The organism is Nocardia sp. MDA0666 (assembly GCF_003023875.1).
GTDB lineage: Bacteria > Actinomycetota > Actinomycetes > Mycobacteriales > Mycobacteriaceae > Nocardia > Nocardia aobensis.
Genome location: NZ_PYHT01000028.1, coordinates 1 through 56,337 on the forward strand (window position 1 = coordinate 1; position 56,337 = coordinate 56,337).

The following is a 56,337-nucleotide window of genomic DNA, read 5'->3' on the forward strand; positions in this document are numbered from 1 at the left end:
GATCGGTCTCGTGGGCTCGGAGATGTGTATAAGAGACAGGTCGAGTCGTGCGGCACAGGCGTCGTAGGCGGCCAGGAAATCCGAGTGGCTCTTGAGATGCCGCTCCGCCAGCAGCGTTTTCAGCACGGTAGCCAAGGAAACCCCCTTACCCCAGCGACCACCGCCCCGCGGCGGCGACCCGAACAATCGGCCCTACCCGGTACAGCTATGGCAAAGGCGCGGGACGTTCCGCCCCACCCGATCGACGGCCCGCATGTCCATTAAGCGCCCTGACACCGTTGCAGGGCAACGCATCTCCGATCCGCTTTTGTCCGTTTTCCCACTCGCACGACGGTTGCGGGCGACCGGCCGCGCGGCGCGGCGGAATCGATAACGGACAAAAACGAACTCCAGAGGCCGACCCGCAGCGTGTTTCCGGGACGTTAATAGAAGTTGCGGGACCCCGGCGCAATTCGGGCAGCCCGCCGGGTTGTACACGATCTCAACAGCAGTCAGGAGGCAGCGCCATGCCGACTATCACGTCCCTCTCCCCGTCGTCGGGCCCCACCACAGGGGGTACCAGCGTCACGATCACCGGTACCGGATTCACCGGTCCGACCACCGTCCGATTCGGCACCACCGCAACGACTTTCACCCTGGATTCGTCGACGCAGATCACGGCGATCGCTCCCTCCGGATCGGTCGGCGCCGTGCAGGTCACCGTCACCACCTCGGCCGGTACCAGCAACGGCGCGACGTACACCTACCTCGCGGTGCCGGCGTTGAGCGGCATCAACCCCAGCCAGGGGGCGACCACGGGCGGGACGACGGTCACGCTCACCGGGTCGGGCCTGACGGGAGCCACCGCGGTGAATTTCGGTACGACTCCGGCGACCTCGTTCACCGTCGATTCCGACACCCAGATCACCGCCGTCGCCCCCGCCGGCACCGGGATCGTGTCGGTGACCGTCACCGGGCCCGGCGGCACCAGCAACTCGGCCACCTACATCTACGTCGTCGTACCGAGCATCACCTCCATCTCTCCGGCCTCCGGGCCGACGACGGGAGGCAACAACGTGACGATCACCGGAACCGATTTCACCGGCCCGCTGACCGTCCGGTTCGGCACGACCGCCACCACGTTCACCGTGAACTCCAGCACCCAGATCACCGCCGTCGCCCCGGCCCATGCGGCGGGCACGGTGCAGATAACGGTCACCGGCTCGGGCGGGACCAGCAACGGTCTCGCCTACACGTTCGTCTGACGGCAGAAGCTATCTCAGTCCGACGACAGTGCGTGCTGCCGCGCCCGCGGTCCGCCCGAACCGCCGGTATTCCGCCGATTCCTGTGCGAAAAGCCTCAGGCGTGGCAGCCCACTCCATCGTTCAACCGGCTTAGTGTCGAGTTATGACCGACGACCAGACGCAGTACCGCATCGAACACGACACCATGGGCGAGGTCCGCGTTCCGGTGAACGCGTTGTGGCGGGCGCAGACGCAGCGGGCGGTGGAGAACTTCCCGATCAGCGGCCGCGGCCTCGAACGCGCTCAGATCCGCGCGCTCGGCCTGCTCAAGGCCGCGTGCGCGGCGGTGAACCGGGATCTGGGGCTGCTCGACGGTGTGAAGGCCGAGGCGATCATCGCCGCCGCGAACGAGATCGCCGAGGGCCGCCACGACGACCAGTTCCCCATCGACGTCTTCCAGACCGGCTCCGGCACGAGCTCGAATATGAACGCCAACGAGGTGATCGCGAGCCTGGCCGCCGCCCGGGGCGTCACCGTGCACCCGAACGACGACGTGAACATGTCCCAGTCGTCCAACGACACCTTCCCCACCGCGACGCATCTGGCCGCCACCGAGGCCGTGGTGAAGGAGCTGCTGCCGGCGCTGGATCATCTGCGGCTGCGGCTGCTGGACAAGGCCACCGAGTGGCGGACGGTGGTGAAGTCCGGCCGCACCCACCTGATGGACGCCGTCCCGGTGACCCTCGGCCAGGAGTTCAGCGGCTACACCCGGCAGGTCGAGGCCGGTACCGAACGCCTGGTCGCCGCGCTGCCGCGGCTGGGTGAGCTGCCCATCGGCGGCACCGCGGTCGGCACCGGACTCAACGCGCCCACCGGCTTCGGCGCGAAAGTCGTTGCGGAACTGCGCAAGACGACCGGACTGGACGAACTGGCCGAGGCTCGCAACCATTTCGAGGCCCAGGCCGCCCGCGACGGCCTGGTCGAGATCTCCGGTTCGCTGCGAACCATCGCCATCAGTCTCACCAAGATCGCCAACGATATTCGCTGGATGGGTTCCGGACCGCTCACCGGACTCGCGGAGATCCAGCTGCCGGATCTGCAACCGGGCTCCTCGATCATGCCCGGCAAGGTGAATCCCGTTCTGCCGGAAGCCGTCACACAGGTCGCCGCCCAGGTGATCGGCAACGATGCCGCGGTGGCGTGGGGTGGCGGCAACGGCGCCTTCGAACTCAACGTCTACATTCCGATGATGGCCCGCAACGTCCTCGAGTCGATTCGATTGCTGGCCAACGTGTCCCGCCTCTTCGCCGACAAGTGCGTCGCCGGCCTCACCGCCGATACCGAGCGGCTGCGCCGGCTCGCGGAGTCCTCGCCGTCGATCGTCACCCCGCTGAACTCGGCCATCGGCTACGAGGAAGCGGCCGCCGTGGCGAAACAGGCACTGCGCGAGAACAAGACGATTCGGGAAACGGTCGTCGACCGCGGTCTGATCGGCGAGAAGCTGTCGGAGGAAGAGCTGGATCGCCGGCTGGACGTGCTGTCGATGGCGAAGGTCGAGGACCAGGACTGATCCCACGATCTCCGGATCCGGCCGCCGCGACTCGCTCGCGCCGAGAGGCCGGATCCGGACTTGCGGTTCAGGCCGCCACCAGCGCCGGGTAGTCGCGCAGATCGATGTCGTTGGCGGCATTGTCGCTGTATTTCAGCATCAGGTCGAACATTCGCGAGCCGAGGAACCAGTTGCGCATCCGGATACCGCGGGCGGTGCGCGGCGCGAGGAAGCGGCCCGCGTTGCTGTTGCCCGCGATCTTGGCGTAGCGCTTCATCAGTTCGTTGTAGCGGGCGAAGGCGGCCGTATGGTCGCCGTCGGCCAGCGCCAGCTCACCCGCCAGCACGTAGGCGCCGACCACTGCCAGCCCGGTTCCGAAGCCGCCCAGGGTATTTCCGTAGGCGGAGTCACCGACCAGCGCGACCCGGCCCTTGGTGTAGCGGCCCTTCATCCGCACCTGGCCCAGCGAATCCAGGTAGAACGAGTCCAGTTCGGACAGTTCGGCCATCATGGCGGGCACCGGCCCACGGGCACCGGCGAAGGCCTCGGCCAGAACGCGGCGCTGTGCCGCCTCGTCGTGCCGGGCGTAGGTGAGCGGTTGCGCGGCGAACATGTACATGTGCGCGGCCTTGTTCCCGCCGCGGACCGCGAGCCGTCCGGGTTCGTTGTAGGCATCGGACCGGTTGCGCTGCCGCGGGCCGTTCGGGTCGTGTCCCCATCCGGCCGCACCCGCGGTGCAGTAGTAGTAGCCCAGATGTTCGACGTAATCGGCTTCGGGACCGAAGGCCAGCGCGCGCACCCGGGAGTGGATGCCGTCACAACCGACCACCAGATCGAAGGTCCGCGCGGGGGCGTTCTCGAATTCGACCTCGACGCCGGCGGCGGTCTCACGCAGCGCGGTGACGGAGTCACCGAACACGTATTCACAGCCGTGCACGGTGCGCTCGTAGAAGATCTCGGCCAGGTCGCCGCGCAGGATCTCCACATCGCCACCGGTGAAATCGCCTGATATGACGGCCAATTCGCCGCCCTCGGCGTCGGTGAGGACCATATCGGTCTTGCCGGTCTGCCGGCGGTGGATCTCCTCCCACACACCCATCCGCTCGAGCACCGTGCGGTGGGTCGCGCCCTTGAAGTCGACGGCTTGGCCGCCGGCCCGCAATTCGGGCGCCCGCTCGACGACGGTGACGGCGAAGCCGTAACGCTGCAGCCAGTAGGCCAGCGCCGGGCCGGCGATGCTCGCACCGGAGATGAGAACTGTCGTATTCCGCATGATGACCCCTCGATCAGTAACTGTGTCTGTCGGACGCTAATTAGCGTATGTTGGACGCAGTTTCCCGTCAAGCCGGAATTCGGAGAGGATGGCGTAATGACCGGACCGACTGCCCACGAACTGCTGTGGGGGAATTCGCAGCGCCCCCGGCGCGGCCCCAAGCCGTCGCTGTCGCTGGAACGCATCGTCACCGAGGCCATCGCCCTGGCCGATGCCGACGGGATGGCCGCCGTCTCGATGCAGCGGCTGGCCGAGCGGCTGGGTTGCGCCAAGATGGCGCTGTATCGCTATGTACCGGGAAAGGCCGAGCTCACTGCGTTGATGCTGGACTACGGGATGGGACAACCGCCGGAGGTCACGGTCGCCGACTCGGATCCCGAACCCTGGCGCGAGGCGCTGCGGCAGTGGACGGAGACGATGTACGAGCGGTATCGGGCGCATCCGTGGACCATCGAACTCACCGCCGGTGCGCGACCGCTCGGCCCGAACGAACTGGGCTGGATGGAGGCCGCGCTCGCGCCGCTGGCCGGCACCGGACTACGCGGCTCCGAACGCCTCGACACCGTGGTGCTGCTGAACGGCCACATCCGCAGCCTGGTGCAGCAGACCGCTTCGACCGGACCCGAGCAGGCCGAGAGCGAAATAGCCCGCCAGGTCGGCGAGGTCCTGGCCGCCCACGCCGACCGCTATCCCGAGGTCGTGGCGGCCTTCTCCGACACGTCCGCGGACGGTCGCAACGCGGCCCTGAGCTACGGCATCGAGCGCATTCTCGACGGTGTGGCCGCCCTGATCGCCCGGCGGCGGGACTGAAACGCGTCGAACACCCGGCGACGAGCCGAAACGACCGCGATCATCCCCCGTCCGCGCCCCCACACGCCTACAGTCGGACTATGGCCGAATTACCGGAGCTACAACAGAACGCCGTGACCACGGTGCGCGAGTTCTTCGCCGCGATGGAAATGAGCGCGGTGAACGAGGCGCTGGATCTGCTGGATCCCGACATCGTCTGGAAGAACACGTCGCTGCCCGATATCCGCGGCATCCATCGCGTCGGCGCGGTACTGCGCGGGCTGAGTCGCGACGCGTTCGGTTTCCGCGCCGATTTGCACCACATCGCCGCGGAAACCGATGGCGCCCCTGCGGTCGAGGGCGAGACGGTCCTGACCGAACGCACCGACTACCTGCGCATGGGCCCGCTGGAAATCGGGTTCTGGGTCTGCGGCACGTTCGAACTCGTCGACGGCCGCATCACCCTGTGGCACGACCACTTCAGCTGGGAGAACTTCCTGCGCGGCACCGCGGCGGGGATCTGGAACCTGGTCCGCCGGCGCTGATCACGCGCAGCCGAGCAGCGCCCGGCGCTGCCGGTCGTGGTGCGCGCACCCGCACACCACGACCGTCGCGACATCAGCCGCGCAGGTGGCCGATCTCCGCCCGCGCCGCCTCACCGGCGGTGCCGAAGTCGGTGCGCGAGAAGATGTTCCAACGTTCCAGCAGGGGTGTGAAGACCAGCTCTCCGGTGCGCTCGGGTTCGTAGATGCCGGCCTCGGCCAGGACCTCGGTGCTGTTGCGGCCGTCGCGCAGGGTGAGTTCGGGAACCCGGAACTCGGCGATCCGATCGGCGATCGCCCGCATGGCCTGATCCGGCACCAGCTCCAGCGCCGCGGCGACCAGATCGGCGAAGAACGCCGACTGCAACTCGTCGTCGAGCGCGATCCGGTCCGCGATGGCGGTCACCATCGAATTCTCCTGCAGCGCGGCGATATTGCGATGCCGCACCGCGGAGGCGGACTCCTCGAAGGCACACAGCGCCAGCACATCGAGCAAGTGCAGCGGCGGCCGGCGGAAGCCGGTGGTCATATGCTCCATCCGCGCGCGCTCGAGTTCCACCGGATCCACCGCCCGCGTCACCATCAGATAGTTGCGGATGAGGATCTCGTGGCGGTTCTCCTCGGCCGTCCAGCGACCGACCCAGCGCCACCACGGACCCGTGCGAAGGTGCTTGCCGAGCTCGCGATGGTACGACGGCAAATTGTCGGCGATCAGCACGCTCACAGTGAGCGCAACCGTGGCAACCTCACCCAGGGCGGCCTGTTCGGGATCCCAGTCGACGCCGCCGAGGAAGCCGAAATTGCGTCCGTCACTGAAAGGCACGTACTCGTGCGGCTGCCAGACCTGCGCCAGCTCGGTGTGGCGCCGGAGATTGTCTTCCACCGCATCCGCGAGCGATTCCAGCAGCTCACGATCGGTCAACTGAGTTTGCACCACGACAAGGTACCGACTTTCGCGCGAAGCGGGGGAATTACGCGCGGACGCCGTGCGATACACAGCGGCGCGGCCGCGAGACCGTGAGGATGTCTCGGCGCCGCGCCGCGCGCGTCGTCCTACTTGGTGGTCACCGTGGTCTGCCGATCGGCGGAGTTCCAGGTGATCGTGCCGCCGGTGAAGTCGCTCTCCTTACCGGTCGGGTTGTCCTTCTCGTCGCTGGTCGGATAACCGAGTTTGCCGTTCACGCCGCCGTTGTTCTCCCAGGCCGTGCGGATGTCACCCCACACCACGTGGGCGTCGGTCTGCTCGCTCCAGCAGATCGCACCGCCGGTGAACTCCTGACAGGAACCGCCGTTGGGGCCCTGCACCGATGCGCCGGTGGGCTCACCGAGCGGGCTCTGCACAGCGCCCATCTCGGTGTACTTGGTGAGGATGTGGCCGGAGACCGCGATCTCCTGGCCGTTCTGGGTCGCGATCTTGGTTTCCGAGGCCGCGGGATTGCCCGGCGACGTCTCGCCCGGCGACGGGGTTCCCGTAGCCATCGTGGCGGTGGTTCCCGTGGCCATCGCGCCGGTGGTTTCGGTCATGCCGGCATGGGTGGTGGTCCCCGAGCTGCTGTTGTCGTTGTTGTCGTTGCTGCAGGCGGCGGTGAACAGCAGCGCCGTCCCGGCGAAGGCCATCACAACGGCGGCGGAACGTCGAGCGATGTGGTGCATGTTCATCCTCTCGGAAGGTGAAGGCAGGCGGTGCCGCGCATGCGATACCACCTACCCACAGGCCGGCGCTCGGCAATGGCCCGGCGAACCTATTTGAAACACCGACAACCACGTCGAGCAGGGTTCTTGCGGAAATATACCCGCCACCTTGTGAGCTGAACCATATTCCGAATGTTTGCTGGGACACACCTTTTGCCGCCGAGGCGGTAGCGGAACATATCCGCTACCGCCTCGGGGTTTCGCTCGGCCGACCGTCTCAGGCGTTCGGCCCGTACTCCTCCAGCATCTCGGTGACCAGCGCGGCGATCGGCGAGCGCTCGCTGCGGGTCAGGGTGACGTGGGCGAAAAGCGGGTGGCCCTTGAGCTTTTCGATCACCGCCGCGACGCCGTCGTGGCGGCCGACCCGCAGGTTGTCGCGCTGGGCGACGTCGTGGGTGAGCACCACCCGCGACCCGCTGCCCAGCCGGCTGAGCACCGTGAGCAGCACATTGCGTTCCAGCGACTGCGCCTCGTCCACGATCACGAACGAATCGTGCAGCGACCGGCCGCGAATGTGGGTGAGCGGCAAGACCTCCAGCATGCCGCGGGAGAGCACCTCCTCCATCACCTCCGGGCTCGCCAGGCCGTCGAGGGTGTCGAAGACCGCCTGGGCCCACGGGCCCATCTTCTCGCTCTCACTGCCCGGTAGATAACCCAGCTCCTGGCCGCCCACCGCGTACAGCGGCCGGAAGACCACCACCTTGCGCTGAGAACGCCGCTCCAGCACCGCTTCCAGGCCCGCGGTGAGCGCCAGCGCCGACTTTCCGGTGCCGGCCTTACCTCCGAGCGAGACGATGCCCACACTCTCGTCCAGCAGCAGATCGAGGGCGATGCGCTGTTCGGCCGAGCGGCCGTGCAGACCGAAGGCCTCCCGATCGCCGCGCACCAGCTGCACCCGCTTGTCCGCGGTCACCCGCGCCAGCGCGCTGCCGTTGGTGCCGAGCAGCCGAATCCCGGTGTGGCAGGGCAGGTCCCGGGCTTCGTCCAGATCGATGACCGAATCGGCGTAGAGCCGGTCGACGCAGTCGGCGCCGACCTCGAGTTCGGCCATCCCGGTCCAGCCGGAGATCACCACGTCCTGGGCGTGGTATTCCTCGGCGGGCAGGCCCACCGCGCCCGCCTTCACCCGCAGCGGAATGTCCTTGGACACCAGCACAACTCGCTGCCCCTCGGCGGCGAGGTTGAGCGCGCAGGCGAGGATGCGGGAATCGTTGGTGTCGGTGCGGAACCCGACCGGAAGCACCTCCGGGTCGGTGTGATTCAACTCCACCTGCAGCGTGCCGCCCTCGGTCCCGATCGGGACCCGCAGGTCCAACCGGCCGAATTCCAAACGCAGATCGTCGAGATTGCGCAGGGCTTCGCGAGCGAACCAGCCGAGTTCGTGATGGTGCCGTTTGGCCTCCAGTTCGCTGATGACCACCAGCGGTAACACCACGTGATGTTCACCGAAACGCGTCATGGCCCAGGGGTCGGACAACAACACGGAGGTGTCGATCACGAAGGATTTGCGGGGCGAGGTGCCGGCTCCCTTTCCGGAGCCTCCGCTCTTGTCGGAGCGGGCTTTCGAGGGAGCGATGACGGAGCGTGCATCAGTCACGGTGGGCTCCTTTGTTGTCCGTGCCATACCCGCACGGACGTTCTCGCTGGGCCGGTCCGCCCTGGGGTCAAACGACCCGAGGGCCGGGTACCGGCCCTCTCGTACTGAGTTGCTCAGCCACGATCAGAACCTCCCGGACGAGCCACAACGACGCGGCTCGCACTTCGACGGTACTGCGATTTCGCGATTCCGGCTCCCGAGATGGCAGGCGTGTCGATGAATAGGTAGTGAACGCCGACCGGTAGCTATCGGTCAGCTACAGAGTTGCCCGGCTACTCGCCCGAACCCGCTAGAGTCGCTACATGAGCGATGTGGCAGAGCTGGAGAAGCTGTCGTCGAAGGAACTCCACGACCGCGCGGTCAAACACGCCGTCCGGCACGGCGACGTCAAGTTCCTGTGGCGGCTGCTGGAGCAGATTCCGGCGGCGGCGGCCGCCACCGGGAACATCGGCGAGAGCGAGGCGGACATCAAATACGTACTGCCGATGCTCGACGACTACGTGCACGCCGGTGAGGGCAAGATCGCCGAGGCGTTGCGGCCGTTGTACATCGAATATCTGAGCACCCGCGACTGACCGCTCCCGGGCCTTCCGGCGCACGCCGCGGGCACCCGCGCCGCGCCGTCGGGAAGCGAAAAGCCGGGAAGCGAAAAGCCCACGCGCACAAGTCGACTCACAGATCGACCCCGGCGGCCTGGCCGGCTACCGGGGTCGATCGTGCTGCGGTGCGGCTCAGCCGAGCAGCTTCCAGTCCTCCAGGCCGTCGTAGAGCGGGAAGTCCTGGGCCAGCTTGGACACTCGCGCCCGCAGGGACGCGAGGTCGGCGTTGCCCGCCAGCGCGGTGGCGATGATGTCGGACACCTCGGCGAATTCGGTGTCGCCGAAGCCGCGGGTGGCCAGCGCGGCGGTGCCGATGCGCAGGCCGGAGGTGACCATCGGCGGACGCGGGTCGAACGGAACAGCGTTGCGGTTCACCGTGATTCCGACCTCGTGCAGCAGATCCTCGCCCTGCTGGCCGTCCATCTGCGAGTTGCGCAGATCCACGAGCACCAGGTGCACATCGGTGCCGCCGGTCAGCACGGTGACGCCGTTACCGGCGACATCGGCGGCGGTCAGGCGCTCGGCCAGGATCTTGGCGCCGGACAGGGTGCGCTCCTGGCGCTGCTTGAACTCCTCGGTGCCGGCGATCTTGAAGGCGGCGGCCTTCGCGGCGATCACGTGCATGAGCGGACCGCCCTGCTGGCCCGGGAACACGGCGCTGTTGAGCTTCTTCGCGTATTCCTGCTTGGCCAGGATCAGACCCGAGCGCGGACCACCGAGGGTCTTGTGCACGGTCGAGGACACCACATCCGCGTGCGGCACCGGCGAGGGGTGCAGACCGGCGGCGACCAGACCGGCGAAATGCGCCATATCGACCCAGAGGTAGGCGCCCACCTCGTCGGCGATCTCGCGGAACGCCGCGAAGTCCAGGTGGCGCGGGTAGGCCGACCAACCGGCCACGATCACCTTCGGCCGGACCTCGCGCGCCTGCTTGCGCAGCTCGTCCATGTCGACGCGGTGGTCTTCCTTGCTCACCCCGTAGGCGTGCACCTCGTAGAGCTTGCCGGAGAAGTTGAGCCGCATGCCGTGGGTGAGGTGACCGCCGTGCGCCAGATCCAGGCCGAGCAGTTTCTCGCCCGGATTCATCAGCGACATCAGCACCGCGGCGTTGGCCTGCGCGCCCGAATGCGGCTGCACGTTGGCGAATTCGGCGCCGAACAATTCCTTGACCCGCTCGCGCGCGAGGTTCTCCACCACGTCGACGTGCTCACAACCGCCGTAGTAGCGGCGACCGGGATAACCCTCGGCGTATTTGTTGGTCAGCACGCTGCCCTGCGCCTGCAGCACCGCGCGCGGCACGAAGTTCTCGGAGGCGATCATCTCGAGGGTGTCGCGCTCACGGGCGAGTTCGCCCGCCATCGCGGCGGCGAGCTCGGGATCGAGATCGGCGAGCGACTGGGTGTTGACAGAGGGGGCGGTCGTCTGGGTCACGCGCACAGTCTATGTGGTGGCCCCCGGGCGCTCCGTCGTGGCCCGCAACGGCACCGGACGCGGCGACCGCGACCCGCCGAGTGGTAATAGCGACTGCACACCGGCCGTTGCGCCCCTGTAATTCGGGGCTGCCCGCTTCGTAAAAAAGGCGTAACATTCGCCGCGCTGTCGACGACTGTGACAGCGTCATCGACTCATTCGATCACATCAGGGGTTCACATGCTGTTTTTCACCGCGGGTACCGGTAACTCGATTCAGGACATGCTTTTCGCGATCCTGAAGTCCGCCTGCACCATCTCCTCCGGCGGCAACGCCGGTTGTGCGGGCTGGGGCGCGTAGTAGCCCCGATTCCCCTTCGGCCGGATTCGCGAGTCGGGGCGCGGATCCGGCCGGTATTCGGAGTCGGAATTCCGACGAATAGATCGATAGCCCCGAATCGGATAGTGCGATACCGATCACTGTCGCTATTGTTTGCGCAGCGCCGCCGGGGTCAGCGGCTCGTCGAGCAGCCGGCCGAAGCGCGCCACCCGATCGCCGGCGTCGACCGCGCGATCCAGCCACCCGCCCAGCAGGCGATACCCCTCCACATAGGTGCTGATGTAGGCCCGCCACAGCGGTGAGGACAGAAAGCGCAGGGACTGCCGCGCGCGTTCGGGAGTGGTCAGACTCCAGCGCTGCAGGAATTCGGCGACCTCGTCGGCGCCGCGACCGCGATCGTGCAGCAGCAGCGCCGCATCCTGGCGGACTGCGAGCAGTTTCGCCGAGGCATTCGAGAGTCGTTGTGCGCGTTCGCCGTCGAATCGCAGACCGAGGTCGGCATAGATTTCCTGCGCCCAGATTCCCCAGTCCGGCCCGACGATCGACTTCAGCGCCAGATCCGCCAGCCCCTCGGCCATCAGACATTGCGGCGTGTTCACCACGAACAACGTCTGTTCGTCCTGTCCGGCCGCGACGAGCCCCGCCTCTTTGCGGCAGTGTTCGGTGTGGTGGCCCGGATACGCCTCGTGCGCGATCAGCGCCGGCAGCTGCGCCATATGTTGTTTGAGATCGGAATTGATCGCGACCCGCGAGCGGAAATTACCGAGGTAGTAATTGAACCCCGACCACGGTTTGTCACCGACGATCTCGTATTCCACCTGCTCGTGATCCGGCAGCGGATAGCGTTCGCGCACCAATTCGCGCAGTGCGCCCGAGAATGCCTGCACACATTCGGTGAGGCGGTGCGGCGGAATCTCGTCGGCGCGCCGATGCGCGGTCATCCGGTCCAGCAGCGGGCCGTCACCGGCCAGCACCTCGTCGAGTTGCCGATGCGCGTCCCGGTAGTCCTCGACGTCGCCGAGTGCGATGTCGACATCGAAATAGGAGCGCACCTCGTCGATGAAGGAGATGTCGTCGCCGGCGAACTTGCGTCCGGAGCACTCCAGCGCCCGCAGGTGCGCCTCCAGGAATTCGGTGCGCTCCTCGCTCAGCCCGGCCTCGGGCAGTTCCTTGCGCAGGACCGCCGCCCGGCCCGCCAGCTCACGCGGCTGCGGCGCGGGCGCCGACTCCACGGCTCGGCGCAGCGCGGGATCGCCGGTGTAGGCGTCGACGAAGCCGGGTTCCAAGCGATCGAATGCCAGTCCCAGGCGCAGATATTCGGTGACGAGCGGATGCGCGTGCATGACATCCGACGATAGCCGCTTCCCTCTTCCCGGCCTCGTCGGCGACCGAAACCCGGCGGTGGGGAGAGAAATGTCACCGAGGGTTACCGGCGAGTAATATCACCCCGCGTTCGGCGCGGTGCTCACCCCGAGGAGAATTCGCCTATGCGAGGACTGTCGAGCGCATTTCGCCGCGCCGGGCACGGCACAGGTTCACCGGTGACGTCGTCACGGGTGGTGGCACGCCCGCCCGGCGCGGAGTCTCCGGACCGGGAGTGTGCGTAGGTGGGCCGGATGAGCGAGCCGAGTCCGTATGTCGAATTCGATCGCAAACAATGGCGCACCCTGCGTAAATCGACTCCGCTGATCCTCACCGAGGAAGAACTGATCGGCCTGCGTGGTCTCGGCGAGCAGATCGATCTCGAAGAAGTCGCCGAGGTCTATCTGCCGCTGGCCCGGTTGATCCATCTCCAGGTCGCCGCCCGGCAGCGACTGTTCGCCGCGACCGCGACCTTCCTGGGTGAAACCCACCCCGACCATCAGGTGCCGTTCGTCATCGGCATCGCGGGCAGCGTGGCGGTCGGCAAATCGACCACCGCCCGCGTATTGCAGGCACTGCTCGCACGCTGGGATCACCACCCACGCGTCGACCTGGTGACCACCGACGGATTCCTCTATCCCACGGTCGAGCTCACCCGGCGCGGCATCATGCATCGCAAGGGTTTTCCGGAGAGCTACAACCGCCGCAAGCTGCTGCGTTTCGTCACCGAGGTCAAATCCGGTGCGCCCGAGGTGTGCGCGCCGATGTATTCGCATATCGCCTACGACATCCTGCCGGACCAGTTCCACTGCGTGCGCCAGCCCGACATCCTCATCATGGAGGGGCTCAACGTGCTGCAGACCGGGCCGCGGCTGATGGTCTCGGATCTGTTCGACTTCTCGATCTACGTCGACGCGCGCATCGAGAACATCGAGCGGTGGTATGTGGATCGTTTTCTCTCGCTGCGGAAAACGGCGTTCGCGAACCCGCAGTCGCACTTCCACCACTACGCGAAATTCAGCGATTCCGAGGCGACCGTCGCCGCCCAGGAGATCTGGAACGCCACCAACCGGCCGAATCTGGTGGAGAACATCCTGCCGACGCGGCCGCGCGCAACCCTGGTGCTGCGCAAGGACTCCGACCACAGCATCAACCGGATCCGGCTGCGCAAACTCTGATCCGGTTTCGCGTCACGCCGGCCAGGCCGCGTCGAGCCGGGCGGCGACATCGATATCGCGGACGGCCGCGATATGCGGTTTGCGGATCTCGTTGGCCACATAGCGGGCGACGAACCTGCGGATCTCGTGATCGACGCTGGCCAGCAGCCGCAGCAGTTGGCCACGCCGGGTCGCGGTGGCCACATCGATGCGCACATCGCCGGGGTGCGGTTCGGCGATGTCGATGACGATCCGCAGCGGTGCCGCGGTGCGGACCGTCAGATGGACGTGGACGAAGCCGGTGACGTCGAAGCGGTGACGGTCGACGGCCAGATCCAGCAGCAGATCGATATCGAGCGGGATGGCGAGCTCGAAACCGACGACCTCGCCAACCGAGCGTTCCAGGACCGGATCACCGAGCTGCACTTGCGCGGAGGCCTTCGCCAGATGTGCCGGGCCCACCCCGATCGGGCCGAAATCGAATGCGCTGCCTGCCAATTGGGCGAAAACAGCGGCGATCCGCTGTTCGGAGGCGGCGTAGGCCACGAATCGCCGGCCGAATTCGGCATAGGTGACGTAGGGCACCGGCGTTCCGGCCACCTCCGTCGCACCGCCCGGCCCGGCCCGCATCTCGTTCATGTTCGCGACGGTACGCGAGCGCGGGGCCGGATCGGGGGATGATCTTGCAATGCAATACATCCTGCGCCGGGCCGTTATCTGCGGCCCGTCCGCTCACACCCCGTAACGGCGATGGCGTGCGGCGTAGTCGCGCAGTGCGCGCAGAAAGTCGACGCGGCGGAACTCCGGCCAGTAGGCCTCGGTGAACCAGATCTCGGAGTAGGCACTCTGCCACAGCAGGAAACCCGAGAGCCGCTGCTCCCCCGAGGTGCGGATGACCAGATCCGGATCGGGCTGGCCCGAGGTGTAGAGATGCTGGCCGATGGCGTTGACCGTGATCGACTGCACGAGGTCCTCACCGGTCTCCCCGGCCGCGATCTCCTGCCGGACCAGAGAGCGCACCGCGTCGGCGATCTCCTGGCGGCCGCCGTAGCCGATGGCCACGTTCACGTGCACACCCCCACGACCGTGCGTTTCGTCGGCGGCCTTCTCCATGCGGCGCGCGACGTCCTCGGGCAGGCCCTTCAGCGACCCGACGATGCGCACCCCCCAGTTGTTCTCCGGCGCGGACAGTTCCTCGACCACATCGGTGATCACCTCGAACAGGGTTTCCAGTTCGTCGGCCGAGCGGCTGAGATTCTCGGTCGAGAGCAGATACACCGTCACCATCTCGATGCCCTCGGCCTGACACCAGCCGACCAGTTCGGCGATCTTCAGCGCACCCACCCGGTGGCCGTGGGTGACGTCGGTGAAGCCGTTCTCCCGCGCCCAGCGGCGATTTCCGTCACAGACGACCGCGACGTGACGCGGATGCTGTTTGCCTGCCAGCTGTTTCGACAGCTGCGCCTCGTAGATGCGATAGGGCAGGTTGCGCACCTTACCGCTGAGCACCCGACTAGCAAGCTTCACGGCTGCCAACCTTATCCACCTCTCGCGTGCCGCCCGAGTTCTCCGCCAAATTCTGCTGCGCAGTGAGGGCAGCGGACGCCACGATCAGTTCCCCGGTTCCGGTCGACCCTATCGCGGCGGCGTCCGGCACGCGGAGCCTACTGCCGGTACAGTGACTGGAGAACTAACCTACGCAACCGTAGGTTACTCAGGAGGTAACCAGTGTCCGAACGGGTGAGCTCGGCAAATCCGGTCCCCGGGGAAGTGTCCTCGCTCGAGCATCTGGCCAAGGAGGGTCTGCGCACCCTGGCCGTCAAGCCGCGGTTGCGCGGCTGGATCCATACCTACGCGGTCGCCGTCGCGGCCGTCGCCGTGACAGTGCTGGTCGCGGTCTCGGCCACCGTGTCCGCCACCGCGGGCTGGTCGACCCTGGTCTACGGCGTGACCGTCTGCGGCATCTTCGGCATCAGCGCGATCTACCACCGGGTGACCTGGCAGTCCGCGCGCACCCGGATCCGGATGAAGCGCGCCGACCATTCGATGATCTTCCTGTTCATCGCCGGCAGCTACACGCCGTTCGCCCTGCTGGGACTGCCCGGCCGCACCGGGATCACCCTGCTGAGCGTGGTCTGGGCCGGCGCCGTGGCCGGGGTGGCGCTGAAAGTGCTGTGGCCGACCGCGCCGCGCTGGGTCGGGGTGCCGCTGTATCTGCTGCTGGGCTGGGCCATCGTGCCGGTCGCGGCGACACTGACCCACAACGTGGGCGTCACGCCGATGGTGCTGCTGCTGATCGGCGGCATCGCCTACAGCGTGGGGGCGATCCTGTACGCCGCCAAATGGCCGAACCCGTGGCCGGAGGTCTTCGGCCACCACGAATTCTTCCATGCGGCAACGGTTCTCGCGGCCCTGTGCCATTACGTCGCGATCTGGTTGGTCGTATTCTCGTAGGGCAAGATCACCGGTTACCTGCCACGGCCACATGCGCGGGTTCTATGCTCGTTCGTGCTGTACGTCCGAAACCGGTAACACCGAACCACACCACTGCCAGGGGCTATGACCAGTCGACTCGTGCTCTGGGCCCTGCGTGCGCGCTGGGGCCTTTCGACGGTGGTGATGGTCTGCAACCTCGGCGGCCTCGCGGTCATCGTCGTCGAATTGTGGCTGAGCGGATTTCTCGGCAACCTCGGCGAGGACTGGCTCGGCGCGGTCGCCCAGACCGCGATCTATCCGGTGATCGGCGCACTGGCCGGCATCGTGCTGGCGGTGCGCGACCGGGTGTACTACTTCAGCTGGATCGACCAGACCCGCCGGCCCACCCGGCCGGAAGCCGAGCGGCTGCTGAAACTGCCGATCGCGATCACCGTCCGGGCGCTGGCCATCTGGATACCGGGCGTCGCGATCGCTACGGCACTGTTTGCCCAGGTGGTGCCCACCCGGGCCCTGTGGGCGATCGGCGCGATGTTCTTCCTGGGCGGGCTGGAGTCGGCGGGCTTCACCTTCCTGGTGGTGGACCGGCTCATCCGGCCGACGATTCCGGTGATCGCGCGGGTGCTCGGCGGTACCTCGCACTGGAGTGCCACCGTGCTCAACCGGCTGGTCATCTCCTGGGCGGTGGCCGGGGCGATGCCGCTGCTGATGTTGATCACCGTCCTCGGCGATCCGGTGGCCGACGCCACCGACCGGGTGCGGACCGCGCTGTACATGTCGCTGGTCGGCCTGCTGGTCGGGGCGCTGACCACCGCCACCCTGGCCCGATCGGTGGCAGCGCCGCTGGGGACGCTGCGGCGCGCGCTGGACCGGATCGCGCGCGGCGAGTTGTCCGCGCGGGTGCCGATCACCAGCGCCAGTGAGATCGGGCGCCTGGAACTGTCGGTGAACGAGCTGGCCGAGAATCTGTCCGAACGCGAACGCATGCGCGATGTCTTCGGCCGTCACGTCGGCAACGAGGTGGCCGAACGCGCGCTGGCAGGCGGCGTCGACCTGACCGGCGATGTGCGGGTGGTGACCGCGCTGTTCGTCGATGTGACCGGGTCGGTGGAGATGTCCACCGAACTCGCGCCGCGGGAATTCGTCGACCAGCTGAACCGGTTGCTGGCCGTGGTCGTCTCGGCGACCGAGGACAACGGCGGGCTGGTCAACAAATTCGAGGGCGACGCGGCACTGTGCATCTTCGGCGCGCCGATCGCCCTGGGCGACAATGCGACTCCCGCTCTGCGCGCCGCCCGGCGCATCCGGGACGAGGTTGCCCTCGGCGGCGAATTCGATATCGGTATCGGCCTGGCGCGCGGCAGCGTCTTCGCCGGAGACGTCGGTACCGACACCCGGCTGGAATTCACCGTGATCGGCGACGCGGTCAACGAGGCCTCCCGGCTCACCACCGAGGCCAAGGAAGTCCCGCGCCGGATCCTGGCCAGCCAGGCCGTGATCGACGCGGCGACCGAATCCGAACGTTCGCGCTGGGTGCTCTACGACAAGATCCAGCTGCGGGGCCGGCGGGAGCCGACGGCGTGCTGGACCGATCGCAAACCGGTGGGGTTGGGCGCGACCGCTCCCGTCGAGGAGTGAGGGCGGCTGCGCCTGGCTGGATGCCGCACACCGCCGCCACCAAGCGGACCTCTGGCGACCTTCGATGCGGGCCATCGACCACGTGTGGCCGCGGCCATCTCGGCCGAGGAGAGCAAGCCGCTCTGTCGGCCGGCTTCGGCCCGCCCGTACTTCGCCGCTGATCCCGTCGCAGGCGGGGCGGCTCTCGGGGCCGGGATCAGGAGCCTACAAGCGCAGCGCGCACCTCTTGCGGCTCCGATACCGGTAGGTCGCACACGGTGCCGCGGCAGACGTAGGCCGCGGGGGCCCCGCCCCGGGCGGGTCGGTCCGTGAGCAGTGGGACCGAATCGGATTGCCCCGCAACGACGACCGCGCCACCGGGGGCGAAACTGCGTGCGGTGCGCAACAATTCGGCCGTCGCCTCGGTGTCGGGCGATTGCGAGATGGCGATCTGGATCGGCCCGGCCAGTGCCGCCTCGGCGACGCTGAGCCACTGCCCGCCGGAGCGTGGCGCGCGGGCCAGCACGATGGCGCCGGCGTTCAGGGTGGCATCGGCCAGCGTGCGGTAGCGGGCCGCGCGGTCCGGGGCGCTCAGGGCAGAGGCGGTGAGCAGGGTTTCGGCGAAGGTGGAGGCCCCGGCCGGGGTCGCCCCGTCGAGCGGATCGCGCGGCCGGGCGACGAGTTGCTCGGCATCGGCGGCCGTGTCGAACCAACTGCCGGGTTGCGCCGGATCCTCGAAAAGGGTTGCGGCGGTATCGATCAGCTGCTGCGCGTGTTCGAGCCAGGACAGTTCCCCGGTGGCCTGGTGCAGGGCCAACAGGCCGGTCGCCAGCCACGCGTAGTCCTCGAGCACACCGGGCGCGTTACCGGTCGTGCCGCCCAGTGAGGCGCGCACCAAACGACCGTCGACGAGATGCCGGTCCAGCAGGTACCGCGCGCAGCGGGCCGCGGCGTCGATCCATTCCGGCCGGTCGTGGGCGGCGCCGGCCTCGGCGAGGGCGGTGATCGCGATGCCGTTCCAGGCGGTGACCACCTTGTCGTCGCGCTCGGGTTGCGGCCGCCCGTCCCGCACCGCGCGCAGCCGCTGCCGGATGTCGTCGAAGCGGCGGGCGTCGGCGGGGTCCTCCCCCGGACCGGTGCCCGGGTCGGTGTATCGGGTGAGCACGGAGGTGCCGTGTTCGAACGTGCCCTCGGGTGTCACACCGAATTTCGCTGCGGCCCAAGGACCGTCCTCGGGACCGAGCGCGTCCGTGAGCTGCTGCGGCGTCCACACATAGGTGGCGCCTTCGATACCGGGCGCACCCGGCTCCACATGGGTGTCGGCGTCGAAGGCCGAGGCGAACCCGCCCTCGTCGGTCAGCAGATCGGTGAGCAGGAAGGCCGCGGTTTCCTCGGTGATCCGTTGCGGCAGTGGGTCACTCGCACCCGGAGCGCCGCTCGCCTCCAGCCGCGCCAGATGCGCGTAGGCACGCAGCAGTTGCGCATTGTCGTAGAGCATCTTCTCGAAATGCGGAACCACCCAGGCGGCATCGACCGAGTAGCGGGCGAACCCGCCGCGCAGCTGATCGTAGATACCGCCGCGGGCCATGGCGGCGCAGGTCAGCGAAACCGCTTGTCGCGCAGCATCTTCCCCGGTGCGCTCGTAATGGCGCAACAGACCCTCCAGCAGCGCCGACGGCGGGAACTTCGGCGCCCCGCCGAATCCCGCGTAGCGCTCGTCGACATCACGCAACACCGCGGCGACCGCGTGCGCGAGCAGCTCGGGAGTGACGGTCAGTTCACTCGCGGGCAGTCCGGCACCCTGGTCCCGCAGCGCCTGCGCCACCTGACCGGCGGCCTGGTCGACCTCGTCGCGGCGATTGGTCCAGGTGTCGGTGACCGCGGTCAGCAGCTGAGTGAACGACGGCATACCGCCACGCGGCGACTTCGGATAGTAGGTGCCGCAGTAGAACGGCTCCCCGGCCGGCGTGAGGAAACACGTCATCGGCCAGCCGCCCTGCCCGGTCATCGCGACGGTCGCGGACATGTACACCGCGTCGATATCGGGCCGTTCCTCCCGATCGACCTTCACACAGACGAAGTTCGCGTTCATCAGCTCGGCGGTGGCCGGATCGGAGAACGATTCATGCGCCATCACATGACACCAGTGACACGAGGCGTAACCGACCGACAGCAGGATCGGCACGTCCCGCGCTCGCGCCTCCTCGAGCGCCTCGGCGCCCCATTCCCGCCAGTCGACCGGGTTGTCGGCATGCTGGCGCAGGTAGGGCGATGTTGCGTCGGCCAAGCGGTTCATGGCTCCACCCTCCCACAGGACCGACACACAGCGACACCCGCTGACGCGGCAGCTGAGCCGCACGGCCGGGTGACCGGCCGGCCCAAATTGAGCATCGTCCACGAGACGGGAGCGGCCCCATACTCGTGACATGGGGCCGCACGGCCATCCCCCCGCGCCGCGCAGGCCGCCTGACTGATTCGCTGGTCAGTGGCGCGAGTCGGCCCGTGAAGCGAGGACAGGACACGGAGACAGGGCGAACTCGGATTCGACCGGGCGGCTGCGCACCGATGCCTTCCGGCTCCTACGGGGTCGCCGTCGTCCCACCGTCCAGTCTCTGTCGGGCGGCCTCGATTTCGGGGGACAGCTGCCGATGTAGTTCTGGCGCATGGGTTTCCACAACAGACCAGACGATATCGTCGTCGACGAGCCAATAGTTGTGGGCTATTCGGTTACGCATGCCCTTGATCAGTCGCAGCGGGACCTCCGGATGGGCGGACAGCCAGTCGTCACCCAGCCGCTCGAGGTCGGCGGCCAACCTGATCACACCGAACTGACACGCCCGAGCCACCGCGATATCGGAGTCGTAAACCGCTCGGCCGCGGGCGCACAGATCAGCCATTTCAGCGAGCGTCGCAGCGAGAAACAGTAGTCGCTCATCCACACGGGACCTGGTCATGCAGCGAATGCCAGTGGGAGACGGTCACGCTCGAGTCCACGACGTAGGAGCCCGTTGCCATCCAGTTCGGTGGTTGCCACCACGTCGACCGGGCACCCTAGGACGGCGGCGATGTCCTCATCCAGGCCGAAGATATCGACGACCGAGCTGCCGGGCGTGAGTTCCACCAGCAGATCTAGATCGGATCCGGGACGGTCTTCTCCGCGTGCAACGGAGCCGAACACCCACGCACGGGCAACGGGATACCTGGTCAGAACCCGGGCGAACTCGGCCCGGTAGCGGTCCAGGAGTTCGCTGGGGCGCACCGTATTCACGAGGCCGACATCGAGCCGGAATCCGGCAGCGGCAAGAATCCGTTCGAGCATTGCCACGGACGGCTGCCTGCGACCGGATTCGATATTCGCAACGCTGGACTGGGCTACCTTCGCGCGTTGGGCAAGGTCACGCTGAGACAGCCCGCGACGCATTCGTGCGTCGCGGACCAGTTTCGACGCTGTGCCGTGCGAGGCTGCCACACGAATATGATAGCGCATCCGCTATCACGCGGGGAGTCCATACATCCGGCACCACGCTCGTGAGGGCTAATCCGGCGGGGGCAGTAATGGCCCCAGCGGGCCGAGGTCGATGTTGAGGTCTTCCGGGGTCAGGCCGAAGTGTTCGCGGAGTTCCTCCATACGTTGTTCGAGCAGCATCAGGGTGGTTCCGATGCGTTCGACCTGGGTGTCGGTGAGGTCGCCGGCGTCCACGCGGCGCAGTGCCTGGCGCTCCATCAGTTGGCGCAGCAACTCCACCAGGGTGAGCACGAGGGTGACCAGGCCGCGCTCGACGGATTCCGGGTCGGTGTCGATACGCGGTGGGATACCGCCGAATTCAGTCATCGGCGTGCTTGTCGGGTGATGCGGACAAGGCCGGCGGAAACAGGGTGCTGATCGAGGAGATGAGGGCGCGCAGGGAGATCTGCACCAGATCCACATCGGCGATGGCGAGTCTGATGTCGCCGGTGATGATCACACCGCCGGCCAGCACCCGGTCCAGGAGGTCCACCAGCGCGATACGCCGCTCGGTGTCGACAGCGCGATCGGGCGGTGACGTGCCGGCGCGCGTCATGTCGGCCCGAGTCATGTCGGCTCGCGTTGCACGCCCGCGAACGAATACGGCGGCCACGGACCGGTGAGTTCGAGCCGGATGCCGGGGAATTCGGCGCCGAGCGCGGTGACGGTCGCCGTGAAGTCCTCGGTCCGGTCGTCGTCGACGAGGTAGGTGCCGTTGAGCACCATCCAGTCGCGCCGGCCGCTCACCGCCGGATCGGTCAGCGGCTGACATCGTCCCGCAGCAGCCCGGCGCAGCAACCGCTCGTGCACCTGCGCCGCCCGCTCGGCCGCATCGCGTTCGACGGATTCCTGCGCGGACAATTGCGCGCGCCGCCGTGCCAGATACGCCGCGCCCGGCGTCATCGTGCCGGCGTCGGCCTTGGCCTCGGCCACGGCGGCGGTGAGGGTGGCGCGGTCACCGTACGCGCGCACTCCCCACTCGGTGCGCCCGCTCACCAATTCCAGCGCGGCGACGAAATCCGCGCGCCGTTCGTCGAGCAATTCCCGCACGCGTTCGTCGTCGCGGAAGACGGTGGCCAGTCGCAACGGCACGGCCGGCCCTCGGCGAACCACCGCCGAGACCACCGCGTCGTGGGCCCGTGCCGTCGCCTCCAGCCAGTCCAGATCCTCGAAGTTCCGGCGCAGCGGTTCCTCGCCGAACACGTCCAGCGGAACCGAGCCGACGAAGGCGGTGAGATTGCCGGAAACGATGGTCCGCACCGGCTCCCCGGCGACTCCGGTCGGTGTGGCGGTCTCCGTCTCCTCGTCGCTGGGGGACGCGACCGCGTACAGCCAGACCAGGCAACGACCTGTCACGATCGCTCTTTCCTCGACTCGCGCCCACGCTCGATGGGTTGGCGGCGTTCGTTCGCCGCCTCCAATTGGGCGATCCGCTCGCGCAATTCCCGGTTCTCGATTTCCAGGTCGCTGTCCTGCTTCTCCAGCCTATTAGCCTTACTGCTGAGCCAGGGATCGGTCTCCCACCAGTCGATGCCCACCGCCTTGGCCGTCTCCAAGGATGCGACCACCAACCGCAACTTGATGGTGAGCAGTTCGATGTCGAGGAGATTCACCTGGATATCGCCCGCGATCACCAAACCCTTGTCGAGGACGCGCTCCAGGATGTCGGCGAGGTTGGTGGAGTGCCCACCTCCACCCCCGCCTCCGTAGGGCTGCGGTGCGTACGACTCGCCTCCGACCACCGTCATTGCTGACCCCTCGTGCCGATGTCGGTGCTGCCGCGGATGTAGCGCTTGGTTCTGCGATAGGCCAGCAGGTTCTCGTCGAAATCGATCTCCACCTGATAGAGCGCCATGATGTCCGCCGACGAGGGGATGCGGCGATCCTCGAGCACCTCGATCTCCACCAGCCAGCCGTCGTCGGTCGGCTCCACGCTCGTGACGCCCTGGAGCGGGTTCGATGTCAGTTCCGCGAGGCATTCGACCGCGACCCCGGCAGCCTGCGCCGCGGTCAGGGGCGGTTGTTCGTCCGATGCCTGAGCATCGTCGGGAATGGTGTCGCGGGCCACGGGAGTCACTTCTTCCGGTCGGTCGGACCTACCTCGGACCGGTCATCCGATTCAGGATCTCTTGCTGCGCTTGCGCGGCCTCCTCCGCGGATATCTCACCGGCGGCCGCGGCGCGGTCGATGTCCTCGAGCTCGCGCCGCAACCGCACGGGATCGTGCATCTGCTGTTCGACCTGCTCCTGGATCAACTCACTCAGCCAGATCACGCCACGAACCGGCGCGGCGGGGAGCAGGAGTATCGATGAGATCAGACCCATGCCTCACCCCTCCGGTGCCCGCTTCGTCACGAAGTCGTAGGCCGCCATCGGTCCGAGCAGACTCAACTCGACCCGGCCGTCCCATTCCGACATGAGCCGGCGCAGCAACTCCTCCAGTTCGTCCTGCCGGGCCGTTTCGACCAGTGCCGCTACATGAACGGCATCCTCTTCGTGGGTGGGGTCGCGCAGATTGACCATCGCGTCGAGTTTCTCGAGTTCGGAAGCCACCTTGCGGGTGTCCTCGGCTCGCTTCGTCTCGATGGCCTGATTGATCATCTCGCCCAGCATGATTCGCTCGTTGCGGGTCGCATCCTCCGATTTCCCGCGGATCTCGTCTCGCAGGCGGGCGGCGTCGGCATTCTCGTCGAGCAGTTCGCGCAGGATCGCGTCCTCGACATAACGCCCTCTGATGACGAACTGCACCCGTCCCTCGAGTTCCACCAGTGCCGCGTGGAATTCGTCTTCGTTCGCCTCGAGCAGTTCATTTTCCACCGCATCGGTGTCGGTCATGACCGCGCCGAACCGCAGCGGCAGCACGGGAGCCACCGCCGCGGACCCGTCGAGAAGCTTTTCGTGGGCGGTGAGGTCCTCGGGTGTGCCCAGAGGCCGATCGGAGGAGAGCGGACTGACCAGCGCGGCGATGTCGCCGTGTCGCACGACCGTGACTTCACCCGGTGGATCGCCGACTCCGGTGGCGTGCGGCTGCGGCTCCACGTCGGCGGGCACGATGCCGTAGACGTATACGGCTGTTGTCTCGGCAGCCATCACCGCTCCTCCCGCTTGGAGGGCCGGTGCACCGTCTGCCGTTTGTCCTGCACATCGCCGAGGAAGTCCGCGACCTTCTTGCCCGCCGCGTCGAGTGCGCCCTTAGTCTTGTGCTCGGCCGCGCCCTCCGTGACCTCGCCGACGATGTCGGTCAGACCTTTCGGCTCACTGCTCGAGATCTCGAGCCGGTTCACCGCTTCGGCGAACCGCAGATATGTGTCGACACTGGCGACCACGACGCGCGCGTCGATGGTCACCAATTCGATGCCCACCAGCGACACCCGGGCGAACGCGTCGATGACCAAGCCTTTGTCGAGGATGGTGTCGATTACATCGGCCAGGCTGGACGAGTTCGGCCGGGCCATGGTGCCGGCTCCGCCTCCGCCTCCGCCGCCGCCTCCCGCGGGTTCGATCGTCATCTTCTTGCACCTCCGCTCACACGTGGGCGGCGAGTGACCGAGCTCTTGCGGGCGGCCGTTCGGCGGCGAGGCGGCTCCGGTTCTTCCTCCTCGTCGGAATCGTGCTGATCCTCGTCCTGCTCGTCGTCCTCGTCTTCCTCGTTTTCTTCTGCCTCATCCGGTTCTTCGTCGTCGAACGCTTCCTCGTCGGCGTTGTCCTCGTCGTGGTCTTCCTCGTCGGTGTCTTCCTCGCCGTGGTCTTCCTCCGCGGCGTTCTCTTCTTCCTCTTCGCGCTGTCGCGCCGTCTCGTCGTCTTCGACGACCTCGCCGTCGCGGATCTCGCCGTGCCACCCGACGATGTCGTCGCTGTGCAGGACCGCATCGGTCATGACATGGCGCTGAAAGTGCTTGAGCTCCAACCGGCATCGGCGACCGGCGGCACGCCACATATTGGCGGTCTTCTCGAACACTCCCTGGGGGTGATACTCGAGCACCACCAGAATCCGCGTGAGGTTCGGAGTGATTTCGTAGAAGCCGACGGCACCGTCGATATAGCCCTTGGCGCCCTTGGAACGCCACACGATCCGCTCGAACGGAATCTGTTCGATGATCGTTGACTCCCACGTCCGCCTCGACCAGAACACCTTGCCGGTCCAGCTGAGCTTCTCGTCGGAAACCTGCTCTACCTGCTCGAGCTTCTTGGTGAATTTCGGGAAGTCCCCGAATTGCGTCCACTGGTCGTAGGCCAGATCGATCGGCACGCCGACATCGATCTCCTCGACGATATTGGTCAGCTTCAGCTTCTTTCCGCCGCCACCTTTGCCACCACCCCCGGTCAGCGAATTCTTGACCGATTCGAACGTCTGCCCAGCCGAGTGCTTGAGTTTGCTCATACCTCCGCTCATGACGGCCTTCAGCGGGGACGCGCCGCCGGCCAGCTTGTCGACGCCGGTCACCGCCGCGAGTAGATTTCCCTCGCCACCCGCATAGTCGTTCAACCGGCCGGCGGTTTTCGAGACCCGGGACGACAGCCCTTCCACCGCGCGTTCGGCCAGCGTCCCCGCGAGGTTCTGCACTGATTGCTGGAGCGGGCTCGTCGGTTGAGCCGTTTTCGCCATCGCTCTCACCTCCTCGTGCGGCGCACGGGCGGTTCGTCGGAATCGGCGCGGCTACGTCGGCTGACCGAAACAGGTTTGCGTTCCGCGGATTTGCGAGACGAGGTCCCAGAGGTCGTCTTCCGTGCGCGCTTGGCTGCGGGCTTCCGTGCCCGCGGGGCGGCCGGCTTCCGCTCTTCTTCCTCCGCTTCGCCGGAATCGACGTCCTCGAGATCGTCGTCGGAGGACGCCGCGCCCGCGTCCCGGGCGGCCTCGTCCTCCTCGTCCGACTCCGCGTCCGACGCTAGGTCGCTGTCCTTGCCCGACAACAAGTCGCCCGACAACAGGGACGAGCCCTGCTGCAGCCGGGTGTTGAGCGAGTCGAGCTGGTTGCTCGCGGCGGTCACCGCGGCGGATCGTGCCGCGCCCAGCAATTCGTCGCGAACGGTATCGGTGAGTTGGGTCAGGTCCGCCGACGATTTGAGCAGCGAAGTCCCCCGCTCCAGCAACTCACCGGGAATATCCGACGAACGTTTCGCCATCATCGCCCCCGCCACCCCCAGCGCGAAGCGCATCTTGCGCGTGCGGCCCAGCAAATAACCTATCCCCACCCCTACCGCAATGCTTGTGCCACCTTTCATGGCCTTCTCCTAGTTTGCTCGACACGCCTGCACGGCCGCACTGCCGCGGGATGGGTCGAGCGATGAGACCCCGATGTTTGGAGTAAGCCACGTCACAGATGGCCTTATATCAGCGTATACCCAGCTATCTCCACTGTGGGCAGTTAGCCGGAGGGACTTCCTGCATATCGATCAGTGCAGTCGCCGGGTACGCCGGCGTGGGCGCAGCACTCGCACCGCCCGCCGCCAACCGCGCGGTGTGGCGACGAATCGCACCGGTCCGTCGAATCGGTCCGTCGGGTCGACCCCGGACGCAGGGGTACGGGCATGGCGCGCGGCCTCGTAGCGAGCCAGCCCCTCCTGGAACGCGACCGGGTCACCGCCGACGTCGGGGTGCTGGGTGCGCACGAACCGGCGGTAGGCCGCGCGGTCGGCGGCCGACCATCCGGCGCGCGCCGTCGGCGTTCGCGCCTCCCGGATCGGTTCGGGATCTCTGCTCGCCATCCCCTCCAGTATCACCACACCCATCGCGCCGAAACCGTGACCGTACGCACTGTCCGAAATGGGTACTCGGTGGCAATGGACGACAGCGTGCAGATTCGACCGGTACCGATGCGGCGGCGGCCCTGGTTCGCGGATCTGGAAGAAGCCGAACGCCGTGGCGCCCACGGCAATGCCGGGCTCGGCTATTTCGACTGCGATTGCGAGATCTGCCACCGCCGGTTCCGGCCGGCTGCGGTCTGAAATCCATTGGGCGAGCGGCGGGTTCGAGTCCCGCCCAGGTGATCATCAGCCGGTAGCTCCTGCTCGCTGTGTCGAATATGTTGGGCGCGAGCAGCTTCTACGAATCAGCGTCAGCGACGATCGCTTCGCACGCTCGGGGCGAGATCACCCTGCTCGATCCGGAGTGGACGGCACGTTTCCGCGCCGGCTGCGTGGCGCGGCGAATATGCGCAGTGCCGCCCTCGTGCGGTTCAGGCCCCTATCCCCCCGGCCAGCACAGGCCAGGAATCGTGGAGATCGGCCTCGAACAGTCCCCAGGTGTGGGAACCTTCGGGCCGGTCCACGTACACCGCGGGAACGCCGAGTTGTCCGAGCCGACCGGCGAAGGCACCGGTGCACGCACTCGCGACTGCCTCCACCGGTGGGAACGGCAACCCCCGGTCGATACCGCCCGGGATGCCGGACGCCGCCGACAGATAGATGGCCTTCCCGGCCAGCGCACCGGCCCGCGCGAACGCGTCGTGCGCGGGCCATGCCTCGGTGCCCGGCGGGCCCCACATGTTGCCCGGATTACCGCCGCCCCGCACCACCTGTGCACTCACCATCGCGATCCCGGCCGGATCGTTCGACCACGGACACCCGCTGTAGGAGGCCACCCCGCCGAAGCGCTCCGGCGCCTGGATCGCGAGGTCCACCGCCGACGCCGCGCTCATCGACACCCCGGCGATCGCATTGCGGCCGGTGGTACCCAGCTGGGCGTCGACGACGTCGGGCAGTTCCCGGGTGAGGTAGCTCTGCCAGCGATTGCGTCCCATCACCGGATCGTCGGCGATCCAGTCGGTGTACATACTGTTGGGTCCGCCGACCGGCATCACGACATTGACGTGCTTGTCGGCGAAGAACGCCCGCACATCGGTGTCGTCCCACCAGGAGATGTTGTCGACACCGCCACCGATGCCGGTGAGCAGATAGAGCGTGGGCGCCGGTCCGCCGCCGGCCGCGCGGATCACCCGATTCGTGATCACCCGGTCCATCGATGGCGAATACACGTCCATCTCGACCGCCGCCGACCCCAGCGGATGTTCGTCCACCACATGCGCCGCCGGGGCCGCCGCGGCCGAACCCGCCGCGAAAGCACCCCCGGCGACGACCGCACACACCATTACGAGAACTCGCGTGATTACCGTCACGACAAGGGACTACCCCATCATGATCATCGCAATGCGGCCGAACCCGTGACCGGCCGTGGTCGGCCGGTCACGGGCAGGGAATCAGCCGAGACGCGCCTCGATCGCCTCGATGATGCGCGGCCGCAGCTCCCGGGCGCTGATCACCGCGTCCACCGAGCCGACCTCGACGGCGCGGTGGATGTTGTGCACCCGGTCGAACTCGGCGGCGACCTCACCCAGCTTCTCGGCGCGCACCTGCGAGCGGACCTCGTCGAGTTCGGCGGACAGCTCCGCACGCTCGGTACCCGACGCGTTCGCGACCCGCGACTCCAGTTCGCGCACCCGCGAATCCGAGGCGGTGCGGGTGTTGACGTCGCCGGCGAACACCACGGCCGCAGCCGGGGCGCCACCGAGCACCGAGGCGAACGAACCCTCGAGCGCGAGCACGGTCATATTCGGGTTCAGCGCCTTCGAGAACACCACGAATGCACCGCCGTGGTAGCGCGAGATCACGCAGAACACGATGGGCCCGCGGAAGTTCACGATCGCGCGGCCGATTTCGGCACCGTATTCGAGCTGCAGCTTGCGCATCGACTCCGGCGAGCCGTCGAAGCCGGACAGATTCGCCAGCACCACCAGCGGACGGTTGCCGCTGGCCGCGTTGATCGCGCGAGCCGCCTTCTTCGACGACCGCGGGAACAGGGTGCCCGCGGTGTAGGTGTCGGGTCCGTCGGTGGACGGGAAGCCGCGCCGCGGCACACCCCGCGATTCGATGCCCAGCAGGCAGACCGGAATACCACCCAGATGCGCGTCCTGGACGACGGCGGTCTCCGCGTCGGCCATACCCGCCCAGCGCTCCAGCACGGCGTGGTCCTGATCGGCCAGCGCCCGCATCACGGTGCGAATATCGAAGGGCTTCTTACGATCCGGGTTCGCGGTCGCGGAGAAGATCTCGCCGACGGTCGTGAAATCGCTGTCGGGCACGGTGTGCGGGAAGGTGCACACATCGCGGTCGATCGGGTCGGTGGTCTGCGCGCGGCGCGGGCCCTGCTCCCCGGGGGCGATGTAGGTGTGGTCGTAGTGCGACATCAGCACATCGCGAGCCCCGGCCAGATTCGGCGCCCAGTACTGCGCCTGACCGTTCGGCCCCATCACGCGGTCGTAGCCGCCGATGCCGAAGTTGTCCTCGGCCGACACACCACCGGAGAAGTCCAGCGCCTGCTTACCGGTCAGCACCATCGCCGAATCCGGGGTCATCACCAGGATGCCCTTGGTGTGCATGAGCATCGTCGCCTCGGCGTTCCAGTACGGCTGCGCGCCGACGTTGATGCCGGAGACCACGATGTTGATCTCGCCGCCGTCCTGGGTGAATTCGACGATGCGCTTGAGCGCCGCGGCCACCCAGTCCATGTTCTCCGTACCGGACTTCATCGAGATCCGGGCGCCGGAGGACAGCGCGTACCACTCCAGCGGTACCTGCATCTGCTCGGCCAGATCCAGCGCCGCGATCACCCGGCGGCATTCCGGCTCCGACAGTGCGCCCAGCGACTTGGTCGGATCGCCGAGCAGCACCACGCGGGTGATGCCGTCCGGATGCCGGTCGGTCGGCGTGGTCACCACACCGGCGACCATCGCCGCGGTGTTGCGGCCCTTGGGCCGGTCTACCGGGACGAGGGCATGGTCGGCGTCGAGGTCGTATTCGGCGAAAGTGCCGAGCAGACTTGTCAATTCGTACGGGTACAGGGTGCCGCGACTGGCCGCCCGCAGCACCTTCTGGCGGTACTCGTCGAGCGGTTCGACCGGATCGTCGGTGCGCTCGCCGACGGTCACCTCGGTGCCACCGGTGGCATCGAACCGGATGCGCACGACGATCTTGACCAGCTCACCGGTCTGCGCGTCGGGCTGACGGGCGATGAGCAGGATCTCCTCCAGCCCGGCGCCCGCGGTGGCCGGTTCCACGCGACCGACGATGGTGTCCAGTTCGGCCCGGGACACATCCAGCGGCGGCCAGATGTAGAGCACGATCCGGTTGGTGTGGAAGCGCTTGGCCGAGGGCCGCCGCGACTGTGCCCGGCGGATCGAGTCGACGCACGTGGCGACCGTGCTCTCGGCGGTCGGCAGCGACAGCAGCCGGCCCTCGTGATCGCGCAGCGCGGTCAGGTCGCGGACCTGCGCGAAAGCGACCAGCCGCTCGTCGGCGGGGTTCTCCTTCGCGACACCCCGGAACAGGTAGACCTCCTCGTCGGAGGACGGCAGCCGGGTGAGATCGAATTTGCGCAGGCGGCGCATCTGCATCCGCTCGGCGATATAGGGGTGCAGGCCGCGGATGAGCCGCTCCTCGGCCAGACCGGTCGCCGACGGGCGGAAGGTGAAGTGGTGGTGCATCACCGCGCCGTTGCTGCCCGCGACGGTGGCGGTGATCCGATTCACCTGGTTGGGCAGCGACCGGGCGCCGAGCACTTCCTGCAGGGCGGCGGCCATCGCGTCGAAGTCCTCCGGCTGGTTCTCCCAGCCGAGGTAGATGTCGGCCTCGATGGACGCGGCGCCACGGGCCAGTTCGGTGAGCCCGCTCAGCACCGTGTCGAGCGCGTCGAAACTGACGGCCGCGGAGACCAGATTCACACCGCGGCGTTCGGCGACCACGAAGGTGCAGCCGTCCACGTTCTGGGTGCGAACGTCGGTCAGGCCCTTGTTGCCGTAGTACCGCCGGGTCAGCACCTCGAGCATGACGGTGTTGTCCGGGTTGCCCCGCACCAGCCGCTGGGCCAGCAATCGCACCAGCGGTTCGGTGCTGCGCACCATTTCGGCGATGCGATCGGCGCGGTCCGCGGCATCCGGATGCGCGTCCAGATGGCTCAGATGCTTACGGACCGTGGTGTAGACGCGGGCGCGGTTGCGGCGCAGCAACGGCTGGCCGTACCAGGCGTAGACCACGCCACGGGTGATGTCGGCGATCACCGGGAAGCGCACCTGGGTGGCGGCCACCAGTCGCTCCAGCGCCAAGCCCACCGGTTCCCGCAGCACCCGATCCGGCACCGGCTCGCCCAGCCATTCGCGCAGCAGCGTGGTGACGACGGTGACCGTGTCGGACGGGCGCTGCTGGGCGAGGAAGATCCGGAAGACCGCGGCCTCGAGTTCCGGGGTGCGTTCCAGGTCGGTGACGCCGTAGTGCGCCAGCGCCTTCGACAGCTTGGCCTGGTAGGACTCCGGCAGTCCGGCCCGCTCGACGTCGAGGCTTTGCAAATACGTGTGGAAGTACTCGCGGGCGCTGTGGACGTGGCCGTGGCCGGCGTCCTCACCCCAGAACTGGCTCAGCTCGGCGAGATCGGTGAAGACCTCGATCAGCTCCAGTTCCTCGGCGAGCGGGCGGCGGTTGTCCGCGATCGCGGCGCGGCGCGCGGCCATGTAGTCCGCCAGGACACGTCCGCCGTCGTGCGGGTCGACGTCGAAACCGAGCAGCAGCCCGCGCAGATCCTCCTGGCCGCGAACCGTGCGCTCCTGCGCCAGCACCTCGGTGGGCGCGGCGGGCAGGTCCAGCTCTACCGACTCGACCGCGGCGGACTCGTCGGCCTGCTCGTCGTCGGCGATCGGTTCCAGCCGCAGCAGCGGCGCACCGGCCTCGACCTGCGAGCCGACCGAGACGCTGCATTCCTTGAGGCGCGCCTTGAACGGCGAGCGCAGCACGGTCTCCATCTTCATGGACTCGAGGACCAGGACGGGCGCACCCGCCTCGACCTCGTCGCCGACCTCGAGCGGCTTGGCGACGACCAGCGCGGGCGCCGGCGAGCGCACCACGCCGCCCTCGTCACGGCTCACCCGATGCGTCACGCCGTCGACATCCACCACGTGGGTGGGGCCGTGCGTGCCGGTGACCAGCCGATACCGGGTGCCGTTGACCACGATCTGACCGGTGTGCCGGTCGAAGCGCTCCAGATCGACATCCGCGGTGACGACCTCACCGGCCGCCTCGATGCCGATCCGGAATCGGTGCGCACCGACCCGCGCGACCCGCAGTCGGTAGCTCGCGCCGCGCAGCTTCAGATCCAGCGGACGGCCGCTCTCGTGCTGCACCTGCGGGCGGCCACCGGCGGCGGTGGACAGCAGCCGATGCCGCTCGGCCCGCTCCTCTTCCTCGTAGGCGTCGATGGCCGCGGCGGCCAGAGCGACCGCGGTGTGCCGCTGGGCCACCAGCCGGCCCTCGCCGCGCACGCGATCGATCCAGCCGGTGTCGGCGCTGGCGTCGATGACCTCGGGCTGGTCGAGCAGGTCCAGGACGAAACTCTTGTTGGTCGCGCCCCCCTCGATGATCACGCGGGTCTCGCCGACCGCACGGCGCAGCCGGCCCAGGGCCTCCTCGCGATCGCGGCCGTAGGCGATGATCTTGGCGATCATCGAGTCGAAGTCGGCGGGGATGGTGTCGCCCTCGCTGACACCGGTGTCGACACGGATACCCGGTCCGGCCGGCAGATCCAGCAGGGCGATGCGGCCCGGCGCCGGAGCGAAGTCGCGGTCGGGATCCTCGGCGTTGAGGCGGGCCTCGATGGCGTGCCCGCGTTCGGCCGGCGGCTCACCCTCGAGCCGTCCGCCGGAGGCGACGTGCAACTGGGCACGGACCAGGTCGAACCCGGTGGTGTACTCGGTGATCGGGTGCTCGACCTGCAGGCGGGTGTTGACCTCCAGGAAGGCGAACAGCTCGTCGCCGGGGTGGTAGAGGAATTCGACGGTCGCCGCGCCGCGGTAACCGACCGCCACCGCGAGCCGCTCGGCCGAGGCCTTCAGATCGGCGACCTGCTCGGGCCGCAGCACCGGCGAGGCGGACTCCTCGATGACCTTCTGATTGCGCCGCTGCACCGAGCAGTCGCGCACGCCCAGCGCCCATGCGGTGCCCTGCCCGTCGGCGATCACCTGAACCTCGACGTGGCGAGCGCCGGTGACCAGCCGCTCCAGGAAGACGACACCGCTACCGAAGGCGCGGGCCGCTTCCTGGCTGGTGCGCTCATAGGCGTCGACGAGTTCGGCTTCGTTGGTGATGACGCGGATACCGCGACCGCCACCACCGGCGGTCGCCTTCAGCATGAGCGGATAACCGATGTCACCGGCGGCCGCGACGGCGGCGTCCAGCGTCTCGACCGCACCGCGGCTCCAGGGCGCCACCGGCACCCCGACCTCCTCGGCGATCAGCTTCGCGCCGATCTTGTCGCCGAGTTTGCGCATGGCATCCGGGCTCGGACCGATGAACGTGATACCGATCTGCTCGCACAGTTCCGCGAAGGCGGGATCCTCGGCGACGAAACCCCAGCCGACCCAGGCGGCGTCGGCCTTGGTCGTCACCAGCGCCTTTTCCAGTGCCTTCAGATCCAGGTAGGGGCGGGCGGAGGCCGGTCCGAGGTCGTAGGCGATATCGGCCTCGCGCACGAACGTCGCGTTCCGGTCGACATCGGTGTACAGAGCGACGGTTTCGATCTGTCGCGCGGTCGCCGCGGCCAAATCTCGGACGGCGTGGATGAGGCGCATTGCGGCCTCACCCCGGTTCACGATGGCGATGCGGCTGAACACTCGCCGACTCCTTTCCACAGCGTAGGCCCGGTGCATGGGCAGAATTCGAGGTATCGCGGCTCCGCGTAGTGTGCACCTTTATTCCACGAATGTGTACGCCGTGCAGGGTTACCCGCACGTATCGTGTGGGATCCCATAGGAGTGGTCCGGCCGATTCCCGCCGAAGCGCGGTAACGAGACATGCGCGACAGATGGCCGGATCGTATGACCCGGACAACATCGAAGCAGATCAGAGCATCAATCGGAGGCGCTGCCCGAAGCCGTCGCCGCGCCCGGATTGCGATTGGGCGGCGAATCGGCGACGGCGCGGCGAATCAGCGGATTCAGGAAGCCTTACCGGAGGCCGGTGGCGGGGTGGACGGTCCCGAATCGCCGCGGCCGGATCCGTCGGCGGTGTCGTCGCGCGACTGCCGCGGCGCATCGCCGTCGCCCGCGTCGTCACCTTCTCCGGCGACACCGGGTTCGGTGCCCTCGTCGGCCTCCTGGTCCGGTTCCGGATGTTCGCGGGAGAAATCGGCGGGCAGCCGCTTGATGTGCTTGTTCATCGAGCGGATCAGCAGCACGGTGCCGGCCAGCAGCACGAGGATGATCACCAGACCCAGCGGCGAGGCTTTGCCGAATTCCGGACCGGTCGGGTTCGTGGTGGTGTTCTGAGCCAGCAGCGCGGTCTGCGCGAACAACGTCGTCATCATCGAACCGTGCCCTCGACCGCCCGGTCGGCGGCCCTATCTTCCGCGTCCGCATCTTCGGCGTCCCGGATTCCGGCGAACAAGTCGGTCTCCGGGATCGCGGTGCGTACCCGGGTCCTGGCCAGTTCGAATTCCTCCGTCGGCCACAACCGCTGCTGCATCTCCAGCGGGATGGCGAAGAACATGCCGTTGGGGTCGATCTGCGTGGCGTGGGCGCGCAGGGCCTCGTCACGCTGCGGGAAGTATTTGCCGCAGTCGATCTGGGTGGTGACCCGCGACATCACATCGCCATGTTCCTGAGCGGCCTTGCGGATGCGTTCCATCCAGTCGCGCATCGGGAACGGCTCATCGATCCGGTCGTACTCGTCGGCGAAGGTTTCGAGGCGCTGCAGGCTGAAACCGTGGTTGTAGTACAGCTTCAGCGGCGTCCACGGTTCGCCCGCGTCGGGGAAGCGCTCGGGGTCGCCGGCCGCTTCGAAGGCCGCCATCGACACCTTGTGGCACATGATGTGATCCGGATGCGGATAGCCACCGTTCTCGTCGTAGGTGGTCATCACATGCGGCCTGAATTCGCGCACCACCCGCACCAGGGCCTCGGTGGCCTCCTCGAGCGGCACCAGCGCGAAGCTGCCCTCGGGCACCGGCGGCAGCGGATCCCCTTCGGGCAGACCGGAATCCACGAATCCGAGCCAGCGGTGCTGCACGCCCAACGCCTTCGCCGCGGCCGCCATCTCCTCGCGGCGGACGTCGTCGATGCGGTCGAGAATGCCCGGCACATCCATCGCCGGGTTGAGGATGGAGCCGCGCTCACCACCGGTCAGGCTCACGACCAGCACGTCGTCACCCTCCGCGGCGTATTTCGCGGTGGTGGCGGCGCCCTTGCTCGACTCGTCGTCGGGGTGGGCGTGCACCGCCATGAGGCGCAGCGGCCGATCGAAGCTGCCGCTCACTTCTCGTTCACCTCGTTGCTCACCGTTTCACCTCATAGCCGTCCGCCGTGCCCGAGCGGCACGCGGGTGTCCGAACTGCATTCCCTATAGTTCCATCCGACGGTCTTTTGTTCCGACCTACCCCCTGATCGACCACGGGAGCAACCACATCATGAGCGAGGCGGCACCGCAGTCCGACCGGACCGATCCGGACGGGCGCACCGCCGACGCCGCCACCGGGGCGACGGGAGCGGGCAGCGATCGGGTGTCGAATCGTTACGGAACCGGTCCCGCGCGCAACCGCCGCTGGGTTCCGATCGCACTCGGCATCGTGGTGGTGATACTCGGGCTGATCGTCGCCTATGTGGGTTATCGGCAGTACGGTCCCAAGGATATCGAGCCCGACCAACTCGGCTACGACGTCGTCGACGATTCCACGCTCACCGTGCACTTCAAGCTGACCCGCAAGAACCCGGAGCAGCCGGTGGTGTGCCTGGTACGGGGCATGGACACCGGGGGCAGTGAGATCGGCCGCCGCGAGGTGCTGATCCCGGGCTCGGACAGCGGAACCGTCGAACTCACCACCACGGTGCGGACCACCGCCCGGCCCGCCAACGGCAATATCTACGGGTGCAGCGATCAGGTACCGGCCTATCTGAAGGCCGGCTGACACCCCCACATTCAAGCCTTCTACCTGCACATATCCAATTCGTGCTAGAATGGCGCGAACACGGTTCCGAACGCTCGGAGCCGTGTTTGCTGCATTGACGGCCAGCGCTGCCGGGTCCCGGGCACACAATGCCCGCGACACCGTCGGGGTTCGAGGAACATCCCCCCGGATCGCTCTAGCCGTCGACTGTTGCTGTGCGCGGACACCTGCCCGCGCACGTGCGACGGGTATCACGGACCCCGGCACGCCGGGAACAACTACTAGGGAGTGATCGAGATGACTGAGACGCAAGTGACCTGGCTCACACCGGAGTCGCATGAGAGGCTCAAGAGCGAACTCGACGCGCTCATTGCCAACCGTCCGGTCATCGCGGCCGAGATCAACGAACGCCGCGAAGAAGGCGACCTCAAGGAGAACGGCGGCTACCACGCCGCGCGCGAGGAGCAGGGTCAGCAGGAGGCCCGCATCCGTCAGCTGCAGGAGCTGCTGAACAACGCCAAGGTCGGCGTCGCGCCGACCAAATCCGGTGTGGCGCTGCCCGGCTCGGTGGTCAAGGTCTACTACGACGGCGACGAGACCGATACCGAAACCTTCCTGATCGCGACCCGCGAAGAGGGCCTGGGCCGGTCGGACCTGGAGACCTACTCGCCGAGTTCCCCGCTCGGCGGCGCCCTGATCGACGCGAAGGTCGGCGAGACGCGCGAATACCGCCTGCCCAACGGCAACATGATGAAGGTGACCCTGGTCAGCGCGGAGCCGTACCACAGCTGACGCGGGAAGGTGTCGTCCATGGACGCGAGCAGCAGCGGTGAGACCGCCGCGGTTGCGCTGCGCGCGCTCCACGGCAGATCCGGCCGGGTGGGCAGCAGCCCGGCCGAACACCTGACATAGCTCCACCGACACGAACGGCCGCACCGAATTCGGTGCGGCCGTTCGTGTTTCAGTTTGCTCGAGCCGGTTGCGCCGGGTCAGCCCAGCGCCCGCTCCACGTCGGCGAGCAGATCGCCGATGTCCTCGATACCGACCGACAGCCGCACGAGATCGGCGGGCACCTCCAGTTCCGAGCCCTCGGTCGAGGCATGGGTCATCGCACCGGGATGTTCGATCAGCGATTCCACGCCACCGAGCGATTCGGCGAGCGTGAAGATCTTCGTCCGCGCGCAGAAGTCGAGCGCGGCCTGCTTACCGCCGCTCAGCCGGACCGAGATCATGCCGCCGAAGCGGCGCATCTGCTTCTGCGCCACCGGATTTCCGGGGTGTTCCGGCAGACCGGGATAGATCACCTGGGAAATGGCCGAGTGGTCGGCGAGGAATGCGGCGAGGGTCTCGGCGTTGTCGCAATGCCGATCCATCCGCAGCGCAAGGGTTTTGATGCCGCGCATGGTGAGGAAGGCGTCGGTGGGTCCGGGGACCGCGCCGGCGCCGTTCTGCAGGAAGGCGAAGGCCGCGTCGAGTTCGGCGTCGTCGGTGATCAGCGCGCCGCCGACCACATCCGAGTGACCGCCCAGATATTTGGTGGTCGAATGCAGCACGATATCGGCGCCGAGCAGCAGCGGCTGCTGCAGGTACGGGGAGGCGAAGGTGTTGTCCACCACCAGTTTCGCGCCGCCGCCGTGCGCGACGTCCGCCAGCGCCGCGATATCGCCGACGTTCAGCAGCGGATTGGTCGGCGTCTCCAGCCACACCAGTTTGGTATTGGGACGCAAGACGTTTGCGACCGCGTCCGGGTCCGACACCGGAGCCACCGAGTATTCGATACCCCACTGCGTGAACACCTTGTCGATGAGCCGGAACGTCCCGCCGTAGGCGTCGTTCGGAATCACCAGGTGATCACCCGGGCGCAGCGTCGCCCGCAGCACACAGTCGGTGGCCGCCATCCCCGAGGAGAATGCCCGCCCGTAACTCCCGGATTCCAGCGCGGCCAGATTCGCTTCCAGCGCGGCGCGGGTCGGGTTACCGGTGCGGGCGTACTCGTAGCCGCCACGCATCCCGCCGACGCCGTCCTGGGCGAAGGTCGAACTCGCGTAGATCGGCACATTCACCGCACCGGTCTGCGGGTCGGGATCGAACCCGGCGTGCACGGCTCGTGTGGAGAACCCCAGCTGATCGTCGGTCATGCGGACCAGCCTAGATCCGTGCCGTCACGGCGCTCGAGCCGGGAACCCCCGGCCGTGGACCGATGTGAGCGGGATCATGCCCGCGCGGAACGATCATCCCGGTTCAGTACGCGGAGTTGACGTTGTCCATCGAGCCGTAGCGGTGCGCTGCGTAGTTGCAGGCAGCCACGATGTTGGCAACCGGATCCCAGATGTCCCAGGAGGTGCCGTCGACGTGGTAGGCCGCGAAGGTCGGGTCGATGACCTGCAGCAGTCCCTTGGACGGGATGCCCATGGCGGCATTCGAGTCGTACAGGTTGATGGCCTGGGTGTTACCCGAGGACTCCCGCATGACGTTGCGGTAGATGCCGTCGTAGCTGCCCGGGATGCCGTGCGCGGCCATGATGTCGAGAGCGTTGTGGATCCACCCGTCCAGGTTGTCCGGGTAGACCGGCGCCGGCGGAGGCGGCGGGGGCAGCACCGGCGCGGGCGCCGGAGCGGGAGCCGGCATCGGCGCCGGGATGGCGGCGGCGGGTGCGGCCGGCGCCGGGGCGGCCGCGGCGATGGGCTCGGCGGCAGCGGTGGGCTGGGTCTTCTCGGCGGCGGCGAGCAACGTGGACGCCAGCGCGACCGGCTTCACATCGTCGCTCTTGTGGCCACCGGCGGAGGTGATGGCGGCGAAGGCGGCAAGGGCCAGGGTGGCTGATCCGGCGGTACGCGCGACCGCCTTGGCTCTACTGCTTGTCGTGGTCTTCGACATTCGATGTTCTTCCCTACTGTGCGTCGGCCTCGGTGGCCTGCGGCAGGCAGCACTGAACCAGGGCGGGCCCTGTGGACTCACCTCGCGTACTGCATGCTTTTTTCGGATGGCGATCCGGCTACTGACTCAGACTCGACGTCTGACAACCAACGAGGTCACAGGATGGTTGCGGTAGGTGAACGTAAACTTAACTCAAAATGAACAAGCGGTGCCGCTACCCGTATTTCGCATCGGTTGCCACTCGCTATATAGCGCTGACCTGGGGATCTCCCGGTTCCGAGGCAGTGCTGCGCATCACAGAAAAATAACGCGTGTCGTTGCAGATCAGGGCGTTTTGTCCGTTTTTTCGCCCGTTCGGCAACTGTTCGGTAACGATCGATAACGCTCGGTAACCCCCGCCGAGACGCGCTCGATAGACAAGGTTTGCGGACCGATCGGATTCGCCTGCGAACGCATGCGCGCTCGGCGACACGGTGAACGGCCGCAGATCGGCCACGGGAACGCCCGGAACGCGATCACCCGGCCGCGTGTACGCGGCCGGGTGATCGAGGGCGAGATGTGCTGTTGTGCGCCGAACGGGCTCAGTGCGTGGGCAAACCCGATCCGCTGAGGAATCCGAGCAGATCGTGGCGGGTGATGACGCCGATCGGCTTACCGTCCTCGACGACCATCAGCGCGTCCGTGGATTCCAGTTCCTTCGTCGCCGCCGACACCGGCTCGCCGGATCCGATCAGCGGGAACGACGGGCTCATATGCTTCGACACCGGATCGGTCAGATGCGCCCGGCCCTCGAACACCGCCGACAGCAGATCGCGCTCGGTGACGCTGCCGGCCACCTCGCCGGCCATCACCGGCGGTTCGGCGCCGACCACCGGCATCTGGGACACGCCGTACTCGCGCAGGATCTCGATGGCGTCGCGCAGCGTCTCCTGCGGGTGGGTGTGCACCAGATCCGGCAGCGCGCCGGACTTACCCCGCAGGACGTCACCGACCGTCGGCTCGGCGGTGCTGCCGTCGAGGCGGCTCTGCAGGAAGCCGTAGGAACTCATCCAGTTGTCGTTGAAGATCTTCGACAGATAACCGCGGCCGCCGTCGGGCAGCAGCACCACCACGACCGCCTCCGGATCGCGCTCGGCCACGCGCAGCGCGGCGACCACCGCCATACCGCAGGAGCCACCCACCAGCAGCCCCTCCTCGCGGGCGAGGCGGCGGGTCATCTCGAAGCTGTCGGCGTCGGAGACGGCGATGATCTCGTCCGGGACCGCGGGGTCGTAGGCCGAGGGCCAGAAGTCCTCGCCGACCCCCTCGACCAGATACGGCCGGCCGGTGCCACCGGAATAGACCGACCCCTCCGGATCGGCGCCGACGACCTTGACCTTGCCGCCGGACACCTCCTTCAGATACCGGCCCGCACCCGTGATGGTGCCGCCGGTGCCCACACCGGCCACGAAATGGGTGACCTTGCCCTCGGTGTCGCGCCAGATCTCGGGACCGGTGGTCTCGTAGTGGCTGGCCGGACCGCCCGGGTTGGAGTACTGGTCGGGCTTCCACGCGCCCGGGATCTCACGGGTGAGCCGGTCCGAGACGCTGTAGTAGCTGTCCGGATGCTCCGGCGGCACCGCGGTCGGGCAGACGACCACCTCGGCACCGTAGGCGCGCAACACGTTGCGCTTGTCCTCGCTGACCTTGTCCGGGCAGACGAAGACGCATTTGTAACCGCGCTGCTGGGCGACCAGGGCCAGACCCACTCCGGTGTTTCCGGAGGTCGGTTCCACGATGGTCCCGCCCGGCTTCAGCAATCCCTGTTCCTCGGCGGCGTCGATCATCCTGACCGCGATGCGGTCCTTCGAGCTGCCACCGGGGTTGAGATATTCGATCTTCGCGGCCACCACCCCGGAGTTCGGGCCCACCACAGAGTTCAACCGGACGAGCGGGGTATTTCCGATCAGGTCGACGACGTGGTTCGCGATACGCATAGCTACATCGTCGCAGAGCCGCGCGGGCGGCTTGCGTTTGGTACGGCGAGCGCTGCGTTCGATCCGGCGAGGACATGGTCGTGCGGTTACTATGCGGAACGTGAGGATGCCGAAGACCGCTCGCGCCGCCGCAGTAGTGGGCGCGACCGTCGGGGCCGTGACCGCCATCGCGTCCGCCTCGGCCAGCGCACAGACCGTCGAGTTCCCGCAAACGCCGAGTGTGTTCTACGGCGGACTGTGCGGGGGGAATATCCGGACCTGGGTGGATACCAGTCCCGACTGGCCGGGCCGGGCGGTGTTCAACGTCCAGGCCCTGGCGATCCAGGGGGTGGGCCCGGGACAGTATCCGCTGGCCCCGCTGTGCAACGTCGACACCACCGTCGCGTGGCGCAACACCAACACCGGTGCCGCCGGCGAGTACCGCCTGAACGTCGTCTCCGGGATCTACGGCAGCATCCTGTACGCGGAGTTCCAGAACACCGGGCCGGGTCATATCGAGGTCACGGTCACCACGAACAACCTCAACATTCCCGCGCACGGCGCATTCGACGTTTCCTGACGCGCGCCGCCTCGTCCCTGGTCGGCGCGTCGCACGCACCGCATAATCGGTAGGACCGGACCGGGCGCGCCCCCTCGTGGCCGCACCGGATTCGCACCGCCGCGGGCAACGGGCCCGCCGCGGAAGGTCCGGTCGGTGGCAGCGTCGGAGTGAGACGGGAGGTTAGCGGGTGGCTTCCAGGACGTGGCGGACGGTCGCGGCGAGCGCGGCCGCCGCGGTGGCGGTCGGCTCCGGGGCGGGCACCGCGGGCTGGGCGACCTATCGCCTGCTGATGTCGCAGGCGCGCGCGGCGCGCACCGTGATCGGCCGCGACACCTCCAAGCCGCCGGAGGCCGACGGCGTGTACACCCGTGACTGCGTGGCTCCGGAACCGTGGCGCGCGGGCGTGCCGTTCGACCTGCATCTGATGGTCTTCGGCGATTCGACGGCCGCCGGGGTGGGCTGCGCCGATGCCGAGCAGGTGCCCGGCGTCCTGGTGGCCCGCGGACTGGCCGATGCCACCGGATGGCGAATTCGCCTGAGTACCAAGGCGATTTCGGGCGCCACCTCGAAGGGCCTGGCCGGTCAGGTCGACGCCATGTTCATCGCCGGCCCGCCGCCGGACGCCGCGGTGATCCTGGTCGGCGCCAACGATGTCACCAAGAAACATTCGATCTGGCGTTCGGCGCAGCGGCTGCGGCACGCGGTCGGACGCCTGCGCGAGGCGGGCGCCGTCGTGGTGGTCGGCACCTGCCCGGATCTCGGCACCGTGGCCGCGATCCCGCAACCGTTGAGCACGGTCGTGCACCGCTGGAGCGCGCGGCTGGCCCGGGCCCAGGTCGGCGCGGTCCGTTCGGCCGGCGGCACGCCCGTGGCGATGGGCGATCTGCTCGGCCACGACTTCCGCAGCACCCCGGAGGTGCTCTTCTCCGCCGACGGGTTCCATCCCTCGCCCGCCGGATACGCGTTGGCGGCCCGGCACCTGCTCCCGGCACTGCTGCGTGAGCTCGATGAACGGGATCCATCCCGACCGGGTGTTCCGAGCCACACCGCGGCGACGTAGATTCGGGGTTGAATTGTCGTACCCCTGTACCGAAACGGTCGGCTGACCGATTCGGCGACCTCGATATAAGGAGTCCTCATGCCAGAGGCCGTCATCGTTTCGTTCGCCCGCTCCCCCATCGGCCGCGCAGGCAAGGGTTCGCTGGTGACCATGCGTCCCGACGACCTCGCCACCCAGATGGTCCGCGCCGCCCTGGACAAGGTTCCGGCGCTGAACCCCGCCGACATCGACGATCTGATGCTCGGCTGCGGACAGCCCGGCGGCGAGGCCGGATTCAATATGGCCAAGGTGGTCGCCACCCAGCTCGGCTACGACTTCCTGCCCGGCGTGACCCTGAACCGGTACTGCTCGTCGTCGCTGCAGACCACCCGGATGGCGCTGCACGCCATCAAGGCCGGTGAGGGCGACGTGTTCATCTCCGCCGGTGTCGAGACCGTGTCGCGGTTCCCGAAGGGCACCTCCGACGGCTGGCCGGACACCCACAACGAGAAGTTCGGCGAGGCCGAGGCCCGCACCGCCAAGCGCGCCGAGGGCGGCTCCGACGGCTGGGCCGACCCGCGTGAGGGCGGCGACCTGCCCGACATCTACATCGCGATGGGCCAGACCGCCGAGAACGTGGCGCAGTTCACCGGCATTTCGCGCGAGGACCAGGACCACTGGGGCGTGCGGTCGCAGAACCGCGCCGAGGAGGCCATCAAGGCCGGCTTCTTCGAGCGTGAGATCACCCCGGTGACGCTGCCCGACGGCACCGTCGTCTCCACCGACGACGGCCCGCGCCCCGGCACCACCTACGAGAAGATCTCGCAGCTCAAGCCGGTCTTCCGCCCGGACGGCACCATCACCGCCGGTAACGCGTGCCCGCTCAACGACGGCGCCGCCGCGCTGGTCATCATGAGCGACACCAAGGCCAAGGAGCTGGGCCTGACCCCGCTGGCGCGCATCGTGTCCACCGGCGTGTCCGGTCTGTCGCCGGAGATCATGGGCCTGGGCCCGATCGAGGCCGTGCGCAAGGCGCTGAAGATCGCCGGCAAGACCATCGACGACATCGACCTCTACGAGATCAACGAGGCCTTCGCCGTGCAGGTACTGGGCTCGGCTCGTGAGCTGAAGATGGATCTGGACAAGCTGAACGTCTCCGGCGGCGCCATCGCCCTCGGCCACCCGTTCGGCATGACCGGCGCCCGCATCACCGCCACCCTGATCAACAACCTGCAGACCCACGACAAGCAGTTCGGTCTGGAGACCATGTGTGTCGGCGGTGGCCAGGGCATGGCCATGGTCATCGAGCGCCTGAGTTAGTAGTACCGCAGTCGGCCGGTCCGCATCGAAAGGTGAGGACCGGCCGATTCGCGTTGCGGCCCGGCGGTCCGGGTTCGGCGCGCATTACCTGGCGGGTAATCGTTCTCCGGCCTCCGGCGCGGAAGTATCGAAGGCGTCAACACCACTCGGTTCGAGGAGTTCGAGATGCCTGCCTACGCTGTGGCCCATCTGCACGATGTGGATGTCAATGCCGAGATCGTGGAGTATCTGCGCCGGATCGACGGCACGCTGGCGCCGTTCGGCGGGAAGTTCATCGTCCACGGCGGGCGGCAACTGGTGGCCGAGGGGCCCGCGAGCGCCGTCGCGATCGTCATCGAATTCCCCGATTACGAAGCGGCACAGGCCTGGTACGCCTCGCCGGAGTATCTGGAGATCCTGCCGCTGCGCCTGAACAATGCGGCCGGAGTCGCGATTCTGGCCGATCACTGCGGCGACGACCATGTCGCCACCGATGTGCTCCCGGCCGAACTGCTCGCATGAGCCCCTCCCGATATGCGAACGGGTGGCTGCCGTTCGGCAGCCACCCGTTCATCGTCCGGTCGGGAGCATATCCCGCCAGGATCAGTCGTTCTGCAGATAACTCAGCAGGCGCAGGATCTCCAGGTACAGCCAGACCAGGGTGACGGTCAGGCCCAGGGCGACGCCCCATGCGGCCTTCTCCGGCGCGCCGGCGCGGATCAGCTGGTCGGCGGCATCGAAGTCGAGCAGGAAGCTGAAGGCCGCGATCGCGATGCAGACCAGGCTGAAGATGATCGCCACGGTGCCGCCGTCGCGCAGGCCGAAGCCGCCGGGGGTGAAGAAGGCGGCGATCAGGTTGCCCAGCATCAGCACGATCACGCCGATCATGGCGCCGACGAGCATGCGGGTGAAGCGCGGGGTGACCCGGATGGCACCGGTCTTGTAGACCACGAGCATGCCGAAGAACACACCGAAGGTGCCCAGGACGGCCTGGGCGATCAGACCGCCACCGCCGACGCCACCGAATTCCACATTGGTGAACATGAACGACAGCGCGCCGAGGAAGAAGCCTTCGGCGGCCGCGTAACTCAGCACGATGGCCTTGTTGTCCTGCTTGCGGCCGAAGGTGGCGACCATGACCAGCGCGAAGCCGACCAGACCACCGACGATCACGAACAGCGGGGCCAGCGCGTGGTTGGCCGCGGTGGCACCGTAGGCGATGATCGCGGCGAGGGTGACCACGCCGAGGGTGATGCCGGTCTTGGTGACGACATCGTCGATCGTCATCGGCCGGGTGGCCGGCGCCTGCTGATACGGCTGCTGGACACCGTACGGGCTCTGCTGTCCGTACTGCGCGAACTGCCCGGCGCCCGCTGCCGCCGAACCGAATCCCGCGTATCCACCGCCCTGTTGTTGCGGCAAATTTTTGAAGATCGGGTTACTTGTGGTGCGCAAGGTCCCGTGCCTTTCCGAAGTAGCGGTCCACGTCCGTCGTGTCCGTTCTGAGTATCCAACGATCCGCTCCGGGAGCAAGTTCCCGAACCGGACATCAAATCGGACATATCAGACTGTACTGCCCGTAATCTACTCCCGCCGGGCGGTGTGCAGGCCACACACGGACCGAGTCACGGTGAATTTGCGATTACGGCCCACCACGTCGGTCGTGCCGACCAAGCGGTCCATGACGCCGCGATAGTTGAGATGGCTGTTGTATACGGTCCACAGCTCCCCGCCCGGGCGCAGAACCCGCCCGGTTTCGGCGAACATCTTGATCGCCGAGCCGGTGTGCACGGCGGCGCCGACGTGGAAAGGGGGGTTGCACAGCACCAGATCGGTGCTGTGGTCGCCCACCGCCGCCATCGCGTCGTCGCGGACCACGGTGACCCGGTCGCCGACCCCGTTCGCGGCAGCGGTGGCGCGGGCCGAGGCGACCGCGGCCGCGGACTGGTCGGTCCCGACCACGGTGATGTGCGGGCGCGCCTTGGCCAGGGCGGTGGCGAGTATGCCGGTGCCGCAACCGAGATCGATCGCCTCGCGCGCGTCGGGCTTCATCCGATCCAGGTGTTCGAGCAGGAAGCGGGTGCCGATGTCGAGCCGCGCCCCGGAGAAGGCCGCTCCGTGCGCGACCACCTGCACAGCGATGTCGTCCAGTTGCTCCCGCAGCGGAAACTGCGCTGGCCCCGGCATTTTCGGCCCGGTCGCCGTGATCGTCCGCGACTTCTGCCGGCCCCGGCTGGCCTGGACACCGGAAAAGTATTCCGCCAACACGTCGTTCATCGCCGGTGTCAGATACTTGTCGCGGCCGCCGGCGATCACGGTGACCTGTGGATCGGCGTAACGGGCGACGGTCTCGGCGATTTCGGCGAGACCGGACAGCATGCGGGGTAATCGCAACAGGACCACGGTGACCCCGGCGAGCAGGTCCGGACCCAGATCGTGCGCGGTGTAGCGATCGGCCAGATCGATGGCGCGGGCATTGTTGGCCAGCGCCTGCTCACCGGTCAGCAGATCCTGGTGGACCCGGATATCGCGCAGGTCGTGGGCGGCGGCCGCGCCGAGAGTCAGTGCGCCGTAACAGTCGTCGATCACCGCCACCCGGCCCGGGCCGGCCGCCGCGAGCAGTTCCGCGGCGGTATCGAGGATCAGGCGATCGGCGGCATCGACGGCGTAGAGGTTCACTGCTTCCACATCCGGATAGCGCCGCAATCGGCTCAGTATGTCGTCGACCTCCAGCATTCCTACAGTGTGCTAGACCGTTGCCGTGTCGTCACCACGACCCCTGGCGCCCGACGGCATACCATCGGCCCATGGGTAACAGGCTGGCATTGACGGTGGTTGCCGGACTCCTACTGCTGGCGGGTTGCTCGGACGGTGGCTCGAATCAGACCGGCCGAACGCCGATGCCGCCCGCGACCGGCGCCGTCACGGCGACGCCCGAGCCGAGCCAGGCGCCGCCCTCGGGAACCTCACCGCAGCAGGCCACCCCGGCCACCGACACCCGGCTCACCGTGACCGATGTGCGCATCGGCCACCACGACGGTTTCGACCGGGTGGTGTACGAATTCGGCGGCACCGGCGGGGCGCCCGGTTGGACTGTGCGCTACACCGACCGCGCGGTGCAGAACGGCAGCGGCCGGGAACTGCAGATCGCCGGCGCCTCCATTCTCGAGGTCCAGATCCTGGGTACCGCCTACCCGTGGGACAGCGGGGTGACGCCCTACAGCGGCCCGGACCCGGTCACCGATCCGAGCGCGCCGAATATCGCCGGGGTCTACGGCGCCCAGGATTACGAGGGCACGACGCAATCGTTCATCGGCGTGAACGCGGACCGGCCGCCGTTCTCGGTGACCGCGCTGGACCGGCCCGTACGGCTGGTGATCGACATCGCCACCGGGTGATCGTCGCCACCCATACCGCCCGGGGGTAGGTGAACGGTGCGTAGACTGGGGCCGTGCTCGCAGTGGGTCGCCTCCGTCGCGCGCCCGGATTCGTCCGGGTGCTCGGTGTGCTGACCCTGCTGATCGGCGTCGCCGTCATGCACGCGGTGGTCTTCTCCACCGGGCACGCGATGGCCGCCGAACCGGCCGTATCGCCTGCCGCCATCGCACCGGCGATGACGAGCCCAGCACCGATTGTGCTTGCCACACAGAGCATTTCGCACAACCGTCACGGCGACCATTCCGTACCGGCCACCGCGCCCGCCGGAGCGACCACGGACCGATCGATGGCCGCGGCCGTGCGGACCACCCCCGCGGTAGCCGACGGCTCCGACTGCGACGGCTGCACCACCCACGCCGGTATGCACGCCTGTGTCTTCGTGCTGGTGACCCTGGCACTGGCGCTCGGTCTGGCGGTGATCGCCTGGCTCGGCGCCGATCGGATTCTCGACGCCGGGCACCTCGCGCGCGCCGGGCTGCGCCGGCGCACCCGGCCGCCTCCGTGGACCGTGCTCTCCCTGGCCGACTTGGCGATTCTGCGGATCTGACCGGCCCGCCGGATCGGCGTGCGAACGCGCGCGGATACCGGCCCGACAGGTCATCGCCCATCGCAATTCCCCAGGAGCACATTCATGTTCACTTCTCGTATTCGCATGCTGTCTACCGCCGCCCTCGCCGCTGCCGCCCTGATCGTCGCCGGTTGCGGCAGCGACGACTCCGGCAGTTCGAACACCTCCGCACCGGCCTCGGCGTCGCATTCGCCGATGGCCGATATGCCCGGGATGAATCACACCGGCGCACCGTCCACCGCGACCCGCACCGATTACAACGACGCCGACGTCAGCTTCCTGACCATGATGTACCCGCATCACGCGCAGGCGGTGGAGATGGCGAAGCTCGTACCCGGCCGGTCGCAGAATCAGGAATTGATCACCCTCGCCGCGAACGTGGAGAAGGCACAGGCCCCGGAGATGGAGCAGTTCGCCGCGCTGCTGCACAGTTTCGGCAAGCCCGCGCCGCAGGCGACCATGAACCATCCGATGAACGGCGTGATGACGCCGGAGCAGATGACACAGCTGCGCGACGCGTCCGGCGCCGACTTCGACCGGATGTGGCTGCAGATGATGATCGCGCACCATCAGGGCGCGGTCGATATGGCGAATACCGAGATCGCCGACGGCACGAACGCCGACGCGAAGGCGCTGGCGCACAACATTCTCACCGCGCAGCAGGCCGAGATTCAGCAGATGCGCGGAATGCTCGGGCAGAACTGATCGCCCGCGGTCGCACCGTTGCGTTCGCGCTCGCACGGTGTCGACCGCGGCTCGCGGACGAGCCCGGACACCACCCGCGCGGGGGTGCCGGATATCCGGCACCCCCGCGCGGGTGGGTCGGTCAGCTCCCGAGGACGGCGTTCATGATGGTGCCCGCACTGGTCGCGACACCACCGCCTATCATCGCGCCGGCCACCATCTTCGGCGACTCCAGCGCGCCGCCGCTCCACTTCTCCCAGGCGAAGCGGCCGCCGCCGTAGGTGATGGCGGTGACGCCGGACAGCAGGACGAACCAGGTGAAGTAGCGGACCAGCTTCAGCAGTTTGTCCGCGGCCGGCGGAGTTTCCGGCGTGGGGTTGCCGACCTGAGCCAGCACGGTGGTGTACATATCGTGTACGGCGAGAACCATGCTCACGTTCGTTGTCCTCTCGGATGCTGAGGTGATGCCGGTACTGGGGTGATGCCGGTTGGAGCGCAGAGCATGCAGTGACAACTCGTCAAACAGAACCAATTGAACCGCACCGGCGCCTCGCCCGCAGCCGGACACACCGCATTCGCGAAAGCGGCCACTACCTGCGGTTCCAGGTCAACTGACCGGTCCACCGACGATCATGCGCGCGAGCGGCCGCTCTCGGCGATCGAAGCGCGGCGGGAGCGCACCACACCGGCATCGGCACTTTCGCCGATGTCTCTCGGCGGCGCACCCCGGATTCGGCGTCCGGTCAGCAACCGAACGCTCAGCGCGGCCAGCCGGCGGTGCCCCGCGAGCGCGCGCCGGGTCACCGCCACCGACCACACCGTGCGTGTCCCGGGAGTCGTCGGCCGTCCGGCGAATCGGTCGGCGAGCCAGTCGACCATCACCGGGATGGCCAGGAATTCCAGCGGCAGATGTGCGCTGAGCCGATCGCGCAGATAGCCGATATCCGCTCCGGCCGCTTCGTAGCGCCGTACGAGAGCATCGACGTCGTCGACGGCGATCACCTCGTCGTGGACGCCCTGCACGATCAGCATCGGCATGCGCGGTGCCCGGCGACCGGGCAGGATGTCGGCGAGTACCGCACGTAATTCGGCGGTGTTCAGCAGGCCGGGCAGTCCGCCCGCGGCGTAGCGCCCGACATCGCGGCGGGCGAGCCGGGCCAGCAGCGGAAAGGTCGCCGACACTTCGGCTTCGGCGAGCATCGCCAGATAGCGGGGCTGCAGGGCCGCCCGCAGTGCGGTATCCAGATCCGGATAGCCGCGACGCAGCCCCGCAGTGAAGACCATGGCGAATCCGGCGAACACCGTGCCGTTCAGGCGCTCGAACGCCGCACCGGGGTCACCCACCGGCGAGCCGGCCACGGCGCCGACGATATTCAGCTCGGGCGCATGGGTTTCGGCGAGTTCGGCAGCCCAGGCGGTGGCCAGGCCACCGCCGGAGTACCCCCACAGCGCGATCGAGGTTCGCGAATTCAAGCCCAGCGGAACGAAATTCAGCGCCGCGCGGATGCCGTCCAGCGCGCGGTGGCCCGGCTCCCGTGCCACCCCGAATCTGCCCTCGCTGCCCCCGTGGTCGGGCACCGATACCACCCAGCCCCGAGCCAGCGCCGCCGCGATCAACGGCAGTTCGAGTTGCGGAATCGCACCGATCGCCCGGGCGCCGCGCTGTAGCGCGTAGGACGGAAAGCACTGCGGTGCAACGGCATCGATCGCGCAGTGAAAGGAGACCAGCGGCCGCCCGGGCGCGCAGTCCCGGGGCAGCAGCACCGTGGTGACCGCCGCCTCGGCCGTACCGTTCAGATCGCTGGTGCGATAGAGCAGCTGCCAGGCCGAAACCCGCAGCGGGACAACACCGAAGGCCGCCATCTCCACGACCCGGCTGCGCAGGATGGCGCCCGCCGGCTTCGCTTCGAAGCCTTCCGGCGCTCGATGGAAGGGATCGGCATCCGGCCGCGGTGGCAGGGGACGCCGGCCGCTCACAGCCCGCCCCCGCCGCCGACGAGCCACGGGTTGAAGCCGCAGCTCAGCGTCGGATTCCGCTGCGGATCGAGCGCGTGCAGCGCGATCGAGAGCGCCCGCGGGGAGTACATCATCGTCAGGTGATCGGACAGGTCCTGCTCGCAGCCGTCCTGCAGGGTGATGTCGTTCACCGTGGCATCCGGCCCGGCCCGCAGATACGCCAGCTCCACCGGATTCATCACCTCGTCGTAGCGGGAGGCCACCACGGTGTACGCCACGCCGGGCACCGTGTCGCCGGCGACGTTGAGCTGGTTCAGAAACGGGGAGCCGACGGCCTGCTGAATATTCGCCGGGCCGATCAGCGGACGGTAGAAACCGAGGATATCGATACCCAGATTCGTGATGATCCGGCCCAGCGTGGCCATGCCCAGCAATGTCGTTCCGTGGTGGGTGCCGCCGAAACTGACCAGTTGTCCGACCTTTTCGGCGCCGCCGCCGAATTTCAGATATTGATCGGCTACCGGCGCCCCCTGGGAATGCGCGACGATGTCGACGCGATCGGAATGTGTGGTAGCGCGCACCCGGTCGACGAAGGCCGCCAGTTGCCGCGCCGAATCCTCGATCGGCCCGACCGCATAACGTCCGGGAAGTACCGCGCCGAGACCACCGCCGTCGAGCAGACCGGACCGTCCGTAATTGAAAGCGAAAACACAAAAGCCCGCACGAACGAGTTTCGGGGCCATATAGGCGAAACTGTCGTAGGCGTTGAGCCAGGTGCCGTGCACCAGCACGATCGGCTTCGGATGGTCGGCGCTCGGCACACAATCCCAGCGGTTCGCGCCCGGCGGGGCAGCATCCGGACGGGTGAGTCCGTAACCGAATGCGGCCAGGTAGGAGGTCAGTTCGGGTCCTTCGCCCACCGCGTCGCTGGCGTGGCTGGCGGCCCGGCCGCCGGAAACGGAACTGCTGCCGGTGTCCAGAACCGGCTGCGGCACAGCGCCGTCCGCGGAATGCAGTCCCGCGGCGATCAGTTCGGCCAGCTGTGTTTCCGGGGTGTCGGGCGGCGATGCGGTCGCTGTTCCGGAGCCGATGACGGCCGCGCAGATCAGGGCGGCGAGCGCCGGGATTCGATGACGAAGCTTCATTGCAACCTTCCCTACCGGCACGCCGACAAACGTTTTCGGCGGCCGCATTCAGCGTCATCGGCAGGGGCGGGAAAGTCACTGCACTCGGATACATAGATCCGGTGGCGGGATTTGTCGCCGGAAACGAATTCTTGTCGCGGCGCCGCGACCTCTTGCCGCCGCCCATGTGGCCCGCGACAATCGGCGCATGCCGGTTGCCGTCAATTCCGCACCCCCGAGTCTCGCCGCGCGCATGCTCGACCGACTGCCGCAGTTCGCCGAACGCGTCCTGGCCTCCGGCCTGGGTCTGTCCGCGTCGGCCGCCGATCTGCCCGCGGACCATTTCGCCGAGGTGCTTCCGGCCATCTACGGATGTGCGCACGCCTTCCTGCACTCCCTCGCGCAGCAGCGGCAATTCACCCGCGCGGAGGTCGCCACCTTCGTTCAACCGGTGGTCGAGCGGCATGCGGAGGACCGGTTGCCGCTGCCGCTGCTGATGGAGGCGGTGCACCGTTCCGGCCAGCAGGTTCTGCAGGAGGCGGTGGCGGTGAGTGGGCCCGCGGATCGGGACCAGTTGATCGAGTTCGGTTCGCGCGCACTCGAATTGCTCATGCACATCAATCTGATCACGGTCGAGGGGTACGCGGCGGTCGAGCACTCGATCTACCATCCGGAACGTGAGGCCAGGCGCGCCCTGTGCGCGGCGCTGGTGGGCGGGCAGGCCGCCGAGGAGCAGGCCGCCCGCGCCGATACCGCTCTGGCCGAACGGTATTCGGTTCTCGCCGTTCAGGTACGCACCGATCCGCAGCCGGCCGCGGCCGCGAATCTGGTGGTCCGTCGCCGCATTCGCATCCTGCAGCGCGTTCTGGACCGGGTAGCGGGGCCGACCGCGCTGCACACCTTCGACGGCGAGACCGCGGTCGTGCTGCTTCCGGGCGTCCTGGGATGGCCGGAGAGCGCCGGCGCGGAGTTGGCCACCGAACTCGCCGAACAGTTCGGCGCCGATGTGGTTGTCGCCGAAACCCCTGGCACCAGGCGCGAATCCGTGCCGGAGGCAGCGCACCAGGCCGCGGAGGTGGCGCAGCTGGCACATATGTCCGGGCGGCCGACCGGGGTGTACCGGCTCGACGACCTGCTACTGGAGTATCAGCTCACGCGGCCCGGCGTGGCCCGTGACCGGCTGGCCGAGCGGATCGAACCGCTGCGCCAGGCACCGCATCTCATGGAGACGCTCGACGCCCATCTGCGCCACGGCTCCGATCGTAAGGCGGCCGCCACCGAAATTCACGTCCACCCCAACACGTTCAGTTATCGGCTGCGCCGCATCGGCGAACTGACCGGCGCCGACCCGAGCGATCCGAACGGATCACGATTGCTGTCCGCGGCGCTGGTCGCCCATCGATTGCGTCCGGCGCCCGGCCGGCCGATCACATCCTGAGCAGTGAGAAGGTAGTACGACGATGAACGCCCGCCCCCGCCACGACGTCCGGGTGCTCTCCCGCCAACTGGTCGGGCATTTCGCCGAACACGTGGCACCGTGCTCCACATTGCCCGGTGACGCCCTGCACGGCGACATCACCGCGGTGACCAGGGTCTGCCTGGAACTGACCGTGGACATCCTCGAGGGCCGCGAACCGGACGAGAAGGTCGGGCGCCTGCAGCGCGCGGCCGCGAACTGGGCACGCGAGGGCATCCCGATCGACACCGTGCACCACGCGGTGCACGAGGGATTCCGGCTGGCCTTCGACCTGCTGCTCACCCAGACCGATCCGGAGCAGCGGCCCGAGAACCCGGCGCAGCTGCTGTTGCGCATTCTCGACACCATCACTCCCGCGGTAGCGCTCGCCTATGTGCGCGAACATCAGGCCGCGGTCACCGAACACCACACCGCGGTGCACACGCTGGTCTCGGCACTGCTGGCCGGGCATCCCACCTCGACCATGGCCCGCGCGAGCGGGATCGAGATCGAACCGGCGTATGTCGTGGTGGCGATGAGCATTCCGCCGCATCCCGACGAATCCCATCCGAACGTGGACGGGAAAGTGGTGGCGCGCCGCAAACTGCGCCGGTTGCAGACCGCCCTGGCCAATCGCAGTGGTGGACGGGTGCTGTCGTTGCTGAGCGTGGACGGCGGCACGATCCTCGTCCCGGAGGCGATGTTCGGCGAGCACGAACTCGACGAGCTGATCGCCGAACTGTCCGAGGCGGCCCAGGTCGGGCTCACCGCCACCGCGCTCGCGACGCCCACCGAGCAGATCTCCGCGGCCGCCGACCGCGTGCACGAACTGCTCGACACGGTGCTGCGGCTGGCCAGCCCGCCCGGGTTGTACCGGTTCGCCGATCTGGCGATGGAATACCAATTGACCCGTCCCGGACCGGGTTTGGAGCGCCTGGGCACACTGCTGGATCCGCTCGACGACCATCCGGATCTGCTCGAGACGCTGCGGCGGCATATGGCCACCGGACTCTCCCGCCGCCGTACCGCCCGGCAGTTGCAGGTGCACACCAATACCGTCGACTATCGGCTCAAACGGATTGGACAGCTCACCGGGCTGGACCCTTCACAACCGAGCGGCCTCTGGTATCTGCGGGCCGCGCTGGTGGCGCGCACCTATCGGGACGCCGAGGGACCGCCGGTGACCGAGGTCGCGGATCATTCGCCGCGACGGTATGGGCAAAACGTTTGCTAGGAGGTAGCCTCTGTCGCGATGGCTACCACTGCGCAACTGCGGGCCGCGCTGGCGGTACTGCACGCCGATACCGACGAAGCCGCCGAGCAGGCCCGCATTTCGGAAATGTCCGGAACCGATTCCGCCGGGGTCGAACATGCCCTGCTCGCCGGTTTGCTGTACCGCATGATGGGCGATGATCTGCGGCACTCCCTGACCGGCGCCCCCGATCTCACCGCACTCGAAGAACGGGCCCGCGCCGCCGGGCCGGGTACCGTCACCGACGCCACCGACGATCCCGAACACCGCGAAGAGCACTGTGCGCAAGCGCATTTCGAGGCGTACTGGCTCGCCCATCGGATCGCCGGCCTGCATTTCACCACCGTGCCCTCCGCCCCGGCGCTGCAGGCGGCCGCACACACCGCGGAGGCCACCCGCACGCTGCTGCGCATCCATCGCGATCTGCTGCGCGCGCCGGACGCGGGTCACCCGGCCTGGGAGGTGGTGATCGATCAGCTCGATCGAGCCCGCGAGCTGGCCCTGGCGGCGTTCACCGGTGGCCGGCCCTCGGATCCTCAGCCTTCCGACGCGTGGCCCCCGGACGCCGGCGCGGGAGTATCGGAGACCGGTCGCGACCGCAGCACCGAATGCCGCACACCGTAGGTGAAGTAGACGACCAACCCGATCGCCATCCAGATCACGAATCGCAACCAGGTCTCCACCGACAGATTCAGCATCAGCCACAGGCACGCCAGCACGGCGAGGATCGGAATCAGCGGCACCAGCGGCACCCGGAATCCGCGCGGCAGTTCGGGACGGGTGCGGCGCAGGATGATCACACCGACCGACACCAGCACGAAGGCGAACAGCGTGCCGATGTTCACCATCTCCTCGAGCGTGCCGAACTGCACGAATCCGGCCAGTACGGCACAGACCGTGCCGACGCCGATGGTGAGCGTAGCCGGAGTGCCGAAGCGACCGGTCCGGGCCAGGCGGCGCGGGAGCAGGCCATCGCGCGACATCGCGAACAACACGCGGGTCTGGCCCAGATACAGCACCATCACCACGGTGGTCAGACCGGCCAGCGCGCCGACGGAGATGACGTTCTTGGCCCAGGTGACCCCGTGCAGTTTGAACGCGGTGGCGAGGGTGGCGTCGTTGCCGGCGAGCTCGGTGTAGGGCACCATGCCGGTCAGCACCAGCGTCACGGCCACATACAGGATGGTGCAGATCAACAGCGAGCCCAGGATTCCGCGCGGCACATTGCGCTGTGGATTCTTCGTCTCCTCCGCGGTGGTGGCCACGACATCGAATCCGATGAACGCGAAGAACACCAGGCTGGCCGCGGCCAGTAGTCCGTACCAGCCGAAGTTGCTGTCACCGGCGCCGGTCAGCCATTGGAACAACGTCTGGTGCAGGCCCTCCCCGGTACTGCTGGGCTGCGACGGCGGAATGTAGGGCTTCAGATTGGACGGCTTGAAATAGGTCAGCCCCACCACGATCACCACGGCGATCACCGACAGTTTGATCGCGACCGCGATCGCCGACACCCGCGAGGACACCTTGGTGCCGATCACGAGCAGCACCATCAGGATGACGATCAACAGGGCCGCGCCCCAATCGAATGCGACCGACCCGAAATGCACGATCGGCGAACGCGATCCCATCACCTCGCCCAGGTACTGCGACCAGCCCTTGGCGACAACCGATGCGGCGAGGGCGAATTCGAGGATCAGGTCCCAGCCGATGATCCACGCCACCAACTCACCGAAGGTGGCGTAGGAGAAGGTATAGGCGCTGCCGGCGACCGGAACGGTGGAGGCGAATTCGGCGTAGCACAGCGCGGTGAGACCGCAGGCGATGGCGGCGAAGACGAAGGCCAGCGAGACCGACGGCCCCGCCACATTGCCGGCCGTGCGGGCGGTCAGCGTGAAGATGCCCGCACCGACCACGACGGCGACGCCGAAGACGGTGAGATCCCAGGCCGTCAGATCCTTGCGGAGTTTGGAATCGGGTTCATCGGTATCCCGGATCGATTGTTCGACCGATTTGGTTCGTAGCAGTCCACCCCACCGGGGGTTCGGCACCGATCCGGCCGTATCCTGCGTTGGCGTCGGCTCAGCCACACCCGTCTCCTCCGTTGTCACCGTTCCCCCGTGACC

General features: G+C 67.8%; 56 protein-coding genes. 21 read left to right on the forward strand and 35 right to left on the reverse strand.

Features of this window, described 5'->3' with window-relative positions; genetic code table 11:
• Window positions 1-506 precede the first annotated feature (506 nt).
• Together C8258_RS27810 and C8258_RS27815 are read left to right on the forward strand one after the other, a co-directional pair.
• Entirely contained in the window at window positions 507-1,244 is a 738-nt protein-coding gene (locus tag C8258_RS27810; protein WP_106957692.1) for an IPT/TIG domain-containing protein, read from the forward strand.
• Between the two features lie 143 nt (window positions 1,245-1,387).
• Window positions 1,388-2,794 carry a class II fumarate hydratase gene (locus tag C8258_RS27815; RefSeq protein WP_036505022.1) on the forward strand — a complete coding sequence of 469 codons (1,407 nt, stop codon included), beginning with the start codon at window positions 1,388-1,390 and terminating at the stop codon, window positions 2,792-2,794.
• A gap of 67 nt (window positions 2,795-2,861) precedes the next feature.
• Here C8258_RS27815 and C8258_RS27820 read toward each other — a convergent pair whose 3' ends face one another.
• Window positions 2,862-4,046, reverse strand: a complete 1,185-nt coding sequence (locus C8258_RS27820; RefSeq protein ID WP_106957693.1) for an FAD-dependent monooxygenase — start codon at window positions 4,044-4,046, stop codon at window positions 2,862-2,864.
• A gap of 96 nt (window positions 4,047-4,142) precedes the next feature.
• On the opposite strand from C8258_RS27820, the gene C8258_RS27825 reads away from it, so the two are divergent.
• Window positions 4,143-4,856, forward strand: coding sequence for a TetR/AcrR family transcriptional regulator (locus C8258_RS27825; RefSeq protein WP_106957694.1), 714 nt, complete (start codon window positions 4,143-4,145; stop codon window positions 4,854-4,856).
• An 80-nt stretch (window positions 4,857-4,936) separates the two neighbouring features.
• Window positions 4,937-5,380, forward strand: coding sequence for a limonene-1,2-epoxide hydrolase family protein (locus C8258_RS27830; protein ID WP_106957695.1), 444 nt, complete (start codon window positions 4,937-4,939; stop codon window positions 5,378-5,380).
• A gap of 73 nt (window positions 5,381-5,453) precedes the next feature.
• Here C8258_RS27830 and C8258_RS27835 read toward each other — a convergent pair whose 3' ends face one another.
• From C8258_RS27835 to C8258_RS27845, 3 genes are all read right to left on the reverse strand, one after another.
• A complete protein-coding gene (locus tag C8258_RS27835; protein ID WP_106957740.1) occupies window positions 5,454-6,311 on the reverse strand; it encodes an acyl-ACP desaturase in 858 nt (285 codons plus the stop codon).
• Window positions 6,312-6,430: 119 nt separating this feature from the next.
• Window positions 6,431-7,030: an LGFP repeat-containing protein gene (locus C8258_RS27840; RefSeq protein ID WP_106957741.1), complete on the reverse strand. Its 600-nt coding sequence runs from the start codon at window positions 7,028-7,030 to the stop codon at window positions 6,431-6,433.
• A gap of 256 nt (window positions 7,031-7,286) precedes the next feature.
• Window positions 7,287-8,666, reverse strand: coding sequence for a PhoH family protein (locus C8258_RS27845; protein ID WP_106957696.1), 1,380 nt, complete (start codon window positions 8,664-8,666; stop codon window positions 7,287-7,289).
• 302 nt (window positions 8,667-8,968) lie between these two features.
• On the opposite strand from C8258_RS27845, the gene C8258_RS27850 reads away from it, so the two are divergent.
• Entirely contained in the window at window positions 8,969-9,241 is a 273-nt protein-coding gene (locus tag C8258_RS27850; RefSeq protein ID WP_036505027.1) for a hypothetical protein, read from the forward strand.
• A gap of 156 nt (window positions 9,242-9,397) precedes the next feature.
• Here C8258_RS27850 and glyA read toward each other — a convergent pair whose 3' ends face one another.
• Window positions 9,398-10,696, reverse strand: a complete 1,299-nt coding sequence (glyA, locus tag C8258_RS27855) for a serine hydroxymethyltransferase (protein WP_063065180.1) — start codon at window positions 10,694-10,696, stop codon at window positions 9,398-9,400.
• A 464-nt stretch (window positions 10,697-11,160) separates the two neighbouring features.
• Complete coding sequence (locus C8258_RS27860; RefSeq protein WP_106957697.1) at window positions 11,161-12,357, reverse strand: DUF885 domain-containing protein; 1,197 nt, start codon at window positions 12,355-12,357, stop codon at window positions 11,161-11,163.
• 264 nt (window positions 12,358-12,621) lie between these two features.
• Here C8258_RS27860 and coaA point away from each other — a divergent pair, with 264 nt between their 5' ends.
• Window positions 12,622-13,554 carry a type I pantothenate kinase gene (gene coaA, locus C8258_RS27865; RefSeq protein ID WP_106957698.1) on the forward strand — a complete coding sequence of 311 codons (933 nt, stop codon included), beginning with the start codon at window positions 12,622-12,624 and terminating at the stop codon, window positions 13,552-13,554.
• Between the two features lie 12 nt (window positions 13,555-13,566).
• Here coaA and C8258_RS27870 read toward each other — a convergent pair whose 3' ends face one another.
• Both C8258_RS27870 and C8258_RS27875 read right to left on the reverse strand, forming a co-directional pair.
• Window positions 13,567-14,172, reverse strand: a complete 606-nt coding sequence (locus C8258_RS27870) for a hypothetical protein (protein ID WP_233225386.1) — start codon at window positions 14,170-14,172, stop codon at window positions 13,567-13,569.
• Window positions 14,173-14,265: 93 nt separating this feature from the next.
• Window positions 14,266-15,060, reverse strand: coding sequence for an isoprenyl transferase (locus C8258_RS27875; RefSeq protein ID WP_051024970.1), 795 nt, complete (start codon window positions 15,058-15,060; stop codon window positions 14,266-14,268).
• 261 nt (window positions 15,061-15,321) lie between these two features.
• Between C8258_RS27875 and C8258_RS27880 the strand changes: the two genes are divergently transcribed.
• Together C8258_RS27880 and C8258_RS27885 are read left to right on the forward strand one after the other, a co-directional pair.
• A complete protein-coding gene (locus tag C8258_RS27880) occupies window positions 15,322-15,987 on the forward strand; it encodes a hemolysin III family protein (protein ID WP_106957743.1) in 666 nt (221 codons plus the stop codon).
• 105 nt (window positions 15,988-16,092) lie between these two features.
• Complete coding sequence (locus C8258_RS27885; RefSeq protein WP_106957699.1) at window positions 16,093-17,604, forward strand: adenylate/guanylate cyclase domain-containing protein; 1,512 nt, start codon at window positions 16,093-16,095, stop codon at window positions 17,602-17,604.
• Window positions 17,605-17,800: 196 nt separating this feature from the next.
• Here C8258_RS27885 and C8258_RS27890 read toward each other — a convergent pair whose 3' ends face one another.
• From C8258_RS27890 to C8258_RS27960, 14 genes are all read right to left on the reverse strand, one after another.
• The gene (locus tag C8258_RS27890) at window positions 17,801-19,879 is read right to left on the reverse strand and encodes a thioredoxin domain-containing protein (RefSeq protein ID WP_106957700.1); all 2,079 of its coding nucleotides are present in this window, start codon (window positions 19,877-19,879) and stop codon (window positions 17,801-17,803) included.
• A gap of 283 nt (window positions 19,880-20,162) precedes the next feature.
• A complete protein-coding gene (locus tag C8258_RS27895) occupies window positions 20,163-20,480 on the reverse strand; it encodes a DUF86 domain-containing protein (RefSeq protein WP_233225387.1) in 318 nt (105 codons plus the stop codon).
• 53 nt (window positions 20,481-20,533) lie between these two features.
• Window positions 20,534-21,052, reverse strand: coding sequence for an XRE family transcriptional regulator (locus tag C8258_RS27900; protein ID WP_233225388.1), 519 nt, complete (start codon window positions 21,050-21,052; stop codon window positions 20,534-20,536).
• A 66-nt stretch (window positions 21,053-21,118) separates the two neighbouring features.
• A complete protein-coding gene (locus tag C8258_RS27905; protein WP_063023444.1) occupies window positions 21,119-21,415 on the reverse strand; it encodes a gas vesicle protein K in 297 nt (98 codons plus the stop codon).
• On the reverse strand, window positions 21,408-21,659 hold the full coding sequence (locus tag C8258_RS27910) for a gas vesicle protein (protein WP_086006965.1): 252 nt from the start codon (window positions 21,657-21,659) through the stop codon (window positions 21,408-21,410). Before C8258_RS27910 ends, C8258_RS27905 begins: the two co-directional genes overlap by 8 nt.
• Window positions 21,656-22,444, reverse strand: coding sequence for a GvpL/GvpF family gas vesicle protein (locus C8258_RS27915; RefSeq protein ID WP_106957703.1), 789 nt, complete (start codon window positions 22,442-22,444; stop codon window positions 21,656-21,658). The genes C8258_RS27910 and C8258_RS27915 overlap by 4 nt, the downstream gene beginning before the upstream one ends.
• Entirely contained in the window at window positions 22,441-22,836 is a 396-nt protein-coding gene (locus C8258_RS27920) for a gas vesicle protein (protein WP_106957704.1), read from the reverse strand. Before C8258_RS27920 ends, C8258_RS27915 begins: the two co-directional genes overlap by 4 nt.
• Complete coding sequence (locus C8258_RS27925; RefSeq protein WP_233225389.1) at window positions 22,833-23,156, reverse strand: gas vesicle protein; 324 nt, start codon at window positions 23,154-23,156, stop codon at window positions 22,833-22,835. Before C8258_RS27925 ends, C8258_RS27920 begins: the two co-directional genes overlap by 4 nt.
• 28 nt (window positions 23,157-23,184) lie before the next feature.
• Window positions 23,185-23,412: a gas vesicle protein GvpG gene (locus C8258_RS27930; RefSeq protein ID WP_036505064.1), complete on the reverse strand. Its 228-nt coding sequence runs from the start codon at window positions 23,410-23,412 to the stop codon at window positions 23,185-23,187.
• Window positions 23,413-23,415: 3 nt separating this feature from the next.
• Window positions 23,416-24,177, reverse strand: a complete 762-nt coding sequence (locus C8258_RS27935; protein WP_106957705.1) for a GvpL/GvpF family gas vesicle protein — start codon at window positions 24,175-24,177, stop codon at window positions 23,416-23,418.
• The gene (gene gvpJ, locus C8258_RS27940; protein ID WP_084512753.1) at window positions 24,177-24,596 is read right to left on the reverse strand and encodes a gas vesicle protein GvpJ; all 420 of its coding nucleotides are present in this window, start codon (window positions 24,594-24,596) and stop codon (window positions 24,177-24,179) included. The genes C8258_RS27935 and gvpJ overlap by 1 nt, the downstream gene beginning before the upstream one ends.
• Complete coding sequence (locus C8258_RS27945) at window positions 24,593-25,531, reverse strand: SRPBCC family protein (RefSeq protein ID WP_369974824.1); 939 nt, start codon at window positions 25,529-25,531, stop codon at window positions 24,593-24,595. Before C8258_RS27945 ends, gvpJ begins: the two co-directional genes overlap by 4 nt.
• A gap of 167 nt (window positions 25,532-25,698) precedes the next feature.
• Window positions 25,699-26,310, reverse strand: coding sequence for a hypothetical protein (locus C8258_RS32695; RefSeq protein WP_158271322.1), 612 nt, complete (start codon window positions 26,308-26,310; stop codon window positions 25,699-25,701).
• A gap of 171 nt (window positions 26,311-26,481) precedes the next feature.
• On the reverse strand, window positions 26,482-26,793 hold the full coding sequence (locus C8258_RS27960; RefSeq protein WP_199195876.1) for a hypothetical protein: 312 nt from the start codon (window positions 26,791-26,793) through the stop codon (window positions 26,482-26,484).
• Window positions 26,794-26,868: 75 nt separating this feature from the next.
• On the opposite strand from C8258_RS27960, the gene C8258_RS32700 reads away from it, so the two are divergent.
• Window positions 26,869-27,033, forward strand: coding sequence for a hypothetical protein (locus tag C8258_RS32700; RefSeq protein ID WP_157126571.1), 165 nt, complete (start codon window positions 26,869-26,871; stop codon window positions 27,031-27,033).
• Between the two features lie 230 nt (window positions 27,034-27,263).
• Here the strand turns inward: C8258_RS32700 and C8258_RS27965 are convergent, their stop codons facing one another.
• The 4 genes from C8258_RS27965 to mca form a co-directional block, all read right to left on the reverse strand.
• On the reverse strand, window positions 27,264-28,175 hold the full coding sequence (locus tag C8258_RS27965) for an alpha/beta hydrolase family protein (protein WP_106957708.1): 912 nt from the start codon (window positions 28,173-28,175) through the stop codon (window positions 27,264-27,266).
• A 108-nt stretch (window positions 28,176-28,283) separates the two neighbouring features.
• Window positions 28,284-33,737 (reverse strand): carboxyl transferase domain-containing protein, encoded by a 5,454-nt coding sequence (locus C8258_RS27970; protein ID WP_106957709.1) that lies wholly within the window; start codon window positions 33,735-33,737, stop codon window positions 28,284-28,286.
• Between the two features lie 323 nt (window positions 33,738-34,060).
• Window positions 34,061-34,426, reverse strand: a complete 366-nt coding sequence (locus C8258_RS33400; protein ID WP_233225391.1) for a hypothetical protein — start codon at window positions 34,424-34,426, stop codon at window positions 34,061-34,063.
• Complete coding sequence (mca, locus tag C8258_RS27980; protein ID WP_106957710.1) at window positions 34,426-35,343, reverse strand: mycothiol conjugate amidase Mca; 918 nt, start codon at window positions 35,341-35,343, stop codon at window positions 34,426-34,428. Before mca ends, C8258_RS33400 begins: the two co-directional genes overlap by 1 nt.
• A 184-nt stretch (window positions 35,344-35,527) precedes the next feature.
• Between mca and C8258_RS27985 the strand changes: the two genes are divergently transcribed.
• Window positions 35,528-36,025 carry a DUF4307 domain-containing protein gene (locus C8258_RS27985; protein WP_106957711.1) on the forward strand — a complete coding sequence of 166 codons (498 nt, stop codon included), beginning with the start codon at window positions 35,528-35,530 and terminating at the stop codon, window positions 36,023-36,025.
• 276 nt (window positions 36,026-36,301) lie between these two features.
• A complete protein-coding gene (gene greA, locus C8258_RS27990; protein WP_030518168.1) occupies window positions 36,302-36,796 on the forward strand; it encodes a transcription elongation factor GreA in 495 nt (164 codons plus the stop codon).
• Window positions 36,797-36,993: 197 nt separating this feature from the next.
• On the opposite strand, the gene C8258_RS27995 is transcribed toward greA, so the two are convergent.
• The 3 genes from C8258_RS27995 to C8258_RS28005 all read right to left on the reverse strand — a co-directional run bounded on the left by C8258_RS27995 (window position 36,994) and on the right by C8258_RS28005 (window position 40,857).
• Window positions 36,994-38,142: a cystathionine gamma-synthase gene (locus C8258_RS27995; RefSeq protein WP_106957712.1), complete on the reverse strand. Its 1,149-nt coding sequence runs from the start codon at window positions 38,140-38,142 to the stop codon at window positions 36,994-36,996.
• 103 nt (window positions 38,143-38,245) lie between these two features.
• Window positions 38,246-38,881, reverse strand: a complete 636-nt coding sequence (locus C8258_RS28000; RefSeq protein WP_106957713.1) for a transglycosylase SLT domain-containing protein — start codon at window positions 38,879-38,881, stop codon at window positions 38,246-38,248.
• Between the two features lie 581 nt (window positions 38,882-39,462).
• A complete protein-coding gene (locus tag C8258_RS28005; protein WP_036505091.1) occupies window positions 39,463-40,857 on the reverse strand; it encodes a cystathionine beta-synthase in 1,395 nt (464 codons plus the stop codon).
• 106 nt (window positions 40,858-40,963) lie between these two features.
• On the opposite strand from C8258_RS28005, the gene C8258_RS28010 reads away from it, so the two are divergent.
• From C8258_RS28010 to C8258_RS28025, 4 genes are all read left to right on the forward strand, one after another.
• Entirely contained in the window at window positions 40,964-41,416 is a 453-nt protein-coding gene (locus C8258_RS28010; RefSeq protein ID WP_233225397.1) for a hypothetical protein, read from the forward strand.
• Window positions 41,417-41,585: 169 nt separating this feature from the next.
• Entirely contained in the window at window positions 41,586-42,458 is an 873-nt protein-coding gene (locus tag C8258_RS28015; protein ID WP_106957714.1) for an SGNH/GDSL hydrolase family protein, read from the forward strand.
• Between the two features lie 78 nt (window positions 42,459-42,536).
• Complete coding sequence (locus tag C8258_RS28020; protein ID WP_036505095.1) at window positions 42,537-43,757, forward strand: acetyl-CoA C-acetyltransferase; 1,221 nt, start codon at window positions 42,537-42,539, stop codon at window positions 43,755-43,757.
• 165 nt (window positions 43,758-43,922) lie between these two features.
• Complete coding sequence (locus C8258_RS28025) at window positions 43,923-44,258, forward strand: DUF1330 domain-containing protein (protein ID WP_106957715.1); 336 nt, start codon at window positions 43,923-43,925, stop codon at window positions 44,256-44,258.
• Between the two features lie 81 nt (window positions 44,259-44,339).
• Here the strand turns inward: C8258_RS28025 and C8258_RS28030 are convergent, their stop codons facing one another.
• Together C8258_RS28030 and C8258_RS28035 are read right to left on the reverse strand one after the other, a co-directional pair.
• Window positions 44,340-45,191, reverse strand: coding sequence for a Bax inhibitor-1/YccA family protein (locus tag C8258_RS28030; RefSeq protein WP_106957716.1), 852 nt, complete (start codon window positions 45,189-45,191; stop codon window positions 44,340-44,342).
• Window positions 45,192-45,320: 129 nt separating this feature from the next.
• Entirely contained in the window at window positions 45,321-46,472 is a 1,152-nt protein-coding gene (locus C8258_RS28035) for a class I SAM-dependent methyltransferase (protein ID WP_106957717.1), read from the reverse strand.
• Window positions 46,473-46,543: 71 nt separating this feature from the next.
• On the opposite strand from C8258_RS28035, the gene C8258_RS28040 reads away from it, so the two are divergent.
• The 3 genes from C8258_RS28040 to C8258_RS28050 all read left to right on the forward strand — a co-directional run bounded on the left by C8258_RS28040 (window position 46,544) and on the right by C8258_RS28050 (window position 48,447).
• Complete coding sequence (locus tag C8258_RS28040; protein ID WP_106957718.1) at window positions 46,544-47,134, forward strand: hypothetical protein; 591 nt, start codon at window positions 46,544-46,546, stop codon at window positions 47,132-47,134.
• Between the two features lie 53 nt (window positions 47,135-47,187).
• Window positions 47,188-47,721, forward strand: coding sequence for a DUF6153 family protein (locus C8258_RS28045; protein WP_146161354.1), 534 nt, complete (start codon window positions 47,188-47,190; stop codon window positions 47,719-47,721).
• Window positions 47,722-47,805: 84 nt separating this feature from the next.
• Complete coding sequence (locus tag C8258_RS28050) at window positions 47,806-48,447, forward strand: DUF305 domain-containing protein (RefSeq protein WP_106957720.1); 642 nt, start codon at window positions 47,806-47,808, stop codon at window positions 48,445-48,447.
• A 121-nt stretch (window positions 48,448-48,568) separates the two neighbouring features.
• Here C8258_RS28050 and C8258_RS28055 read toward each other — a convergent pair whose 3' ends face one another.
• The 3 genes from C8258_RS28055 to C8258_RS28065 form a co-directional block, all read right to left on the reverse strand.
• The gene (locus C8258_RS28055; protein ID WP_036505109.1) at window positions 48,569-48,856 is read right to left on the reverse strand and encodes a hypothetical protein; all 288 of its coding nucleotides are present in this window, start codon (window positions 48,854-48,856) and stop codon (window positions 48,569-48,571) included.
• Window positions 48,857-49,056: 200 nt separating this feature from the next.
• Window positions 49,057-50,403 (reverse strand): lipase family protein, encoded by a 1,347-nt coding sequence (locus tag C8258_RS28060; protein ID WP_233225392.1) that lies wholly within the window; start codon window positions 50,401-50,403, stop codon window positions 49,057-49,059.
• Window positions 50,400-51,527: a triacylglycerol lipase gene (locus C8258_RS28065; RefSeq protein ID WP_106957721.1), complete on the reverse strand. Its 1,128-nt coding sequence runs from the start codon at window positions 51,525-51,527 to the stop codon at window positions 50,400-50,402. The genes C8258_RS28060 and C8258_RS28065 overlap by 4 nt, the downstream gene beginning before the upstream one ends.
• Window positions 51,528-51,714: 187 nt before the next feature.
• Between C8258_RS28065 and C8258_RS28070 the strand changes: the two genes are divergently transcribed.
• Genes C8258_RS28070 through C8258_RS28080 form a run of 3 tightly spaced genes read left to right on the forward strand, consistent with a single transcriptional unit; the run spans window position 51,715 to window position 54,838 of the window.
• Window positions 51,715-52,944 carry a CdaR family transcriptional regulator gene (locus C8258_RS28070; protein ID WP_106957722.1) on the forward strand — a complete coding sequence of 410 codons (1,230 nt, stop codon included), beginning with the start codon at window positions 51,715-51,717 and terminating at the stop codon, window positions 52,942-52,944.
• Window positions 52,945-52,966: 22 nt separating this feature from the next.
• On the forward strand, window positions 52,967-54,196 hold the full coding sequence (locus C8258_RS28075) for a CdaR family transcriptional regulator (protein WP_106957723.1): 1,230 nt from the start codon (window positions 52,967-52,969) through the stop codon (window positions 54,194-54,196).
• A gap of 18 nt (window positions 54,197-54,214) precedes the next feature.
• Window positions 54,215-54,838, forward strand: coding sequence for a hypothetical protein (locus C8258_RS28080; protein WP_106957724.1), 624 nt, complete (start codon window positions 54,215-54,217; stop codon window positions 54,836-54,838).
• On the opposite strand, the gene C8258_RS28085 is transcribed toward C8258_RS28080, so the two are convergent.
• Window positions 54,751-56,262 carry an amino acid permease gene (locus C8258_RS28085; protein ID WP_051024986.1) on the reverse strand — a complete coding sequence of 504 codons (1,512 nt, stop codon included), beginning with the start codon at window positions 56,260-56,262 and terminating at the stop codon, window positions 54,751-54,753. The two genes, C8258_RS28080 and C8258_RS28085, sit on opposite strands and share 88 nt — an antisense overlap.
• Window positions 56,263-56,337: the final 75 nt, after the last annotated feature.

Bases quoted from the DNA above. Each gene is read 5' to 3' on its own strand.
- C8258_RS27810 (WP_106957692.1), top strand. From the start codon at position 507: ATGCCGACTATCACGTCCCTCTCCCCGTCGTCGGGCCCCACCACAGGG.
- C8258_RS27815 (WP_036505022.1), top strand. From the start codon at position 1,388: ATGACCGACGACCAGACGCAGTACCGCATCGAACACGACACCATGGGC.
- C8258_RS27820 (WP_106957693.1), bottom strand. From the start codon at position 4,046: ATGCGGAATACGACAGTTCTCATCTCCGGTGCGAGCATCGCCGGCCCG.
- C8258_RS27825 (WP_106957694.1), top strand. From the start codon at position 4,143: ATGACCGGACCGACTGCCCACGAACTGCTGTGGGGGAATTCGCAGCGC.
- C8258_RS27830 (WP_106957695.1), top strand. From the start codon at position 4,937: ATGGCCGAATTACCGGAGCTACAACAGAACGCCGTGACCACGGTGCGC.
- C8258_RS27840 (WP_106957741.1), bottom strand. From the start codon at position 7,030: ATGCACCACATCGCTCGACGTTCCGCCGCCGTTGTGATGGCCTTCGCC.
- C8258_RS27850 (WP_036505027.1), top strand. From the start codon at position 8,969: ATGAGCGATGTGGCAGAGCTGGAGAAGCTGTCGTCGAAGGAACTCCAC.
- C8258_RS27860 (WP_106957697.1), bottom strand. From the start codon at position 12,357: ATGCACGCGCATCCGCTCGTCACCGAATATCTGCGCCTGGGACTGGCA.
- C8258_RS27870 (WP_233225386.1), bottom strand. From the start codon at position 14,172: ATGAACGAGATGCGGGCCGGGCCGGGCGGTGCGACGGAGGTGGCCGGA.
- C8258_RS27885 (WP_106957699.1), top strand. From the start codon at position 16,093: ATGACCAGTCGACTCGTGCTCTGGGCCCTGCGTGCGCGCTGGGGCCTT.
- C8258_RS27890 (WP_106957700.1), bottom strand. From the start codon at position 19,879: ATGAACCGCTTGGCCGACGCAACATCGCCCTACCTGCGCCAGCATGCC.
- C8258_RS27895 (WP_233225387.1), bottom strand. From the start codon at position 20,480: ATGGCTGATCTGTGCGCCCGCGGCCGAGCGGTTTACGACTCCGATATC.
- C8258_RS27905 (WP_063023444.1), bottom strand. From the start codon at position 21,415: ATGACTGAATTCGGCGGTATCCCACCGCGTATCGACACCGACCCGGAA.
- C8258_RS27910 (WP_086006965.1), bottom strand. From the start codon at position 21,659: ATGACTCGGGCCGACATGACGCGCGCCGGCACGTCACCGCCCGATCGC.
- C8258_RS27920 (WP_106957704.1), bottom strand. From the start codon at position 22,836: ATGACGGTGGTCGGAGGCGAGTCGTACGCACCGCAGCCCTACGGAGGC.
- C8258_RS27930 (WP_036505064.1), bottom strand. From the start codon at position 23,412: ATGGGTCTGATCTCATCGATACTCCTGCTCCCCGCCGCGCCGGTTCGT.
- C8258_RS27935 (WP_106957705.1), bottom strand. From the start codon at position 24,177: ATGGCTGCCGAGACAACAGCCGTATACGTCTACGGCATCGTGCCCGCC.
- gvpJ (WP_084512753.1), bottom strand. From the start codon at position 24,596: ATGACGATCGAACCCGCGGGAGGCGGCGGCGGAGGCGGAGGCGGAGCC.
- C8258_RS32695 (WP_158271322.1), bottom strand. From the start codon at position 26,310: ATGAAAGGTGGCACAAGCATTGCGGTAGGGGTGGGGATAGGTTATTTG.
- C8258_RS27960 (WP_199195876.1), bottom strand. From the start codon at position 26,793: ATGGCGAGCAGAGATCCCGAACCGATCCGGGAGGCGCGAACGCCGACG.
- C8258_RS32700 (WP_157126571.1), top strand. From the start codon at position 26,869: ATGGACGACAGCGTGCAGATTCGACCGGTACCGATGCGGCGGCGGCCC.
- C8258_RS27965 (WP_106957708.1), bottom strand. From the start codon at position 28,175: ATGGTGTGTGCGGTCGTCGCCGGGGGTGCTTTCGCGGCGGGTTCGGCC.
- C8258_RS33400 (WP_233225391.1), bottom strand. From the start codon at position 34,426: ATGACGACGTTGTTCGCGCAGACCGCGCTGCTGGCTCAGAACACCACC.
- mca (WP_106957710.1), bottom strand. From the start codon at position 35,343: ATGGCGGTGCACGCCCACCCCGACGACGAGTCGAGCAAGGGCGCCGCC.
- C8258_RS27985 (WP_106957711.1), top strand. From the start codon at position 35,528: ATGAGCGAGGCGGCACCGCAGTCCGACCGGACCGATCCGGACGGGCGC.
- greA (WP_030518168.1), top strand. From the start codon at position 36,302: ATGACTGAGACGCAAGTGACCTGGCTCACACCGGAGTCGCATGAGAGG.
- C8258_RS27995 (WP_106957712.1), bottom strand. From the start codon at position 38,142: ATGACCGACGATCAGCTGGGGTTCTCCACACGAGCCGTGCACGCCGGG.
- C8258_RS28000 (WP_106957713.1), bottom strand. From the start codon at position 38,881: ATGTCGAAGACCACGACAAGCAGTAGAGCCAAGGCGGTCGCGCGTACC.
- C8258_RS28005 (WP_036505091.1), bottom strand. From the start codon at position 40,857: ATGCGTATCGCGAACCACGTCGTCGACCTGATCGGAAATACCCCGCTC.
- C8258_RS28010 (WP_233225397.1), top strand. From the start codon at position 40,964: ATGCCGAAGACCGCTCGCGCCGCCGCAGTAGTGGGCGCGACCGTCGGG.
- C8258_RS28020 (WP_036505095.1), top strand. From the start codon at position 42,537: ATGCCAGAGGCCGTCATCGTTTCGTTCGCCCGCTCCCCCATCGGCCGC.
- C8258_RS28025 (WP_106957715.1), top strand. From the start codon at position 43,923: ATGCCTGCCTACGCTGTGGCCCATCTGCACGATGTGGATGTCAATGCC.
- C8258_RS28035 (WP_106957717.1), bottom strand. From the start codon at position 46,472: ATGCTGGAGGTCGACGACATACTGAGCCGATTGCGGCGCTATCCGGAT.
- C8258_RS28040 (WP_106957718.1), top strand. From the start codon at position 46,544: ATGGGTAACAGGCTGGCATTGACGGTGGTTGCCGGACTCCTACTGCTG.
- C8258_RS28050 (WP_106957720.1), top strand. From the start codon at position 47,806: ATGTTCACTTCTCGTATTCGCATGCTGTCTACCGCCGCCCTCGCCGCT.
- C8258_RS28055 (WP_036505109.1), bottom strand. From the start codon at position 48,856: ATGGTTCTCGCCGTACACGATATGTACACCACCGTGCTGGCTCAGGTC.
- C8258_RS28065 (WP_106957721.1), bottom strand. From the start codon at position 51,527: ATGAAGCTTCGTCATCGAATCCCGGCGCTCGCCGCCCTGATCTGCGCG.
- C8258_RS28070 (WP_106957722.1), top strand. From the start codon at position 51,715: ATGCCGGTTGCCGTCAATTCCGCACCCCCGAGTCTCGCCGCGCGCATG.
- C8258_RS28075 (WP_106957723.1), top strand. From the start codon at position 52,967: ATGAACGCCCGCCCCCGCCACGACGTCCGGGTGCTCTCCCGCCAACTG.
- C8258_RS28080 (WP_106957724.1), top strand. From the start codon at position 54,215: ATGGCTACCACTGCGCAACTGCGGGCCGCGCTGGCGGTACTGCACGCC.